The sequence below is a fragment of the Streptomyces lusitanus genome, from assembly GCF_042647945.1.
In the GTDB taxonomy this organism is placed as follows: domain Bacteria; phylum Actinomycetota; class Actinomycetes; order Streptomycetales; family Streptomycetaceae; genus Streptomyces; species Streptomyces pseudogriseolus.
In genome coordinates this window covers 385,634-439,730 of record NZ_JBHRWL010000015.1, presented here as the reverse complement: position 1 = coordinate 439,730, position 54,097 = coordinate 385,634, and the positions used below count along the sequence as shown (strand labels likewise).

Sequence of the window (54,097 nt, the reverse complement as noted above, 5' to 3'; positions counted from 1 at the left end):
CGTCCGCGCCTCGATCCTGGCCCTGCTGAAGGACCGTCCGATGCACGGTTACGAGATGATCCAGGAGATCGCCGAGCGCAGCGGCGGGGCGTGGAAGCCCAGCCCCGGCTCGGTCTACCCGACCCTCCAGCTGCTGGAGGACGAAGGCCTGATCGTCAGCGAGTCCGAGGGCGGCAAGAAGCTGTTCTCCCTCACCGAGGCCGGCCGCACGGCCGCCGAGGACGGCCCCGAGGCCCCCTGGGAGGAGGCCTCGCGCGGGGTCGACTGGGAGGCGCTGAGTGAGATCCGGCAGGCCGGGTTCGGTCTGATGGAGGCCTTCGGGCAGGTCTGGAAGACGGGGAGCAAGGAACAGCGGGAGAAGGCCCTCGCCGTGATCAACGAGGCCCGGAAGAAGCTGTACCTGATCCTCGCCGACGAGCACTGAACCGGCGGCCGACGACCGGTGAGGAACCCGAGGGGCGTGCGCCGCGTGGCGTGCGCCCCTCGGGCGTGCGCGCCCTGATCTCGTCCCCAAGGAGGAGATTTCGCCACGCGATGTCCACTTCCCGTGGGACGCCAAGATGCGTCCCGCCGGGGATGTGCCGGACCGCCGGGACTGATGGGGTGGGAGATGTGCGATCCCGTATCCCCCGGCAGCAAACCCAGTGGCCCCAGGCGCAGGCCGCCCGCGGCCCGGACGACGACGCCGGGCTCGGCGCGGAACTCGCGGAGGTCGTGGCCGGCGCCCGGCGCAGGGTCGTCCGGGGCGGCGACCGGCACATCGACACCGCGCATCTGCTGCACTCCCTCCTCGAGTCCGACCCCGAGGTGCGGGCCGCGTTCGGTGACGGAGCCACGGTGGCCCGGCTGCTCGGGTATCTGGTGCAGCGCAGCATCGGATACGGGCTGCGGTGGCAGGGCAGCGTCGAGGACTCCGGCGGGCTGCCGGTCGTGGAGGGGGCGGCGGAGTTCTCGCCGCTGGCGGCGGCGTGTGTGACGCGGGCGCGGGAGCGGGCGGCCCGGCGGGGGGACACGGCGGTGCGGGGCACGGATCTGCTGGCGTCGCTCGTCGCGGATCCGCAGGCCCGGGCGGTCGAGGTGGTGCGGAGGGCCGGGGTGGAGCCGCACGACGTGATCAGTGGGGTGGAGCAAGGGGCTGCGGGGTGAATAGGTGAGCGGGGGCTGCCGATAGAGCCCCGCGCCCCCGCCGGTCAGGTGTCTTTGGGAGTGACGGTCCTGTCGGTGGCTGGCATGATGTGCCGGTGTTCACGACTCACCCCAAGGGCATGGGGCTCACGCTGGCGCTGGTGTCCGCCCTGGCCTTCGGCGGCTCCGGTGTGGCGGCCAAGCCGCTGATCGAGGCGGGGCTCGACCCGCTGCACGTCGTATGGCTGCGGGTGGCGGGCGCGGCTCTCGTCATGCTGCCCCTCGCCGTACGCCACCGCGGGCTGCTGCGGACGCGGCCCGCGCTGCTCGCGGGCTTCGGCCTGTTCGCCGTGGCCGGTGTGCAGGCCTGCTACTTCGCCGCGATCTCCCGCATCCCCGTCGGCGTCGCCCTGCTCGTCGAGTATCTGGCGCCCGCGCTCGTCCTCGGCTGGGTGCGGTTCGTGCAGCGGCGGCCCGTGACGCGTGCCGCCGCCGTCGGCGTGGTGCTCGCCGTGGGCGGCCTCGCCTGCGTCGTCGAGGTGTGGGCGGGGCTCGGCTTCGACGCCCTCGGACTCGCGCTCGCGCTCGGCGCCGCCTGCTGCCAGGTCGGCTACTTCGTCCTCTCCGACCAGGGCAGCGACAGCGAGGAGTCCCCCGACCCGCTCGGCGTCATCGCGTACGGGCTGCTGATCGGCGCCGCCGTGCTCACCGTGGTCGCGCGGCCCTGGTCCATGGACTGGTCCGTGCTCACCGGCACCGCGACCATGGACGGCACCCCCGTCGCCGCGTTCTGGCTGCTGGGGTGGATCGTCCTGATCGCCACGGTCGCCGCGTACGTCACCGGTGTGCTGTCGGTGCGCCGCCTCTCGCCCCAGGTCGCCGGTGTGGTGGCCTGTCTGGAGGCGGTCATCGCCACCGTCCTCGCCTGGGTGCTGCTCGGCGAGCACCTGTCCGCGCCGCAGATCGCCGGCGGCGCGGTCGTCCTCGCCGGAGCTCTCATCGCCCAGTCCTCCGCCCCGGCGAAGGCCCCGGAGGAGCCCGTGGCGGGCGGCGGACCCGAACGGGAGTTGTCCACGCCGGGAACCACCGCCTAAAGTGCTGATCATGCAGACGCACGCACGTGTTCTTCCGCCGCCGGCCGCCTGAGGCGGGCCCTCCGGCGCATGCGCCCGGCAGCGTGCCGGGCGTCGCGGTGCTGCCCGCAGACGAAGTCCGCGGACCCCGGTCCCTCGGCCCCGGCCGGGCCTGAACCGGGCTCCTTTCCGAACTTCCGCGCCCACGCCGACGCGTGGTGCGCGCCTCTGCGGAGAGAGAACACGTGTCGAACAACGTCTCCGGCCTGCCCGTCGGGCGTGGCCTGATCTACCTCGTCGTCGCCGGTGCCGCCTGGGGCACCGCCGGCGCCGCCGCCTCGCTGGTCTACCGGACCAGCGACATGGGCCCGGTCTCCCTGTCCTTCTGGCGCTGCGCCGCCGGACTGGCCGTGCTGTACGCGGCGCGGCTGCTGTCCGGGTTGTCCGGTCGCTCCCGCGCCACTGCCGCCGCTCCGCTGCCGCTGGGCCGCCGAGTGGGGCGGGCCGCGGCCACCGGCATCGGACTCGCGGTGTTCCAGACGGCCTACTTCGCCGCCGTCTCCGCGACCGGGCTGGCGGTGGCCACCGTCGTCACCCTGGGCGCGGGGCCTGTACTGATCGCCGTCGGGGCCCGGCTCACCCTGGGCGAGCGGCTGGGACGCGGCGGGCTCGCGTCCGTCGCGGGCGCGCTCACCGGGCTCGTGGTGCTCGTCCTCGGCGGCGGGGACGCGACGGTGGACCCGGTGGGCGTCCTGCTCGCCCTGCTCTCCGCGGCCGGCTACTCGGCGATGACCCTGCTCACCCGGTGGTGGGGGCGCGACGGCGGCGCCGACTCGTCCGGGGCGACCGTCGGGGCGTTCGCCGTCACCAGCCTGGTCCTGCTGCCGTTCGCGGCGGCGGAGGGACTGGTGCCGCACACCGACGCGCCCGGCGCCCTGCTGCTCCTGCTCGCCTACGTCGCGACCGTGCCGACCGCGCTGGCGTACGGCCTCTACTTCGCGGGCGCCGCGGTCGTACGGTCGGCGACCGTGTCCGTGATCATGCTGCTGGAGCCGGTCAGCGCGGCGGTGCTCGCCGTCGCCCTGCTCGGCGAGCGGCTCACTCCGGCCACGCTGGCCGGCACCCTGCTGATGCTGGGCTCGGTGGCGGGCCTGGCAGCCGCGGAGGCCAGGGACGCGCGGGCGGCCCGCAGGGCGCGGGGGGATGTTGTGGCGGCGTGAGGCGAGGGGGGCGCCTCGGCTGGTAGGCCGGGGTGCCCTCCGGGGGGGGGCGACTCGGGCGGGCGGGTGCGCGCGCCTGTGCGGTGGGGTGGGTCGTGCCGGGCCGTGTGGCGGTCGGCGGCCAGGGTCCCTCGCACGCGCGTGCTGTCGGGACGGCGGCGTCGAGCGAGGTCGGGATGCGCTCGCCGGACGTCCGTCCATGACGCGGAGTCCCGCGCGCAACTCTTGAGGTCACGGCGGGTACCGGTACTGGATGTGGGGCGTGCGGTCGCGCCCCGCGCGGTCCTGCCCGCCGGGGCGGGCGCGGAGTGCCTCGCTGGGCGTGGATCTGCGACCTCTCCTGGCCACGGCCCCCGAGGGCACGGTGGGATCCGTCGAGGGCGGTGGCAGGAACCGGTCCTGGCTGGAGTCGGCGCGGAGCGTTTCGCCGGCGTGCGCGTGCTGCGGCGTCCGAGGGCGCGGCCCGGTGGTCGCGACGTGATCCGTCGAGGAAGCCGGGTGTGCCGTGAGGGCGGCGGGCGTCGCTCCGGGAGGGGCGTCGGCGCGGGGCCGGCCGATCGTGACCGTCGCGCTCACTCGCCGGACGGCGTCCGTACGGACGCCCCCTCCGCCCCCGCGTCCGATCAGCCGGCCGTCGGCCCCACCCGCAGGACGTGCGTCCGCGCTTCCGCGTCCCTCGCCTGCCCCCGGTCCGCCAGGCCTCCCGCTATGCGGTCGCGGACCGCCTGGGACCGTTTGCCCGCGTACTTGAACTTCGCCCGGACCTCGGTCACCTCCAGCCGCAGGCCGCGGATGCCGGGCAGGAGCCTGCCGTACGGGGCTTCGCCGGCGGCGGCCGACACGCTGCCGCCCTCCGGCTGGAAATGGCCGACCTGGCGGTTCAGCAGGGCCGCCTTCTCCGTCGGGTCGTCCACCACATGGGCGCGGCAGCGCAGTTGGACGGCGGCGTACAGGCTGGTGGGGACGCCGTGTTCGGGCGGGGTGCCCGGTTCCGCCTGCCAGGGGCCGGGGACGAACGCGTAGTCGTCGACCACGCTCAGCAGGACGTCCGGGGCGGCCTCGATCGCCGGCCAGAGCGGGTTGGGGCGGGCCAGGTGGGTGACCGCCTCGGCGCGCTCGGCGTCGTAGGCGAAGTGCAGGGGCTGGACGTACGGCGGTTCGCCGGGCGGGCCGTTGACCGCGAGCTGGCCGAAGTCGTGCGTGGCGAGCCACCGTTGCCAGGTGTCGTCGCGCGGGGCGTCCCAGGGGTGGATCAGCATCACAGGGCCGTCAGGTAGCCGGGGACCTCCGTGCCGGGGGCCAGGTGCGGGTCGGGCTCGGGGGTGCCGTAGGCCGTGCGGACCGGGAGGACGCCGGCCCAGTGGGGCAGGGACAGGTCCTCGGGCTCGTCGTTGACGCCGCCGGTGCGCAGCTTGGCGGAGACCTCGTCCAGGTGCAGGCGGAGCACCGCCGTGGCGGCCAGTTCCTTCTTGTCGGCCGGGCGGGAGTCGGCGGCGCGGCCCGGTACGACATGGTCGACGAGGGAGTCGAGCGCCCGCCGCTTCTCCTCCGGGTCGGTCACGTCGTACGCCGTGCCGTGCACCACCACGGAGCGGTAGTTGATCGAGTGGTGGAAGGCGGAGCGGGCCAGCACGAGGCCGTCGACGTGGGTGACGGTGAGGCACACCGGGAGCCCCTGCCCGGACTGTCCGGCCGCGCGCAGCGGGCGGGAGCCGGTGGAGCCGTGGACGTAGAGGACCTCGCCGACGCGGCCGTAGAGCGTGGGCAGGACGACCGGGGCGCCGTCCCGGACGAAGCCGAGGTGGCAGACGTAGCCCTCGTCGAGTATCGCGTGCACCAGGTCCTTGTCGTACGACGCGCGCTGGGCGGCGCGGGTGGGGACGGTGCGCTCGGTGGGCGCGTAGGCGGTCTCGGGTCGCTGCTGCGGTGGCTGGGGCCCCTGCATGGCTAACTCCATTGTACTAGTGCATAATGTTGTTTGTGCTAGGAGAGTATCGGATCAGCGGTCGGCGTGCAGCGGAGATTTCCGCGAGCATTGAGCGGGCGGTGGGGGAGGGCGCCCTGCGACCGGGCGAACTGCTGCCGCCCATGCGGGAGTTGGCCGAGCGGCTCGGGGTGAACCCGAACACCGTGGCCGCCGCGTACCGGACCCTGCGGGAGCGCGGGGTCATCGAGACGGCGGGCCGGCGGGGCAGCCGGGTGCGGCCCAAGCCGGCCACCACCGCGCGCGAGATGATCCGGGTGGAGGTCCCGCCGGGCGTGCGGGACCTGTCCGACGGCAACCCGGACCCCGCGCTGCTGCCGGCGCTGGCCGGGGCGTTCGCGGCTGCCGCGGCCCAGGGGGACCGGGAGCCGGTGCTGTACGGGCACGCCCCCGTGGACCCCGGACTGGAGCGTCTTACGCGGGCCGGACTGGACGCCGACGGGGTGCCGGACGGGCCGGTCGCCGTCACCTCGGGTGCGCTGGACGCCGTGGAGCGGGTGCTCGCCGCCCATCTGAGGCCGGGGGACGCGGTCGTCGTGGAGGACCCCGGGTGGGGGAGTCTGCTGGACCTGATCCCGGCGCTCGGTCTGCGCACCGTGCCGGTGCCCGTCGACGACGAGGGGCCGCTGCCCGACGACGTGCGCGGGGCGCTGGAGGGCGGGGCGCGGGCGCTGATCGTCACGGACCGCGCGCAGAACCCGACCGGAGCCGCGCTGAGCGCCGCGCGCGCCCACGCGCTGCGCGCGGTGCTCGCCGGCCACCCCGAGACGCTGCTGATCGAGGACGACCACGGGCACCACATCGTCGACCTGCCGCTGCACCCCCTCGCGGGCGTCACGCACCGCTGGGCCTTCTCCCGCTCGGCCGCCAAGGCGTACGGGCCGGACCTGCGTCTCGCGGTCCTCACCGGCGACCCGCTCACCCTCGACCGGGTGCGCGGCCGGCAGCGGCTCGGGCCCGGCTGGGTCAGCCTCACCCTTCAGCGCGCGGTGGCCCGGCTGTGGGCCGACGGCGCGGTGGACCCGACGGCCGTCGCGGCACGCTACGGGGAACGCCGGGACGCCTTGGCGGCGGCGCTGCGCCGGCACGGGGTCGAGGCGCAGGGCCGCAGCGGCATGAACCTGTGGGTGCCGGTCCCGGACGAGACCGGCGTGGTCGCCCGACTCCTGCACGCAGGCTGGGCGGTGGCCCCGGGGGCACGCTTCCGCATGAACACACCCCCGGGGATCCGCGTCACCGTCTCCACCCTCACGGACGAGGACATCGAACCGCTGGCGGAGGCGATCGCGGTGGCCCTGGGGCCGGGCCAGGGGGAGCGTCGGACGTACGCGTAGGGGCGCGGGGCGCGGGCAGTGCGGTCGGGCGGTCGGCACGGGCGGGCGCGGACTCTCGGCCCCGCGCGCCGGGCATGCCGGCGGGGGTCCGGGGACAGCCGCCCCGGGTCACCCCGCCCGCTTCGGCTTCACCTGCGTCAACGCCGCCCCCGCCAGGACCACCGCCGCGCCGACCGGTGTCGACCAGGTCAGGGTCTCGCCCAGGAGCAGGATGCCCGCCGCGGCGGCGATCACCGGGACGAAGTAGGTGACCATCTGGCCCGTGGTCGGGCCGACCTCGGCGACGATGCCGTACTGGACGAGGACCGCCAGGCCCGTGCCCAGCGTGCCCAGTGCGGCGATCGCGAGCAGCGGGCCGACCGCCAGGCTCGACGGCACCGAGGTGAACAGCGGGGTCACGACCGCCAGTTGCACCGTGGCGAGCAGCAACTGACCGCCGGTCAGCGACAGGTGGGAGTGGCTGCTGCCGGCGAGGGTGCGGCGGACGTAGATCCAGCCGACGGGGTAGCTCAGGGAGGCGAGCAGGGCCAGGGTCGTGCCGCGCGCGTCCAGGCCGTCGAAGCCCTGCCACGCCCCCAGCACGGTCAGCACCCCGAGGAAGCCGAGACCCAGGCCCGCCACCCGCACCCGCGTCGGCCGGTCCTCGCGCAGCGCGACCAGAGACAGCGCCATGCCCCACAGCGGGGAGGTCGCGTTGCAGATGCCGGCCAGGGTGGACGGGATGGTCAGCTCCGCGAAGGCGAACAGCGAGAACGGCAGGGCGTTCAGCAGGAAACCCGCGACCGCCAGATGCCCCCAGGTGCGGGCGCCGCGCGGCAGCCCCTCCCGCCGTACCGCCATGGCGACCGCCAGCACGGCCGTGCCGAACGCCAGCCGGCCCAGCGTCACCTGGAACGGGGCGTAGCCCTGGGTGCCGACCTTGATGAGGAGGAAGCTGAAGCCCCAGATCAGGGACAGGGCGGCGAACCGCACCCGCCAGTCGAGGCGGGGGCGGTCGGGGGCATCGGGGGTGTCGGAGGCGGGCGCGGAGCCGGTCCGATCCGGCGCGGTGGTGGTGGTCGCGTGGGCCGTGGTGGTCGCGGTGACACTGCTGCTCATGCCGGTAACGATGCGGCAGACTCACCTCGTAGCACAATCGAGAAATCGCACGCGGTATCTCGTAGCATCGCTTACATGTTGAACCTGGAGCGCCTGCGTACCCTCGACGCCCTCGCCCGGCACGGCTCGGTCAGCGGCGCGGCCGAGGGGCTGCACATCACCACCTCCGCCGTCTCGCAGCAGATGGCCAAGCTGGAGCGCGAGGTCGGCCAGCGGCTCCTCGCCAAGCACGGGCGCGGCGTGCGGCTCACGGACGCGGGCCGGCTGCTCGCCGAGCACGCCGCGCGCATCCTGTCCCAGGTGGAGCTGGCCCAGGCCGACCTGGAGGCGCAGCGCGGCCAGGTCGCGGGCGAGCTGCGGATCTCCGCCTTCCCGACCGCCGCGCGCGGGCTCTTCCCGGTCGCGCTCGCCGGTCTGAAGCAGGGCCATCCGGCGCTGCGGGTGCGGTCGCGGGAGATGGAGCCCGAGAACGGCATCCGGGGCGTGATTCGCGGCGACCTCGACCTCGCCGTCGTGCTCGACTGGTACAACAAGCCGATGCCGCTGCCCGACGGGCTGGTCAAGGCGCTGCTGCTGGACGACCCGGCCGACGTCGCCCTGCCGGCCGCCCACCCGCTCGCCGGACGCGAGGAGATCGACCTCGCCGAGCTGGCCGAGGACGAGTGGATCACGTGGGGCGAGGGCGAGTTCTGCCACGAGTGGCTGATGTTCACCCTGCGCTCCAAGGGCGTCGAGCCGATCGTGGCGCACCGGGCCGCCGAGAGCCACACCCAGCTCAACCTGGTCGCCGCGGGGCTCGGCGTGTGCGTCGCCCCGCTGCTGGGACGCGACCCGCTGCCCGCCGGGGTGGTGACCGTGCCGCTGCGGCAGCGGGTCCGGCGGCACGTGTTCGTCGTCTGGCGCGCCGACGCCGACCGCCGCCCGTCGATCCGCGCGGCGGTGCGCGCGCTGCGGGCCGCGGGGGAGCGGGTCGGGAGCGCCGCCCTCACGGACGGCGCCCCCGTCGGCGCTTCCTCGGGCGCCGGCGCCCCGCAGACCGGGGCCACAAGGGCCGGCGCCCCCGTCAGGACAGTTGCCCCAGCTTCCTGAAGTCCCAGGACACGACCTTCTCCGGCGTCAGCCGAAGCCACGCGTGCCGGCCGTCGTGCGGCATCTCGTCCAGGCCGAAGTTCTTCCGGGCGAACAGCGTCTCCGGCACGTCCAGTTCCGCCCGCAGCTCACCGGCGCGCGGGACCTCGCCCACGAACTCCACCCGCCCGGACAGCTCCGCGCCGCGCAGCTCGTCGTACTCCTCGCCGGTGTCGACCACGATCGCCACCCGCGGGTCGCGCCGCAGATCCGCGAACCGCCTGCTGCGCACCACCGAGTACAGCCACATCGAGACGCCGTCCCACACGAACCACAGGGTGCTCACGTGCGGCATGCCGTCGGCGGACACCGTGGCGACCCGGCAGGTGCGCTGTTCGGTCAGGAAGTCGTCCAGCTCCCCGGGCGTCATCATGATCTTGCGACCCCGGCGCTGTGTGGCGGACATACGGCCCCTTCTGCTGTCGTGCTGTGCGTGTGCCGTGCACGGATTCCCCCATCGTGCACGGGTCCGGTGGTTCAGGCGAGGGTGATGGAGTCGCCGTCCACGGTGATCTGCACCGCGGGCAGCGGCTTGGTCGCCGGACCGCTGCTCACGCTGCCGTCGGCGACGGAGAAGTTGCTGTTGTGGCAGGGGCAGTTGATGAGCCCGTCGGAGACGCTCTTCACCGCGCATCCCTGGTGGGTGCAGGTCGCGGAGTACGCCTTGAACTCGCCCGCCGACGGCTGCACGACGACCACCTTCTGGTCGGCGAACACCTTGCCGCCGCCCTCGGGGATGTCGGCGGTCGAGGCGAGCGGCGTGCCGCCGCCGGCGGCGTCGCCGCCGGAACTCCCGCCCGTGCCACCGCCGTTCGTGGCGTCGTCCGCCGCACCGCCGGACTGCGCCGGGGCGGCGGAGGCGTCGTCGTCGGAGCCGCCGCAGGCGGTCAGCGCCACGGCGAGGCCGGCCGCCCCCGCGGCCGCCACCACCGTGCGGCGGGCGGGTCCCGATGCGGGCTGGAACGATACGGTCATGCCGGTGTGTCCCTTCCGGGGATGAAGCGTGATCTGGAAACAGGTACGGTCGCCGGGCCCGGGCCGTTCAGGCAGTGCCGAGAGCTTCGCCTGCGTGCGGTCGGAGGGGCGTAAGCCACAGCTGTCGTTCGCCTGTCGGTCATCGGCGGCGCGCCACCGGGCCGCCTCCGACGTGCGGCGACACGCCAGTAGCCTGGGACGATGCTCAAGGAAGTCATCGCGACCCGATTCATCGCGCCGCTGCGCGAGGGCGGCTCGCTCCCCGGACTGATCGAGGCGGACGACCTCGGCGCCTATGCGCTGAAGTTCACCGGCGCCGGACAGGGCCGCAAGACGCTCGTCGCCGAGGTGGTCTGCGGCGAACTGGCCCGCCGGCTGGGGCTGCGGGTGCCGCGCCTGGTCACCGTCCAGCTCGACCCGGTGCTCGGGCTCGGCGAACCCGACCCGGAGGTGCAGCAGTTGCTGAAGTCCAGCGGCGGCACGAACCTCGGGACGGACTTCCTCTCCGGCGCGCTCGGCTTCGACCCGCTCGCCTTCGAGGTGAGCCCCGAGGAGGCCGGCCGGATCGTGTGGTTCGACGCGCTGGTCAACAACGTCGACCGCTCCTGGCGCAACCCCAACATGCTGCTGCGGCGCGGCGAGCTGTGGCTCATCGACCACGGCGCGACGATGATCTGGCACCACAACTGGCCCGGCGCCGAGGCCTCCGCCGCCCGCCCCTACGACGCCTCCGACCACGCCCTGCGGGGCGCCGCGCCGGACCTCGCCGCCGCGGCGGCGGACCTCGCCCCGCGCATCACCGAGGAGCTGCTGGCCGAGGTCACGGCCCAGGTCCCCGACGTCTGGCTGGCCGGAGAACCCGGCTTCGACAGCCCCGACGACCTCCGGCGCGCCTACGCCCGCCCGCTGCTCGCCCGCGCGGCCGGGATCCACCACCGCATCCAGGGCCTCGAGGGGGACCGGTGAGCGACCTGCACGTCTACGAGTACGCGGTGCTGCACGTCGTGCCGCGCATCGAACGCGGCGAACGCATCAACGCGGGGGTGCTCGTGTACTGCCGGCCCCTCTCCTACGTCGGGGCCCGCACCCACCTCGACGAGGCGCGGCTGCTGGCCCTCGACCCCGCCGCCGACGTGCCCGGCGTACGGGCCGCGCTGCGCGCCGTCGAGGGCGTCTGCGCGGGAGGCGAGGCGGCCGGCCAGGCGGCCCGCGACGACCCCGGCCGCCGCTTCCGCTGGCTGATCGCCCCCCGCTCGACGATCGTCCAGCCGGGCCCGGTCCACACCGGCCTGACGGCGGACCCGGCGGCGGAGACGGAGCGGCTGCTGGAGCTGTTGGTCCGGTAGGACGCGGCGGGCCGGACCTCGGGCTTGTCGAGCGGGGCTCGGGGGTCGGAGGCGCGCCTGTTGCGCGGGGCAGGACGCGCGGGTCTTGGAGGCGCGCCCGTCGTGCCGGGCACGGGCGTCGGTCGGAGCACCCGGGTACGCCCTGGCTCGGCGGGTGTCAGGCGTGGGGCGCAAGGCGCGGGGGTCGGACGCGCGCCCGTCGTGCCCGGGAGCGGGTGTCGGTCGCGTCCGGCACGGGCAACGGTCGCGGCACCCGGGTACGCCCTGGCGCGGCGTGTGTCAGGCGCGGGGCGCAAGGCGTGGGGGTCGGACGCGCGCCCGTCGTGCCCGGGAGCGGGTGTCGGTCGCGTCCGGCACGGGCAACGGTCGCGCCGCCCGGACACGCCCTGACACGGCGGGTGTCAGGTACGCCGGCGGCGGACGACGTAGCCCGTCGCCAGCAGCGCGCCGCTCGCGAACGTGGCGCCTATGCCGATGTCCCAGTTCGTCGGGCCGCCGGCCGATGAACCGCCCAGACCTCCCTGGACGCCCCGGGTCGGTGTGGGAGCGGCGGAGGTGCGCGTCGGCGTGGGCGTCGGGCTCGGGGGGCGGGTCGGTGACGCGGTCGGGGTGACCGTCGGGGGCCGCGTGGGTGCGGCCGTGGTCCGGGTCGGCGAGGCCGTCACCGTGGGCGTGCGCGTCGGGGCCGCCGTCGGCGGGCGGGAGGTCGGCGGGCGGGAGGTCGGAGGACGGGAGGTCGGGGCGGGCCGGAACGTGGAGGAGGTCAGGCCGCGCCGGGGAAGCCGCTCGCAGGCGATGCCGTCGTCCGGGCCGGCGTCCTCGTCGAGCCGGTGCGGGTCACTGCGGTCCATGTCGAAGAACGTCTGCGCGTCCTCCTGGTAGGTGAAGTCGCCGCAGTCCAGGTCCTGGGCGTGGGCGATGTCGGCCATCGGCACGATCGCGGCGAGCGCGATCAGCGTGCCTATGGCACCGGTGCGACGGCGCATCGGGCGCCTCCTTTCCGGCTGCGGGGAGCTCGCGCTTCGACGCTAGGTTCCGCCCGCCGCGACGGCGCGCAGCGATGGGCCGATCGGGTGCCGGGGAAGGGAACCCGAGGCCGGAGGGGTCCGGCCGGCCGCGGGGAATGGATCACACACGCGCGGTGCGCCGTTGACACCGCGTGCCAGGGCTTCTAGCGTCACGTCTGCTGAAGGTACTAAGCGGTCGCTCACCGATTCGGGCGGGCCGCAGGAGCCGCATCCCAAGGGCGAGGAGAAGCAGCAATGTCCATCACTGAGCAGCGGGTCGCGGTCGTCACCGGCGCCGCGCGCGGCATCGGCGCCGCCACCGCCGTACGACTGGCCGCCGAGGGCCGCGCGGTCGCCGTGCTGGACCTCGACGAGGCCGCCTGCAAGGACACCGTCGAGAAGATCACCGCCGCCGGCGGCAAGGCGATCGCGGTCGGCTGCGACGTCTCCGACGAGGCGCAGGTCGAGGCGGCCGTCGCGCGGATCGCCGAGGAGCTCGGCGCGCCGACGATCCTGGTCAACAACGCGGGCGTGCTGCGCGACAACCTGCTGTTCAAGATGAGCGTCTCCGACTGGGACACCGTCATGAACGTGCACCTGCGCGGCGCCTTCCTGATGTCCAAGGCCTGCCAGAAGCACATGGTGGACGCCGGCTTCGGCCGCATCGTCAACCTGTCGTCCTCCTCCGCGCTCGGCAACCGCGGCCAGGTCAACTACTCCGCCGCCAAGGCCGGCCTCCAGGGCTTCACCAAGACCCTGGCCAAGGAGCTCGGCAAGTTCGGCGTCACCGCCAACGCCGTCGCCCCCGGCTTCATCGCCACCGAGATGACCAAGGCCACCGCCGACCGCGTCGGCATGGGCTTCGACGACTTCAAGGCCGCCGCCGCCACCCAGATCCCCGTGGCCCGCGTCGGCGAGCCCGAGGACATCGCCAACGCGATCGCCTTCTTCACCGGCGACGCCGCCGGCTTCGTCTCCGGCCAGGTGCTGTACGTGGCCGGCGGACCGCTCGACTAAAGGACCCGGACATGACGACAGTGGAACCCACCGGCAAGGTCGCCCTGATCACGGGCGCCAGCCGCGGCATCGGCTACGGCGTCGCGGAGGCGCTGGTCGCGCGCGGCGACCGGGTCTGCATCACCGGACGCAACGAGGACGCGCTCAAGGAGGCCGTGGAGCGGCTCGGCCCCGACCGGGCCGTGTACGTCGCCGGCAAGGCGCACGACGAGGCCCACCAGGCGCTCGCCGTCGAGCGCGTGATGGAGGCCTTCGGCCGGGTCGACCATTTGGTCAACAACGCGGGCACCAACCCCGTGTTCGGGCCGATCGCCGACCTCGACCTGAACGTCGCGCGCAAGGTCTTCGAGACCAACGTCATCTCGGCGCTGGGCTTCGCCCAGAAGACCTGGCACGCCTGGCAGAAGGACAACGGCGGGGCGATCGTCAACATCGCCTCCGTCGCCGGCATCGCGCCCTCGCCCTTCATCGCCGCGTACGGCGTCAGCAAGGCCGCGCTGATCAACCTCACCCAGCAGCTGGCGCACGAGTTCGCGCCGAAGGTGCGGGTCAACGCCATCGCCCCGGCGGTGGTGAAGACCAAGTTCGCGCAGGCGCTGTACGAGGGCCGCGAGGAGGAGGCCGCCGCGTCCTACCCGCTGGGCCGGCTCGGCGTGCCGTCCGACATCGGCGGCGCGGCCGCGTTCCTCACGTCCGACCAGTCGGACTGGGTCACCGGCCAGACCCTCGTCGTCGACGGCGGCATCTTCCTCAACGCCGGCGTCGGCTGACCCGTACGCCCCGCCGGGATCGGCCGCCCGGCTCCGTACGCCCGGAGCCTCGCACCACGCGTGCGCACCGGTCACCACCGCCCCGTCCGACACGGACGCCGTTGACGAAACGGCGTCCGTGTCGGCGTTCTGAGCACGAAACGTCCGTGACAACGTAGTCATCCGCCAGTTGATCTCAAGGGTCCTTCCGAGGAGGGTCAGCGGGCGTTTCCCTGCGGTATCGTTCGCCGACCCTTGGTATGGCAGATCGAGGAGCGTGCGCGTGTTCAACCGGAACCGATGCCTGCGGCGGGTGGCGGCCATCGCGTCCATATCGTCCCTGGTGGCCGGATGCGGAGTTCTGTCGTCCGACAGCCCGGAGGACGAGGGCCCCATCGTCGTGGGAACCACCAGCTCGCCGAGCACGCTGGATCCTGCCGCGTCCTGGGACAGCTCCTGGGAGCTGTTCCGCAACATCTATCAAACGCTGCTGAGTTACCCGATCGGCGCGACGACTCCGCAGCCGGACGCGGCGGAGAGCTGCGAGTTCTCCGACACCTCCAACCAGGTGTTCCGCTGCGAGCTGCGCGAGGGGCTGACCTTCTCCGACGGCAGCGCGCTGGACGCGAAGGCGGTCAAGCACTCGATCGACCGGATCCGCGAGATCAACGTCAACGGCGGCCCGGCCGGTCTGCTGGGCAGCCTCGAGCGGGTCCAGGCGCCGAACGAGCGCGAGGTGGTCTTCTACCTCAACAAGCCCGACGCCACCTTCCCGTTCGTGCTCGCGACCCCCGCGATGTCGATCGTCGACCCCGACTCCTACCCGGCGGGGTCGCTCCGCGAGGACAAGAGCGTCGTCGGATCGGGCCCGTACACCCTCGAGTCGTACGAGGAGGGCAAGGAGGCCCGGCTGGTCCGCAACGACCGCTACAAGGGGTACGCCGAGCGGAAGAACGACGCGGTCACCATCCGCTACTACCAGGACTCCGGCGAGATGGTGCAGGCGCTGCGCGACAAGCGCATCGACCTCACCTACCGGGGTCTGGCCGCGGGCGACATCGTCGAACTCCAAGGCAGGACCTCCAAGGAGGAGGAGATCCAGCTCATCGACGGCACCGGGACCGACATCAACTACCTGGTGTTCAACCCGAAGGACCCGTGGGCCGGGAAGAAGGCCGTGCGCCAGGCCGTCGCGCAGCTCGTCGACCGCGCCGCGATCGCGCACAAGGTCTACAAGGACACCGTCGACCCGCTGTACTCGATGGTCCCCAAGGGCCTGACCGGACACACCACCGGCTTCTTCGACGACTTCGGCGAGCCCGACGCCGACAAGGCCCGCGAGATCCTCCGCGACGCCGGCATCACCGAGCGCGTGCCGCTCACCCTCTGGTACACCTCGGACCGCTACGGCTCCGAGACCGCCGCGGAGTTCAAGGAGCTGGAGCGGCAGCTGGAGGCGTCCGAGCTGTTCGACGTCACGCTCAAGAGCCGCCCCTGGAAGACCTACGTCGAGGGCTACCAGAACGGCGAGTACCCGGTGTTCGGACGTGGCTGGTTCCCCGACTTCCCGGACGCGGACAACTTCATCGCCCCGTTCGTCGGCAAGCAGAACGCACTCGGCACGCCGTACGAGGCGAAGAAGATCGTCAACGAACTGCTGCCCAGCTCCCGCCGCGAGAGCGACCGGGGCAACGTGGTGAAGCAGTTCGAGGAGGCACAGCAGATCCTCGTGAACGACGCGCGGCTGCTGCCGCTGTGGCAGGGCCGGCAGTACGTGGCGGCGAGCCGGGACATCTCGGGCGCCGAGCGCGCCCTGGACCCCTCCACGATCATGATGATGTGGCAGCTCTCCCGGAAGACCAGCTGGTAGAGCGCCCGGACAGCCGGCCGCGAGGCCGGCTGTCAGTGGTCGCCGGTAGGTTCTGAGACCTGGAAACGACCACGTGAGCAAGGGAATCGACGTGACCGACATCGCCATGCTGCCCGAGTCCTGGCGCGGGGTTCTGGGTGACGAGCTTCAGCAGCCCTACTTCAAGGAGCTGACCGAGTTCGTCGAGGAGGAGCGGGCGCGCGGTCCCGTCTACCCGCCCCGCGAGGAGGTCTTCGCGGCCCTGGACGCCACGCCGTACGACGAGGTCAAGGTCCTGGTGCTCGGCCAGGACCCGTACCACGGCGAAGGCCAGGGGCACGGGCTGTGCTTCTCGGTCCGGCCCGGGGTGAAGATTCCGCCGTCCCTGCGGAACATCTACAAGGAGCTGCACGCCGACCTGGGCACGCCCGTCCCGGACAACGGCTATCTGATGCCGTGGGCGAAGCAGGGCGTGCTGCTGCTCAACGCCGTGCTCACGGTCCGCGCGGGCGAGGCCAACTCCCACAAGGGGCGCGGCTGGGAGCTGTTCACCGACGCGGTGATCCGCGCGGTGGCCGACCGCCCCGACCCGGCGGTGTTCGTGCTGTGGGGCGCCTACGCCCAGAAGAAGCTGCCGCTGATCGACGAGAGCCGGCACGTGGTGGTGAAGGGGGCGCACCCCTCGCCGCTGTCCGCGAAGAAGTTCTTCGGCTCCCGGCCGTTCTCGCAGATCGACGAGGCGGTGGCCGCTCAGGGTCACCGGCCGATCGACTGGACCATCCCGAACCTGGGCTGATCCGCCCGCCCATGTCCGCCCGGCCGTGTCCGCCCGGACGCGGACGGGCGGACACGGCCGGACGGGCCGCCGTGCTCGCCTCCGGCACGTCGCGGGGCGGCCTGTCCGGAATCGTCCCCGTCTGCGGTTAGCGTCGGGGGCGACAGCGGGCGACGGTGCGGAGGACGCGGTGACGGAGCGACAGGAGCAGGCGGCGCCGGACGCCCTGCTCACCCGGATCGGCCAGGTCGTGATGCTGCACCACGCGGGGGACCGGGAGGAGGCCCGGCACCGCTTCCTCGGCCTGTGGGCGGAGATCGGCGAGCACGGCGACCCGCTGCACCGCTGCACCCTCGCCCACTACCTCGCCGACACCCAGGACGACCCCGAGGACGAACTGGCCTGGGACCTGCGGGCGCTGACGGCGGCCGAGGAGGCCGGCGGGACCCGGGAGGTCCAGGACGGCGCCCCGGCGGTGCGCGCCCTGTATCCCTCGCTGCATCTCGACCTGGCCGCCGACTACGCCCGCCTCGGCCGCCCCGACGCGGCCCGCGCCCATCTGGACCGGGCCCGGTCCGCCGCCCGCACCCTCGCCGACGACCGCTACGGCGAGGGCGTACGGGCCGCCGTCCGCCGGCTGGAGGCACGGCTGGAGGAGGACGGGATGCCGCCCGGGGGACCGGGACCGCCCCGGCAGCGCTGAGTCGGAGGGGGAGGCTCAGCGGCCGTAGGTGTCCTGGCAGATCCGTGCCTGCGGACTGTCCGCGGGCCAGCCGCCGTACTCCCTGCCCAGTGCGCACACGTCCGAGCCGCCCCCGGTCGAGGACCCGCCGCCGCCCGGGAGCTGCGCCGGCGGGCGCGGTGCGGGGGCGCGCCGGGTCGGCTGCGGCCGCTCGGGGCTCCGGGACCGCTCGGTGCGCGGCGCCTGCCCGTTACGCGCGTCGGAGGGCACGGCCTTCTTCGACGGCTCGGTCTTCGGAGTGGCCCGCTGTGACGGCGACGCCTCGGGGGAGTCGGCCGGCACCCGTGTCAGGGCCTCGCGCGCCGGCGCCTGCACGACCGGAGACGCGTCGCGTCCCGCCGCGTCGTGCCCGGCCCCTGGCGGCGGCGCGGTCGCCGGGCCCGGTGCGAGGGGACCCTGGACCGTCACACAGCCCGAGAGGGCGGCGGCCGCCACGGTCACCAGAAGCGCTGCTGTGGTCGTCGTTCGCTGCACCCCCGCCACTTTGCTGGCTCCGCCCGCCGCGCGGCGCACGGACAGGCGCGGCCGTCCTCCGCACGGGTGATGTCCGCCCACCTTCGAGGGCCCCGCCGGCGCGGCGGGTGACGTCACTCGCCGGTGGCGCCGTCGATCGCCTCCCGGATCAGGTCCGCGTGACCGTTGTGCCGGGCGTACTCCTCGATCATGTGCGTGTGGATCCAGCGCAGGGAGCACGGCTCGGAGTGGGAGTGGTGACGGCGCCGGGAGCGCTCGTCGAGGGAGTGACCGGCCGCGCTGCGCCGGGCGGCCGCGATCTCCGCCTGCCAGGTCTCGTAGGCGTCCTTCCAGGTGTCCGCCTCGCCGGGGTGGAACTCCCCGTCCGGGTCGGCCTCCCCGTAGTAGATCGGCCCCGCGTCCTCACCGGCGAACACCCGGCGGAACCAGGACCGTTCCACCTCCGCCATGTGCCGCACCAGCCCCATCAGCGACAGCTCCGACGGCGCCACCGAGGCCGTCCGCAGCTGCTCGTCCGTCAGCCCCTCGCACTTGAGGGCGAGCGTCGCGCGGTGGTAGTCGAGCCACCCCTCGAGCATGGTCCGTTCGTCGGCGTTCTGAGCGGGTTCGGTGCGCTGGGTCGTCATCCCGGCATCCTTTCCCGCCGAAGGGGCCGTACACCACGGCTTTTACGACGGGCGCGTGCCCAGCATGCCCTCGACGATCTCCCGCAGGTCCGCGCGGACGTCCGACAGCGACGGGACGCCGGCGTGGTAGGAGCCCGCAACGCAGGAGAAGAGGAGGCCGTCGGCCCAGGCGGTCAGGGTGAGGGCGTGGCGGGCCGGGGAGGTGGAGCCCAGCGCGGCGGCGAGAGCGGTCAGGCGGTCACGGAAGCGGGCGCCGGCCGCGTCGAAATGGGCGCGCAGCTCCGGGCGGCGGGTGGCCTCCAGGGCGAGTTCGTAGCGGGCGAGGGTCAGCTCGCGGTTGCGGGTCAAGGCGCGGTGCGTCGCCAGGGCCAGGGCGTCGAGGACGGCGTCGGCTCCGTCGTCGGGGCCGGGGAGTTCGTGGAGGGCCAGGACCCGCTCCTCCCGGTCGGCGAGCCGCCGTACCGCCAGCTCCAGGAGTGCCTGCCGGGTGCGCGCCACGTTGGACGTGGAGCCCTGGGGGAGTCCGGCCGCCTCGTCCACGGCCCGGTGGGTCAGGCCGCGCATGCCCCGCTCGGCGAGCAGGGCGAGGGCGGTGTCGGCGACGAGGCCGGCGCGGGCGCCGGCGGCGGTGGTGCGTTCGGACATGGAGGCCAACCTATCTGTGTCACTACGCCTGTAGTACGGTGGCGGGCGAGGGGCTACTACAGGTGTAGTCGGCTATCGCGAGGAGGAGCCATGACAGCGGCCGAACGCGTGATCGTGATCGGCGGGGGCATCGGCGGGCTGACGGCGGCGGCCGCCCTGCGTCTGCGCGGGGCACGGGTCACCGTGCTGGAGCGCGCCCCCTCCCTGGAGCCGGTGGGCGCGGCGATCTCGCTGTCCCCCAACGCGCTGCGCGCCCTGGACGTCATCGGCCTGGGCGACGACATCCGCGCCCTGTCCGCCTGGCAGGGCGACGGCGGGCTGCGGACGCCGAGCGGCCGGTGGCTGGCGCGCACCGACGCCGCCGCCGCGGCCGAACGCTTCGGCGGACCCCTCGTCCTGCTGCACCGCGCCACCCTCGTCGACCACCTCGCCGGCCTGCTCCCGTCCGGCGCCGTCCGCACCGCCACCCCCGCCCGGCTCACGGACCCCGGTGTCCCGGGCGACCCCGGCAGGCCGGCCCGGGTGGAGACGCCCGACGGGGAACTGGAGGCCGACCTGGTGGTGGCCGCCGACGGCATCCACTCGGCCGTGCGCGGCGCCCTCTTCCCCGGCCACCCCGGCGCCGTGTACAGCGGCTTCACCACCTGGCGCGTGGTCATCCCGCTGCCCGGCGTCGCGTTCCCCTCGCACGAGACCTGGGGCCGGGGCGTCATCTGGGGCACCCACCCGCTCAAGGACGGCCGGGTGTACGCCTACGCCGCCGCCGTCGCACCGGCGGGGGAGCGGGCCCCGGACGACGAGCGGGCCGAACTGCTGCGCCGCTACGGCGACTGGCACAGCCCCGTCCCCGAGGTGCTGGCCGCCGTCCGGCCCGAGGACGTCCTGCGGCACGACGTGCACCACATCGCCGAGCCGCTGCCCGCCTTCCACCTCGGCCGCGTGGCCCTCGTCGGCGACGCCGCCCACGCCATGCCGCCCACCCTCGGCCAGGGCGGCAACCAGGCCGTCGAGGACGCGATCACGCTGGCCTTCCCCCGACCGGGCATGCCCTCCTCCGCGGACGCGCCCGTCGCCGACGGCCTCCCCGGCTACACCGCCGTCCGCCTCCCGCGCACCACGGCCGTCGCGCGCCGCGCGGTGCGGGCGGCCCGCCTCAACCTGATGACCGGCCGCGTCGGCCCGGCCGTACGGGACGCCGCGATGGCCGCGCTGTCCAGGACGGCGCCGTCGCTGTTCCTGCGCGGGCTCGACGGGGTCGCCGACTGGCGGCCGCCGGGAGGGCCCTCCGGTGCGGCCGGGGACGGCTCCGGGGCACCCCGTATGCTCGCAGCGGACCACGGCAGGCGAGGACCAGAGGAGAACACACCGTGAAGGTCGGCTGCATCGGGCTCGGCGACATCGCACAGAAGGCCTATCTTCCGGTGCTCGCCGTCCAGCCCGGGGTGGAGCTCCATCTGCAGACCCGCACCCCGGCCACCCTGGAGCGGGTCGGCGACGCCCTCCACCTGCCGGCCGCGCAGCTCCACGCCGACCTGGACGCGCTGATCGCCGCGGGGCTCGACGCGGCCTTCGTGCACGCCCCGACCGACGTCCACCCGCAGATCGTGACCCGGCTGCTTCAGGCCGGCGTGCCGACGTACGTCGACAAGCCGCTCGCCTACGAACTCGCCGACTCCGAGCGGCTGGTGACGCTCGCCGAGGAGCGCGGCGTGAGCCTCGCCGTGGGCTTCAACCGGCGCCACGCCCCCGGCTACGCGCAGTGCGCGGACCACCCGCGCGAGCTGATCCTCATGCAGAAGAACCGGGTCGGGCTGCCGGAGGAGCCGCGCCGGATGATCCTCGACGACTTCATCCACGTCGTGGACACCCTGCGCTTCCTGGCGCCCGGCCAGATCGACGACGTGACCGTCCGCGCCCGCACCGAGGACGGGCTGCTGCACCACGTGGTGCTCCAGCTGGCCGGCGAAGGCTTCACCGCCCTCGGCGTGATGAACCGGCTCAGCGGCTCCGCCGAGGAGATCCTCGAGGTGTCCGGGCAGGACACCAAGCGCCAGGTGGTCAACCTCGCCGAGGTGATCGACCACAAGGGCCAGCCGACCGTGCGGCGGCGCGGCGACTGGGTGCCGGTGTCCCGGCAGCGCGGCATCGAGCAGGCGGCGCTCGCCTTCCTGGACGCGGTGCGCGCCGGGAAGACGCTCAGCGCCCGTGACGCACTGGCGACCCATGAGCTGTGCGAACGGGTGGTACGAGCGGTCGACGAGCGCCTCGCCTAGAGCGCGCCAGCTCCACACCGCCGTAGACCGCGAGGATCAGCAGAGCGGCCTGCGGGGGCCAGTCGCCGAAGCGGACGTACAGGGTGGTGCCCCGTGCGAGCGGCACCTCGTAGACCTGCGCGGTGGAGGCGTCCGTGCCGAGCCACGGGCCGATGCGCCCGCCGTCCGCGCCGTACGCGGCGGACACCCCGGTCAGGGTGGCGTGCACCATCGGGCGGCCGGTCTCGGCGGCGCGCAGCGCGGCCAGCGAGGCGTGCTGCTCCGGCGCCCAGCTGTCCTGGAACGTCGACGTGGACGACTGCGCGAGCAGCACGCCCGCGCCGTCCTGGACGAGATGGCGGCTCATGTCGGGGAACGCCGTCTCGAAGCACACCATCGGCCCGATCCGCAGACCGTCGCCCACGTCCATGACGACCTGTTCGGAGCCGCGCCTGCGGTCCTCGCCGGCCGCCTTGCCGACGGAGGTCGCCCAGCCCAGCAGCGAGCGGGCCGGGATGTACTCCCCGAACGGCACCAGGCGCATCTTGTCGTACCGGTCACCGGTCGGGCCGTCGGGGCCGATCAGCACCGAGCTCTTGTAGATGCCGGGCCTGTCCGAGCGCCGGGCGTCCACGTTGACCAGGATCTCCGCGTCCGTCTCGCGGGACAGCGCGGCCAGCCGCCGGGCCAGGTCGGGGCGGTCGCCGAGGTCGAAGCCGACGCTGCTCTCCCCCCAGACGACCAGGTCGACGTCCTGGCCGGCCAGCTCGCGGGTCAGCCGCTCCTCGCGGTCGAAGCGGCGGTCCGCGCTGTCCGCGCCGGCTATGACGCCCGGCTGGACGAGTGCGATCCGCGTCCGCTCACCGGTGGGCTCCGGGCGCGGCGACACCGCCCACGCGGCGGACCCGGCGGCGGCCACGGCGACCAGCCCCGCCACGGCCGGCACCCGCGCCCGGCGCACCGCGACCAGCACGGCCACCGCGACGTTCAGCGCCACCACCAGGAAGCTCGGCAGCCACACCCCGCCCACGGACGCCAGCCGCAGCGCGGCCTCCACCTGCCACTGGCTCGCGCCCAGCACGCCCCACGGCCCGCCGAGGCCTTGCCATGAGCGGATCAACTCGATCGTCAGCCAGCCCGACGGCACCACAAGGAGCGCGGCGGCGACCCGCCCCCCGGACGGCGAGCCGCCCAGGGTCCGGCGCACCAGCCATCCCCAGGGCGCCCACAGCGCGCCGAGCAGCGCGGCGAGGACGAACGTGAACACGTGCAGGCTGGGCAGCAGCCAGTGGTGCATGGCCAGCATGAACGCGAACCCGCCGCACCAGCCGTCGAACGCGGCCCGCCGTCCGGTCGGCGCGGTGCGGATCAGCAGCAGCCAGGGGACCAGGGCGACGTAGGCGACGAACCACAGGTTCGGGGCGGGGAAGGCCAGGACGGGCAGCGCGCCCGCGACCGCGGCGGCGGTCGAGCGGCGCCACGGGGTGGCGAGGAGGTGGCCGACGTTGTTCATGGGCGCCTCCCTACCCCGTGCTGCCTCCAGTGTGCGTCCCGGACCCGGCCGGATGCGCCGCGCGACGGGTTTCAGTCGATCACACCGTCCGCCCGTTCGCCGGTCGGGCGGCGCCACCTCTCGCGCACGACGACCCGGCTCAGCCGCCAGCCGTCGGGCGTGCGCACCGTCGTGAACACGCACCGGCCGCCGCTCAGCAGGTCGAGCCCGGCGGCCCCGTCCGCCTTGCCGCCCCGGGACGCGGGGCTGACGTAGTCGGTCCGCACCTCGGCCGTGTCCCCGGTGTCCCCCTCCCACGTGCCCAGCCGGATCCGGCGGTTGACGAGAAGAAGCTGCCGCACGGGGAACTGCGCGCACCGCTCGGCCAGCCACCCGGCCACCGTGCCGGCGTCCCCCTCGATGCCGCCCGCCCCGCGGTAGTCCGCCCGCCCGTCCGAGGTGAACAGCCGCCGGTACGCCGCCCAGTCGCCGTCGTCGACGGCCACCGCGTAGTCGGTGACCAGCCCGTCCAGGGCCAGCCGGTCCCGTACGGTCGCGAGCTCCACACGCTGCGTCATCGGCTCAGTGTTGACCATGCGGGGAGCGCAGCCAAGGGGCGTGCGCGGACATTCCCCGGCCCGCGGGCCCGGGCGCGACCCCGGCGGGCCCGTCTGCGAGTCTGGGGATCTTCGTCCCGCGTTCTGCGCCAGGAGGTACTCATGAAGCGTCTGGTCACGGTGGTCACCGGGGGAAGCCGGGGCATCGGCGCCGCGACCTGCCGGCGGCTCGCGGCGGAGGGACACGACGTGGCGGTGAACTACGTCCGGGACGCCGGCGCCGCCGAGAAGGTGGCCGAGGACGTGCGGGCGGCCGGGTCGCGGGCGGTGACCGTGCGGGCGGACACGTCCGACGAGGCCGACGTTGAGCGGCTGTTCGAGGTGACCGAGCGGGAACTCGGGCCGCTGACGGGGCTGGTGAACAACGCGGCGGTGACCGGGCCGCTGGGGCCCTTCACCGAGGTCGGCACGGACACGCTGCGCCGGGTCGTCGACGTCAACGTGATCGGCACGCTGCTGTGCGCGCGACGGGCCGCCCAGCTGATGACGCCGCGCGGCGCGGGCGTGATCGTGAACATCTCGTCGGGCGCCGCGACCCTGGGCAGCCCCGGCGAGTACGTGCACTACGCGGCGACCAAGGCGGCCGTGGACGCGCTGACCGTGGGGCTGTCGAAGGAGCTCGGGCCGGCCGGGGTGCGGGTCAACGCGGTCGCCCCGGGCCTGATCGACACGGAGATGCACGCCGCGATGGGGGCGCCGGACCGGGTCCGGGAGATGGCCGGGACCATCCCGCTGCGGCGGGCGGGACAGGCGGAGGAGATCGCGGCGGCGGTCGCCTGGCTGATGTCGCCGGACGCCGCCTACACCACGGGGACGGTGCTGCGGGTCGCGGGCGGACGCTGACAGGTGGACGCGGTCCGGTGCGGCCGTCAGGCCGCCTCGACGACCCGTCCGCGGATCGCGGCCGCCCACTCGACGACCAGCATCTCGTACTCCTCGCGCTCCTGGGCGGACAGGGAGCCGCCCGCCCGCAGCCACAGGGCGCGGATCTGCTCGTTCACCTCGGCGGCGGACCGCACGGAACCAGGGGGCGTTAAATCGGGGGACATGCGGACAAGCCTAGGGCCATGGACTGACGGTGCGCTACCGGACGGCTACGGGACCCGTATGGGTTCGGTCACGTGCCGCGGACACGTCCCGGGCGTAAGGTCCGGGCCCGCCGGGCGGCGAACCGTTTCCGCGCGCCCGGTCCGCGCCCGCGCCTCCGTCCGGATGCTCAACCCGCTCCCCGTGCGGACCCTCAGCCCGCCGACTCCGCCGCGTGCGGGCTGAGCGCCCCCGCGGCGACCAGGACGATGATCACGACGCCGAGCGCGATCCGGTACCAGACGAACGGCATGAAGCTCTTGGTCGAGATGAACTTCATGAACCAGGCGATCACCACGTACCCGGTGGCGAACGCGATCACCGTGGCGAACAGCGTCGGACCCCAGGACACGTGCCCGCCCTCCGCCGCGTCCTTCAGCTCGAACAGGCCGGACGCCAGCACGGCCGGGACGGCGAGCAGGAACGAGTAACGGGCCGCCGCCTCGCGCCGGTAGCCCATGAACAGGCCGCCGCTGATGGTGGCCCCGGAGCGGGAGACGCCCGGGATCAGGGCCATCGCCTGGCACACGCCGTAGATGAGGCCGTCCCTCACCGTCAGGTCGCCCAACTTCTTGCGGGGCGCGGCCACCCGGTGCCGGCCGCCGCTCTCCGCGCGCGCCGCGAGCCGGTCGGCGACGCCGAGGACGACGCCCATGCCGATCAGCATCGCCGCCGTGAGCCGCAGATCGCGGAACGGGCCCTCGATCTGGTCCTTGAGCGTCACGCCGAGCACGCCGATCGGGATCGAGCCGACGATGACCAGCCACCCCATGCGGGCGTCCTGGTCCCGGCGCATCGCCTTGTCGGTCAACGAGCGGGACCACGCGGAGAGGATGCGCCCGATGTCCTTGCGGAAGTAGATCAGCACCGCGGTCTCCGTGCCGATCTGCGTGATCGCGGTGAAGGCCGCGCCGGGGTCCTCCCAGCCGGAGAAGGCCGCGGTCAGCCGCAGATGCGCGCTGGAGGAGACGGGCAGGAACTCGGTCAGACCCTGGACGAGTCCGAGGATCAGTGATTCAAACCATGACATAGGGCAGCGGGGTCCAAGTGCCGATCGCGGAAAGGTCGAAGGGCACACCCCCACCGCCGGGTGCGGTGCTGTCGATCATCGGGCGCGCCGAGGGCGAACTGTAGCGCCCGCAGATGAAGCCTCGGCGAAGGTTCGGTGGCCCCCCGCGCCCTTCCGGGTGACGCTCAGGCGGCCGCGGGACCGCCCACCGTCCAGCCCGGCGCCTGGGGGTGCGCGGTCAGCTCGCGGTGCCGCGCCTCCTCGCCGCAGGCCCGGCAGGTGACGACCGGCGTGAACTCGTGGCCGCAGTGGTGCTCGAGCACCATCGGGACGCCGCTGTCCGCCCGCAGATGCCGGTCGCCCCACTCCTTCAAGGTCCACAGCACGGGCTCCAGTTCGTAACCCGCCTGGGTGGGCCGGTACTCGAAGCGCTGCGGGCGCTCGCTGTACGGGCGCTTGGTGAGGATCCCGGCGTCGACCAGGCGGCGCAGGCGCGTGGCGAGGATGTCGCGCGGCGCGCCGATGTTGCGCACGAGCTGGTCGAAGCGGCCGTTGCCGAGGCACACCTCGCGCAGCACGAGCAGGGAGTACTTCTCGCCGACGAGGGCGAGGGTGTCGGCGATCGAGCAGGGGCGCGGGTCTTTGGAGGGGGCCATGCGCCCCAGTTTACGGGCATGTCCGTCAGTGGGTTTGAATTTCCAACGCTCGGCGTTATGGTGAGTTGGAAATCCCTACTCACCGGTAGCCCGAACCTGGTGACCGTCCTGAACGGTCCGGCCGAGGAGGCCCGCACCATGCGTGACGCCGTCGTCGTCGAAGCCGTACGCACCCCCATCGGCAAGGGCAAGCCCCACGGCGCCCTCGCCCACGTCCACCCCGTCGAACTGCTCGCCCACACCCTGCGCACCCTCGTCGAACGCTCCGGCGTGGACCCGGAGTCGATCGACGACGTCATCGGCGGCACCGTCGACCAGGTCGGCGAGCAGGCCATGAACACCACCCGCTACGCCGCCCTCTCCGCCGGGCTGCCCGAGTCCGTGCCCGCCACCACCGTCGACCGCCAGTGCGGCTCCTCCCAGCAGGCCGTGCACTTCGCCGCCCAGGGAGTGATCTCCGGCGCGTACGACATCGCCGTGGCCTGCGGCGTGGAGTCCATGAGCCGGGTGCCGATGTGGTCCAACGTCCCCGAGGGCAAGGACCCGTTCGGCCCCGGGATCGCCGCCCGCCACCCGGAGGGGCTCGTCCCGCAGGGCATCAGCGCCGAGCTCATCGCCGCCAAGTGGTCGATCACCCGCGAGCAGATGGACGCCTTCGCCGTGTCCTCGCACCGCCGGGCCGCCGCGGCCTGGGACGCCGGGCTGTTCGACGCCGAGGTGGCCCCGCTGGAGGGCGTCACACGCGACGAGTGCGTACGTCCCGGCACCAGCACCGAGGTCCTCGCCGGACTCCGCCCCGCCTACCACGACCCGGTCTTCGCCGAGCGCTTCCCGCAGATCGAGTGGAACGTCACCGCCGGCAACGCCAGCCCCGTCAACGACGGCGCGTCCGCCGTCCTCGTCATGGCGGGGGAGACGGCCGCCCGGCTCGGCCTGCGCCCCCTCGCCCGGCTGCACAGCTTCGCCGTCACCGGGTCCGACCCGCTGCTGATGCTCACCGGCGTCGTCCCCGCCACGGAGAAGGTGCTGCGCCGGGCCGGGCTCTCCCTGGACGACATCGACCTGTTCGAGGTCAACGAGGCGTTCTCCAGCGTCGTCCTCGCCTGGCAGCAGGAGACCGGCGCCGACCTGGACAAGGTCAACGTGCACGGCGGGGCCATCGCCCTCGGCCACCCGCTCGGCGCCAGCGGCACCCGCCTGACGACCACCCTCGTCCACGCCATGCGGGAGCGCGGGGCGCGCTACGCCCTCCAGACCATGTGCGAGGCCGGCGGTCTCGCCAACGCGATGATTCTCGAACGGATCTGACGGACCGGGACGAGTCTGCCGGGGCCGGAGCGGAGGTGGCGCGCCGGTCCGTCAGCGGGCGCGCAGCCGGTTCCGCTTGCGCCACGCCACGACCGCGCCCGCCAGACCCGGTACGGCGATGCACGCCAGCGCGATCAGGAAGGCCGGGGACGTCGGCGTCGAGGCGCGGGCCCCGGCCACCACGTAGGCGGCGGTGTTCGGGATCGAACCGAGCGCCGTCGCCAGCAGGAACGGCAGCAGACCCATCCGGGAGACCGAGGCGCAGTAGTTGGCGGCGGCGAACGGGATGCCGGGGAACAGCCGCGCCGCCAGCATCGACCGGAAACCGTGCCGGCTGAGCTGGTTGTCCGCCGCCTTCAGCCACCGCCCGCGCAGCAGCGGACGCAACGCCTCCTGACCGAGCACCCGCCCCAGACAGAACGCGAGCCCGGCGCCCAGCACCGTGCCGCCCAGCGCGGCCACCAGCCCGAACTGGGAGCCGAACAGCGCCCCCGCGGCCAGGTTCAGCAGCGGACGCGGCACGAACGCCACCGTGCACGCCCCGTACGCCACCGCGTAGGCGACGACGGCCGCGGCGCCGCCGAGGCGGTCCGGCAGGCCGTCGGTCAGCAGCCGCTGCGGCTCCAGCACCACCATCACCGCAGCCGCCGAGGCGAGCAGCACGACCAGCAGCGACAGCCGTGACCACGGCGACAGCAGGACTCTCGCGCAGCGGCCGGCGAAACCCGGCGCGGGCGCGAGAACGGGAGCGGCCGCGGGGACGGCGACCGCGAGGTCGGACGAGCCGGCCCGGGGACGGGCCGTGGCGGTGCCCCCAGAGCGGTCGGTGGCATCGAGCATCCGGTGACACTAACCGACATATGTACGAGATCGCCGTAGTGTGCGTCTCATGCGCGTCACAGAAGACGGTCCCGTGCCTCCGCCGGTGCCGAGAAGCCCGCTGGCCGACACGGTGCTGGAGCGGCTCGTCGCCGCCTACGCCCCCGCCGCCGACCCCGGGCAGGCGGCCGTCATGCGGGCGTACATGAAGGACGTGGCGCCCTTCCTCGGCCTGAAGACGCCGGTGCGCCGCGCCCTGTCCCGCACCGTCGAGGCGGGACTGCCCCGCCCCACCGAGACCGACTGCGCGGCCGTCGCCCTGCGCTGCTGGGAGCTGCCCGAGCGGGAGTACCACTACTTCGCCGTCGACCATCTGCGCCGCCACGTACGGCGGTGCTCCTCCGGCTTCCTGCCGGTCGCCCGCCACCTCCTCACCACCGTGCCCTGGTGGGACACCGTCGACCTGCTCGCCGCGCACGTCGTCGGGCCGCTGGTCGCCGCCGACCCCGCACTCACCGCGGAGATGGACCGGTGGAGCACCGACGACGACATGTGGCTCGTGCGCACCGCGCTGCTGCACCAGCTCCGCTACAAGGAACGCACCGACACCGGACGGCTCTTCGGCTACTGCCTGCGCCAGTCCGGCCACCCCGACTTCTTCGTCCGCAAGGCCATCGGCTGGGCCCTGCGCGAGTACGCCAAGACCGACCCGGACGCGGTGCGCGGCTTCCTCGCGCGCGAGGGCGGCCGGTTCGCGCCGCTGTCGGTGCGGGAGGCGCTGAAGAACATCGGGGCGTGACCGCACCGTCCGTCGCGGTCACGTGACCTCGGCCTTCCGCCGCGCGGAAAATGGTTCGACGCGGGGCGCGGCGTCGGCGAGGATCGTCCCCATGTTCCGGTACGCCTTCCCTCTCGCAGCATCCGCCGTCGCGGATGCCCCGAAGGCTGCCGTCACCCTTCTCGTCGCCGCAGTCGACGGCGCCCGAAGCTGACCCTCCCCGGATCGCCCGGCGGACCCCGCAGGGGGAGGGTCGGCCAGGTTCCCGGGGTCCCCGTCCCGGCCGCGCGCCGCATCGCCGCGCCCGGGGCCTGACGCGTCATCACCTGAGAGGCTTCCAGGTACCGCCATGTCCAAGACGGCGTACATCCGCACCAAACCGCACCTCAACATCGGCACGATGGGCCACGTCGACCACGGCAAGACCACCCTGACCGCCGCCATCACCAAGGTGCTCGCCGAGCGGGGCGCCGGCACCTTCGTGCCGTTCGACCGCATCGACCGCGCCCCGGAGGAGGCCGCCCGCGGCATCACCATCAACATCGCGCACGTCGAGTACGAGACCGACACCCGTCACTACGCGCACGTCGACATGCCCGGCCACGCCGACTACGTGAAGAACATGGTCACCGGCGCCGCCCAGCTCGACGGGGCGATTCTCGTCGTCTCCGCGCTGGACGGGATCATGCCGCAGACCGCCGAACACGTCCTGCTCGCCCGGCAGGTGGGCGTCGACCACATCGTCGTCGCGCTCAACAAGGCCGACGCGGGCGACGAGGAGCTGACCGACCTGGTCGAGCTGGAGGTCCGCGAACTGCTCACCGCGCACGGCTACGGCGGTGACGCGGCGCCCGTCGTCCGGGTCTCCGGACTCAAGGCGCTGGAGGGCGACCCGCGCTGGACCGCGTCCGTCGAGGCGCTGCTCGACGCGGTCGACACCTATGTGCCCGTGCCGGAGCGGTATCTGGACGCGCCGTTCCTGCTGCCGGTGGAGAACGTGCTCACCATCACCGGCCGGGGCACCGTCGTCACCGGCGCGGTCGAGCGTGGCACGGTACGGGTCGGCGACCGGGTGCAGGTGCTCGGCGCGGACACCGAGACCGTGGTGACCGGCCTGGAGACCTTCGGCAAGCCGATGGAGGAGGCGCAGGCCGGGGACAACGTGGCGCTGCTGCTGCGCGGGGTGCCGCGCGACGCGGTGCGGCGCGGGCACGTGGTGGCAGCGCCGGGCAGCGTGACGCCGAGCCGGCGGTTCACGGCGCGGCTGTACGTGCTGTCGGCCCGCGAGGGCGGCCGGACGACACCGCTGTCGACCGGCTACCGGCCGCAGTTCTACATCCGCACCGCGGACGTCGTCGGGAACGTCGACCTCGGCGAGGCGGCGGTGGCGCGGCCCGGTGACACGGTGACCGTCACCGTGGAGCTGGGGCGCGACGTGCCGCTCGAGCCCGGTCTCGGCTTCGCCGTCCGCGAGGGCGGGCGCACCGTGGGTGCGGGCACGGTGACCGGGATCGGCCGAGTGTCCGGCGGGAGCGGGGGTGGCGGCACAATGGGACGGTGAGTGAGCCCATCCCCGTGTCCCGCGCCGTCGACCACGGCACCGCCAAGCTGATGCCCGACGTCGACCGGGAACGGGCCTGGCTGCTGACCGTCGACGGCGCCCCGCAGTCCTACGTCGACCTGGACGAGCCGACGCACCTGGAGTTCGAGTACGCGCGGCGGCTCGGCCACGTCCTCGACGTGACCGGCGAGCCCGGGGCACCGCTGGACGCGGTGCATCTCGGGGGCGGGGCGATGACGTTGCCGCGGTATCTGGCCGTCACCCGGCCGGGGTCACGTCAGCAGGTGGTGGAGGCCGACGCGGGGCTCGCGGCTCTCGTCGCCGAGCATCTGCCGCTTCCGGCCGGCGCCAACGTCACCGTGCACACGGTGGACGCCCGCGCCTGGCTGGAAGCGGCGCCGGACCGCAGCGCGGACGTTCTGGTCGCGGACGTCTTCGGCGGCTCGCAGGTGCCCGCGCATCTGACCACCGTCGGGTACGTCGACGAGGTCGCGCGGGTGCTGCGGCCCGGCGGGGTCTGTCTCGCCAACCTCGCGGACGCGGCGCCGTTCGCCTTCGTGCGCTCGCAGCTGGCGACGGTGGCGACGCGGTTCGCGGAGTGTGTGCTGATCGCCGAGCCGGCGGTGTTGCGGGGGCGGCGGTTCGGGAACGTGGTTCTCGCGGTCTCCGACCGCGCGCTGGATGTTCCGGCGTTGACCCGTGCGGTCGCGGCGGATCCGTTTCCGGCGCGGGTGGAGTATGGGGCGGCGCTGAGTGACTTCGTGGGCGACGCGCCTGTGGTTCACGACGGGACGGCGGTCCCGTCACCCTTGCCGCCCTCGGGGGCGTTCGCGGTGGGTTGAGCGGCGGCTGCGGCGGAGTGGGGCCTGATCGCGCAGTTCCCCGCGCCCTTTTGGGGGCGCGGGGAACTGCGCGAGCAACCAGCCACCGGCCGTACGCCGAAGTACCGGCCCCTGCCCCCGCGGCGCGTCTCAGCCTCGGGTCGGCTCGCTCCCTTCCCCGGCGGGGAGTGAGGCGTCCGCCCCGGGCGTGGGTGTGGGCGCCGACGCGACCGTGACCTGATGCGCACGGCGGCGCAAGTTACGGACGTCCGGAACCGTCAGCACCGCCGCTGTCACGACAACCACCAACGCCGCACAGCCCCACAACGCCTCCGGGCGCCCGAACGCCGACTCCGCCGGGCCCGCGAGGGCCATCGCCGCCGGGACCAGGGCGACCGAGCCGAACCAGTCGTACGCGGACACCCGGGACAGCTTCTCCTCGGGTATCTCCTGATGCAGCGCGGTCATCCAGGAGACGCCGAACACCTCCACGGACAGGCCCGTCAGGAACATCACCGCGCACAGCACCGCCACCGGCACGGGCACCGCGAGCGCGGCGGACGGCAGGGCCAGCGGGAACACGCACAGCGTGCCCACCAGCAGCAGACGGCGCGGCTGCCAGCGGGTCATCAGCAGCGCGCCCGTCACCGTGCCGCCGCCGAAGAAGGCCAGCGCGACGCCCCAGGGGGCCGCCCCGCCCAGGTGGTCGCGGGCGACGAGCGGACCGTAGACCGCGTCGGCCGCGCCGACGACCGCGTTGGCGACGGAGAACTGCACGACGATGCCCCACAGCCACGGCCGGCCGGTGAACTCCCGCCAGCCGTCCCGCAGGTCGGCGAGCATCCCGCCGCCCGGCTCGCGCGGCGGTATGTGCCTCACGTCGAGGAACGTCCGCAGCACCGCCGCGACCGCGAAGGCCGCCGCGTCCGCCGCCAGCACCCAGCCCGGTCCGATCGCGGCGACCATCGCCCCGCCGAGCGCGGCGCCGCCGAGGGTCGCCCCGTGCATCGCCATCCGGAACACGGCGAACGCGCGGCCCGCCTGCTCGCCGTCGACGGAGGAGAGCAGCATGCCCTCGGCGGCCGGGTTGAAGAACGCCTGTCCGGCGCCGCCGAGCGCGCTGAGCAGCATCATCTGCCACAGCCGCGGCTCACCGGCGAGGACCAGCGCGGCGAACGCGGCCTGGGAGACGCAGTTCAGGGCGTTGGCCGCGACCATCACCCGGTGCCGCGGCAGCCGGTCCGCGACGGCGCCGCCGATCAGCAGGAACAGCACGAGCGGCAGGGTGCGGGCGGCGGCCACCAGGCCCACGTCCCCGCCGTCGCCGCCCGCGCCCAGCACGGCGAACGCGGCGGCGATCAGCGCGCCGTGGCTGCCCAGGTTGGTCACCACGGCGGAGGCGGTCAGCAGCGTGTAGTTGCGGCCGGCCCAGGCGGGGCGGCGGCGGGCGGCAGAGGTCGGCACCTGGTGACTATCGCCGGGCGAGGGCCGTCTTGCCAAATGGGTTCCGGGCCCGCTCACCTGCGGGCCCGGACCGTCACGACTCCGTCGGCGGTTCCTCGGTCAGCCGGACCGTGCTGAGGATCTTCTGCACGGTCGCCTCGGGGATCTCGTCCTTCACGCCCGCCGCGCCGTACAGGTTCCAGGTGACGAAGTCGCCCGCGCCGTTCTTGAACGCGAACGTGATCGCCTTGCCCTCGCTGTCGCACTTGCCCTTCTGCGGCGTGCCCTCCGAATGCGCCGTGGCCACGTGCCCGGTGATCCCGGACTTCGTGGTGTACGGCTTCGGCGCGTCGAACTTCACGCTCTTCTTGTCGGGCTGTGTGTAACCGCCGAAGATCCACCACGGGACGCGGGTCTCGGCCGCCTCCTTGGTGTCCTTCGCGCCGTTCTCGCCGCGGGTGCCCGCGGTGACGAGCGCGGTGTCCTCGGTGCGGCCGTCCTTGTTCTCGTCGGCGGTGCACCACTTCGACTTCAGGTAGGCGGGGGCGGTGACGGTGGTGCGGCCCGTCTCACCGTTCTTCTCGTCCCACTCGAAGCCCACCGAGGTGTCCGGCGTCTCGATCTCCCAGTCGGCCGGGACGTCGAACTTGGTGCCGAAGCGGGTGTTCACGACGACCTGCCAGCCGGGGATCGTCGCCTTCTCCCCTTCGCCGCCGCGCGGGTTGCCCCCCGTGGGGGAGGCGGTCGGCTCGGCGGAGGTGTTCTCGGACGCGGTCGCGCTCGGCTTGGTCTTCTTGCCGTCGGCCTCGTCGTCCTTGTCGCCGCCGAGCACCAGGAAGCCCGTCACGCCCGCCGCCACGACCACCGCCGTCGCCGCGACGATCGCCACCAGCTTCGTACGGTTCCCGCCCCCGCCGCCGTCGCCCGGATGCGGCATGCCCACGGTGGACGGCTCGCCCCACTGCGGCTGCTGCTGGTACGGGTTCGGCTGCTGGTAGCCGGGTTGCTGGTACGGATTCGGCTGCTGGTACCCCGGCTGCTGGTACGGATTGTTCGACTGCGGGTTCTGCTCGCCCCCGGGCGGCTGCTGTCCTGGCCACATGGGCAGCCACCCTAGCCGCGCCCTGACACGATTCGGTCACTGCCCTTTGACGGGGACGTAGCAACCGCTCGACCGGGGCGTGCCGGTCGCGGTCCTCACACGGCCTCGCCGGCGCCGTACGGGCCGAACAGGTCGAGCAGCCGGACGCGGGCGGAGTGCAGCCGGTGGGCGACCACCTCGCCCACCCAGCGGTTGACCTCCCGGCCCAGCCCTGCGTCCTCCTCGCACAGGGCGAGCACGGACGCGGCGTCGAACTCGTACGCCCGCACCGGGGTGGCCGCCTCGGCGCCCAGGTGCCGGACGTGCGGGCGGAACAGCCACGACCAGCCGACCAGTTCGTTGTGCCCGAGCCGCTCGATGACGAGGGCCCGGCGGCCCGGCACCCGCATGTCCAGCTCCACGGTGCCGGTCCTGATCACCCAGAACCGGTCCGCCCGGGCGCCCTCCTCGAACAGCCGGGTCCCTTGCGGGAAGGACACCTCACGTGCGGTGGCCATGAGCCTCTCCCGGTGCTCTGCGGGCAGGGCACGCGGCAGGCTGGGGGACGGAGGAGCGAACATGGCGGGCCTCCCGGGAACGAGGTGCGGGCTGTCGTCGTCATCTCCAGCCGCTGCTTCCACCCTCCCGCCGCCTCCCGTCGCCCCGCATGGGCCGACCGGCCCCGGTGGCGCGGCACACGGCCCTGAACGGACGGTTCACCCCGACCCGGTAGGCTTCCCGACCGTGCCCCTCGACCGGGCGGCACGCACACGCACGGACACACGGCATCGGCGGACCGGAGGAAGAGGCGTTGCACGTCCAGGAATGGCTCGAGACCGTACCCGCGGTCGCCGTGTACGCGCTGGTGGGGATCGTCATCGGGCTGGAGAGCCTGGGCATCCCGCTGCCCGGCGAGATCATCCTGGTCTCCTCGGCGCTGCTCGCCTCCCAGCACGGCGACATCAACCCGGTGATCCTCGGCGCCTGCGCCACCGCCGGTGCGATCATCGGCGACTCGATCGGCTACGCCATCGGCCGCAAGGGCGGACGCCCGCTGCTGGCCTGGCTGGGCGGGAAGTTCCCCCGCCACTTCAGCGAGGCGCACGTCGCCACCGCCGAGCGGTCCTTCCAGAAGTGGGGCATGTGGGCGGTCTTCTTCGGCCGCTTCGTCGCCCTGCTCCGCATCTTCGCCGGGCCGCTCGCGGGCGTGCTGCGGATGCCGTACTGGAAGTTCCTGATCGCCAACGTGCTCGGCGGTGTTCTGTGGGCCGGTGGTACGACGGCCGTCATCTACTACGTGGGCATCGTCGCCGAGTCGTGGCTGAAGCGGTTCTCCTGGCTGGGGCTGGTGCTGGCGGTGGCCATCGGTCTGACCTCGATGCTCGTCCTCAAGCGCAAGGCCAAGAAGGCGGCCGTCACGGAGACGGCTCCCGCCGAGGAGGCGGTTCGGGCCGAGTCGGCGCCGTAGGCGTAGCAGGACGGCGCCGCTGCCGCCCGATCACGTCGCCCGTGCGGGCCGGTGGGGGCTTGGCGCGCAGTTCCCCGCGCCCCTTGGTGTGCTGTCGCACAGACACCCTTCAGGGGCGCGGGGAACTGCGCGAACAACCCCCACTGACCCGCACCCGAGATGCGACCCCGTCTCAGCCCCCGTGCTGATCCCGATGCGCCTTCGCCAGCTCCGCGTACATCGTCCCGTTGAGGGTCAGCCCCTCCCGCTCCTCCTGCGTCAGCTCCCGCCGCACCTTCGCCGGGACGCCCGCGACCAGGGAGCCCGGGGGCACCCGCATACCCTGCGGCACCAGCGCCTGCGCGGCGACCAGCGAGCCCGCGCCGATCACGGCGCCGTTCAGGACCGTCGCGCCCATGCCGATCAGGCAGTCGTCCTCGACGGTCGCCCCGTGGACCACCGCGTTGTGCCCGACGGAGACCCGCTCGCCCACGGTGACCGGGAACCCGGGGTCGGCGTGCAGGGTGCAGTTGTCCTGGACGTTGCTGCTCGCGCCCACCGCGATCGACTCCACGTCGCCGCGCAGCACCGCGCCGTACCAGACGCTCGCCCCCGCGTGCAGCGTCACGTCGCCGATCACGCTCGCCGTGGGCGCCACGAACGCCCCCTCGTCGATCCGCGGCTCCCTGCCGCCGATACCCGTGATCAGAGCCTGGTGCGTCATCGTCGCCTCCTCGTCGGACGTCGGGGGAACGGTACGCCACCCGGTGGGGTGAAGATCACAGGGGCGCCGGGCCGTGCCCGCCGCACCCGCGGACTACGGTGAGCGGGTGCCGAAGCGCAAGAACACGTTCTCGTCCTGGCCGCGCGGCCTCGCCCAGCGCGCGGTCCACGCGGGCTGGGCCTGGGTGCAGCGCACGGGCTCGGTGACCGCGGAACACCCCGGCCGCTTCCGCTTCGGCGCGATGGGAACAGGTACCAGACTCGCCTTCCCGCTCGGCACGATCTTCGGCGAGCCCTGGATCCGGATCGGCGCGCACTGCATCGTCGGCGAGCAGGTCACCCTCACCGCCGGCCTCATGCCCGGCCTCGACCTCGGCCCCGACCCGATCCTGCGCATCGGCGACGGCGTCGTCCTCGGCCGCGGCAGCCATGTCATCGCCGACACCACCGTGACCATCGGCAGCGACTGCTACTTCGGCCCGTACGTCTACGTCACCTCCACCAACCACTCCTACGACGACCCGCACGAGCCCATCGGCAGGCAGTGGCCGCGGATGGAGCCGGTGGAGATCGGCCCGGGCTGCTGGATCGGCACCGGCGCGGTCATCCTGCCGGGCGCGCGCGTCGGGCGGAACGTGGTGGTGGCCGCGGGCGCGGTCGTCCGGGGCGAGGTGCCGGACCACTGCGTGGTCGCGGGCGCGCCCGCCCGGGTCGTACGCCGCTGGACGCCCGCCGAGGGCTGGCAGCCGCCGCTGCGCACCCCGCCGCCCGTGCCGCTCCCCGACGACATCACGCCCGACCAGCTGCGGGCGCTGTCCGAGCTCGACGAGGAGAGCGCGGCCCGCCTCGCCGAGCTGGACGAGACCCAGCTCGACACGAACGGCGCGGCGCGGCTGGCCGAACTGGAACCAGGCGCCTGACGCCCCCGCCACACCCGCCCCGACCTCGCAGTACAGTGCGGTGAACCACCGGGTGCACCGCACCGCAGTCGCACGGGCCGGCCCCGGTCATCCGGACAGTCGAAACGGACGGAATGTGGCGGACCTCGACCTGCTGACCCGGTCCCTGGCGCGCAACGTCAAGCGCTGGCGCACCGAGCGCGGCTTCACCCTGGACATGCTCGCCGCGCGGGCGGGCGTCAGCCGCGGCATGCTCATCCAGATCGAGCAGGCCCGCACCAACCCGAGCATCGGCACGGTCGTCAAGATCGGCGACGCGCTCGGCGTCAGCGTGCCCACCCTGCTCGACTACGAGCGGGGCCCGCGCGTCCGCATCACCACCGCCGACCAGACGGTCCGGCTCTGGCACACCGAGCACGGCAGCTACAACCGGCTGCTGGCCGGCACCGAGGCGCCGGGGCCGCTGGAGATGTGGGAGTGGCGACTGATGCCGGGGGAGAGCAGCGACTCCGACCCCCACCCCGCCGGCACCGTCGAACTCGTCCACGTCACGGCCGGGGAGCTGACGCTCACCGTCGACGGGACGGAGCACCGGGTGCCGGACGGCGCCAGCGCCTCCTTCGAGGCCAACGCGCCCCACACGTACGGCAACACGGGCGACGAGCCGATGGTGATGATCATGGCGGTGTCGGTGCCGCCCGTGAGTTGAGACACCCTCCGGCGCCCGCCCCGCCCGCTGTTACCGTGCCGCCATGCGCGCACCCATCGGAAACTTCGACCAGGCCACTCCCGCCCCCGACTGCCTCGACGAGCTGACCGCCCCGGTCGCCGCCGCGGTCCGCGCCTGGAGCGGCAGCGTCCCCGCCGACCAGATCCTCTACGTCGAGACGGACCCGCGCTGGGCGGACACCGCCGTCTTCGTCGAGCACTACGGCACCGACCTGCTGGAGCGCTCGGCGAACTGCGTGGTGGTCGCGGGCAAGCGCGGCGGCGAGTCCACGCTCGCCGCGTGCGTCGTGCTGTCCACCACCCGCGCCGACGTGAACGGCGTGGTGCGCCGCCACCTCGGCGTCCGCAAGGCGTCCTTCGCGCCGATGGACACGGCGACGGGGGAGACCGGCATGGAGTACGGCGGCATCACCCCCGTCGGGCTGCCCGAGAGCTGGCCGGTGCTGGTGGACGCGGCCGTCGTCGACCTGCCGTACGTGCTGGTCGGCAGCGGGCGGCGGCGCGGGAAGCTGCTGGTGCCGGGCAAGGCTTTCGCGCAGCTGCCGGGCGCGGTCGTGCTGGAGGGCCTCGGGAAGCCCGCCGCCTGAACCGGGCCGGGGACGGCCGCGCGGGCGTCAGAACCGCGCGGCCGTGCCCAGGTACTGCTCCGCGAAGGCCGCCGCCGCGGCCGGCGAGCTGAACAGACGGCGCAGCCGGGCCAGGGCGGTGCCCGCACGGAACGGATCGCCACCGGCGCCCCCGTGGAACAGCTCCGACAGCCACTGCGAGAACTCCTGGTAGTCCCACACCCGCCGCAGACAGCTCTCCGAGTACCCGGCAAGACCGGTCCCGTCGCCCGTCAGCAGCCGCTCGGCGAGCGCGTCGCCCAGCGCGAACGCGTCGTGCAGCGCCAGGTTCAGGCCCTTGGCCGCGATCGGCGCGACCAGGTGCGCCGCGTCCCCGGCCAGGTGGAGGCGGCCGAAGGTCATCGGCTCGGTCACGTAGTCGTGCATGTCCAGCACGCGCTTCTCGATCAGCCGCCCCTCCGTCAGCGGCTCCGCGCCGGCCGCGCCGAGCCGGCGGCGCAACTCCGCCCAGACCCGCTCGTGCGGCCAGTTCTCCGGGTCGTCGCCCGGCGGGCACTGGAGGTAGTAGCGGGTCACCTCGGCACTGCGTGGCATCTGCCCGGCGAACCCGTCCGGATGGCAGCCGAACAGCACGCGGTCGGCGGACGGCGGCGCCTCGGCGAGCAGGGCCAGCCAGCCGATGCCGTAGTCGTGCCGCGCCACCCGCGCCCGGCCGGCGACGGCCGCCCTGGTCACCCCGCGCGCCCCGTCGCAGCCCGCGACGAAGTCGCACGCGACGACCTCCCGCCGGCCGCTGTCCGGGCAGACGTACGACACCGACGGCCGGTCCCCGTCCAGGCCGTGCAGCCGCACGTCCCGCACCCCGAACCGCACCGCGCCGCCGCGCACGTCCGCGTACTCCCGCACCAGGTCGGTCACCAGGAACTGCTGCGGATACACCCAGTGGTGGCGGCCCGTCAGCTCGTGGAAGCCGAAGCGGTGGCGCTCCCCGTCGAAGCGGAACTCGCAGGCGGTGTCCCGTCGGGCCCGCTCCAGCAGGTTCCCGGCGAGACCCCGCCGCTCCAGACCGCGCACCACCGGTTCCTCGATCACCCCGGCCCGCGGCCGTCCCTCGACGAACTCCCGCGTCCCGGTCTCCAGCACCAGGCAGTCCACCCCGGCCGCCCGCAGCACGCACCCCACGGTGAGCCCGGCGGGCCCCGCGCCCACCACGACAACCGGAAACCGTTGCGGAGAAGGGGAGTTGGGGGAGGAGGGCGTCTCGGTCACCGCGCCATTATGGCGTCACCCCGTCCGTCCGGAACCCGTGGGCACACCCCTCAGGCCAGCCGCGGGATCTCGATCGCCGGGCAGCGGTCCATCACCATCTCCAGGCCCGCCTCCCGCGTACGCCTGTACGCCTCCTCGTCGACCACCCCGAGCTGGAACCACACGGCCTTCGCGCCCTTGGCCACCGCCTCGTCCGCGACCGCCCCCGCGAGCTCGCTGTTGACGAACACGTCCACCACGTCCACGTCGAAGGGGATGTCCGCGAGCGAGGCGTACCCCTGCTCCCCGTGCACCGTCTCCGCCTTGGGGTGCACCGGCACCACGCGCTTGCCGAACCGCTGGAGCACCTGCGCGACCCCGTACGCGGCGCGCTGCCGGTTGGAGGACAGGCCGACCACGGCCCAGGTGTCACCGGACTCGGTGAGGATCTTGCGGACCGTTGCGTCGTCGCCGTACACCGTCGGCCTCCCGTGGATCTGAAGTGAGCTGTCCCTTCCGACAACCGGGCGCACGGCACGGTGATTCCCCGCCCCGCGCGCCTGCCCCACCGGGCGCCCGGGCCTGCCACGCCGGACGGCGCCGCGCAAGCGACGGCGCGAAAAGCGTGCGAGATACCTGCGTGCGCCCGCTCGCGCGCCTACGCTCACCTCGTGCTGCGCATCACCGACGCCCGAACCGGCGAGCTCGTGGACGCCGCCCCCGCCCGCCGGGGCCTGACCCGTGTCGAGGCCCACCCGCGGGGGCTCGACCCCACCGGCCTGCGTGTGCTGCTGGCCGCCGACCTCCTCGTACGCGCCCTGGAACTCGGCGGCACGCCGGTGTGGGCGCTGCTGGCCGCCGAACGGCAGCACGCGGAGCTGCGCGCGGCGGCCGACGCGCTCGGCATCCGGCCGTTCGAGGACGGCGAGGGCGCCGCCGGGCTGGGCGAGGCACAGGTGCTGCACGTCGTGGACGAGCGAGGCGCCGGACCCGACGGGGTACGGGTCGCCGTCGCCCCCGTGACCTGGTCGGCCCCCGGGGCGCCGGACGAGGCCGACCAGGCCGCCCTGCGTCTCGCGCTGCTCACGCACCCGAGGAGCGCGCCCGTGGTGATCGACGAGGACGCGCTGGCGCGGGCCGGCGACACCCTGGGCCGCTGGCGGAGCGCCGTCGCCGGCTGGGCGAGGCGGCCTTCACGCCCCGTGCCCGACGAAGTGCGGGCCGGTCTGCGCGCCGCCTGGGAGGACGACCTGGACACCGCCGGGGTGCTCGGCGTGCTCCGCGCGGTGGAGGACGACCCCGGCCCGGCGGACGGCGCCCGCTTCGAGACGTACGCCTACGCCGACCGGCTGCTCGGCCTCGACCTCGCCCGCGACCTCGGGCACCCCGCGTGATCGAGCGCGCGGCGTCCGGACCGCTGCGCCGGCTCGTGGTGCTGCGGCACGCCAAGTCCGCCCGGCCGGAGGGCGTCACCGACCACGAGCGTCCGCTCGCCGCCCGCGGCCGCCGGGACGCCCCCGCCGCCGGACGGGCCCTCGCCGACATGGACTGCCTGCCCGGACTCGCCCTGTGCTCCACCGCCGTCCGCGCCCGCCGCACCTGGGAGCTGGCCGCCGCGCAGTGGGGCACGCCCCCGCCGGTCCGGCTCGACCCGCGCCTCTACCACGCGGACGTTCCCGCCCTGCTCGACGTGGTCCGCGAGACGCCCGCCGAGATCGAGACGCTGCTGCTCGTCGGCCACAACCCGGGGCTCGAGGACCTCGTGCTGACCCTCGCCGACGACGGACTCGACGACACCCTGGCCCGGGTCCGCGCCAAGTTCCCGACCTCCGCCGTCGCCGTGCTCGACTGGCGCGGCTCCGGCTGGCGCGACCTCGTCCCCGGCGGCGCCCTGCTCACGTCGGTCGCCGTCCCGCGCGGCAGGCGCTGACCCGGGCGGCATAGGCTGGCCGGATGCAGGACGAGTACCGCACCGTGGCCCGCGCGGGTGTGCACGAGACCGAGGTCAACCGCTCCCGCTTCCTGTGCGCCCTCGCCCCGGCGGCCACCGAGCGCGAGGCGCAGGACTTCGTCGCGGCCGTCCGCAAGGAGCACGCCGACGCCACCCACAACTGCTGGGCGTACGTCATCGGCGCGGACGCCTCCGTGCAGAAGGCCTCCGACGACGGGGAGCCCGGCGGCACCGCGGGCGTCCCCATGCTCCAGATGCTGCTGCGCCGCGACATGCGCTACGTCGTCGCCGTCGTCACCCGCTACTTCGGCGGCGTGAAGCTCGGCGCGGGCGGCCTCATCCGCGCCTACGGCGGCGCGGTGGGCGAGGCCCTGGACGCGCTCGGCACGATCACCCGGCGCCGCTTCCGGCTGGCCACCGTGACCGTCGACCACCAGCGGGCCGGCAAGGTGCAGAACGACCTGCGCTCCACCGGCCGCGAGGTCCGCGACGTGCGCTACGGCGAGGAGGTCACGATCGAGATCGGCCTCCCCGACGCCGACGTGGACGCCTTCCGCGCCTGGCTCGCCGACGCCACCTCCGGCACCGCGCGCCTCGAACTGGGCGGGGAGGCCTACGGGGACGCCTGACGCCCCGCTCGTTCCGCCCTCTCAGGGTGATAACGGGCGAAATGGGACCGGGACGTGACGGGTGATACGGGAGCAACCGGCGCGTTGTCACAGGCGCCCGATACGCTGCCGGGACCATGAGATTCCTGCACACGTCCGACTGGCACCTCGGCCGGTCCTTCCACCGGGTCGGCATGCTCGGCGCCCAGGCCGAGTTCATCGGCCACCTCGTCTCCACCGTGCGCGAGCGCGAGGTGGACGCGGTGGTGGTGTCGGGGGACGTGTACGACCGGGCGGTGCCGCCGCTCGCCGCGGTCGAGCTGTTCGACGACGCGCTGCACCGGCTCGCCGACCTCGGCGTGCCCACGGTGATGATCTCCGGGAACCACGACTCGGCCCGCCGTCTCGGCGTCGGCGCGGGGCTCATGGGCCGCGCCGGCATCCACCTGCGCACCGAGCCCTCCGCCTGCGGCACCCCCGTGCTGCTGCCCGACGCGCACGGGGACGTCGCCTTCTACGGCCTGCCCTACCTGGAGCCCGCCCTCGTGCGGGACGAGTTCGGCGTGGAGCGGGCCGGGCACCAGCCGGTGCTCGCCGCCGCGATGGACCGGGTGCGCGCCGACCTCGCCGCCCGCCCGGCCGGCACCCGCTCCGTCGTCCTCGCCCACGCCTTCGTCACCGGCGGCGAACCGAGCGACAGCGAACGGGACATCGCCGTCGGCGGCGTCGCGTCCGTGCCCGCCGCGGTGTTCGACGGCGTCGACTACGTGGCGCTCGGCCATCTGCACGGCTGCCAGACCCTCACCGACCGCGTCCGCTACTCCGGCTCCCCGCTGGCGTACTCCTTCTCCGAGGCCGGGCACCGCAAGTCCATGTGGCTCGTCGACCTGGCAGCCGACGGGACCGTCACCGCCGAGCGCGTCGACTGCCCGGTGCCGCGCCCGCTCGCGCGCCTCCGCGGCACCCTGGAGGAGCTGCTCGCCGACCCCGCGCTCGCCCCGTACGAGGAGGCGTGGGTCGAGGCGACCCTCACCGACCCGGTCCGCCCCGCCGACCCCATGGCCCGGCTCGCCGAGCGCTTCCCGCACACCCTCGCCCTCGTCTTCGACCCCGACCGGCCGCCCGACGACCCCGACGTGTCCTACGCCCGCCGCCTCGCCGGCCGCGACGACCGTCAGATCGCCGAGGACTTCGTCGCCCATGTGCGCGGCGCGGGCCCCGACCCGCACGAACGCACGGTGCTGCGGGACGCCTTCGACGCCGTCCGCGCGGACGAGGCCGCGCGGGAGGTGGCCCGGTGAGGCTGCACCGCCTGGACATCACCGCCTTCGGCCCGTTCGGCACCACCCAGAGCGTCGACTTCGACGCCCTGTCCGCCGCCGGACTCTTCCTGCTGCACGGCCCCACCGGCGCCGGCAAGACCTCCGTCCTGGACGCCGTCTGCTACGCCCTCTACGGCTCCGTCCCCGGCGCCCGCCAGGGCGGCCAGGGCACGACCCTGCGCAGCGACCACGCCGCACCCGGCACCCGGACCTCCGTCACCCTCGAACTCACCGTCGCCGGACGCCGCCTGGAGATCACCCGGCAGCCCCCGTGGGAGCGCCCCAAGAAGCGCGGCGGCGCCGGCACCACCGTCGACAAGGCGCAGACCTCGCTGCGGGAGCGCGACGCCGCCACCGGCGCCTGGAAGGACCTCAGCCGCTCGCACCAGGAGATCGGCGAGGAGATCACCCAGCTGCTCGGCATGAGCCGCGAGCAGTTCTGCCAGGTGGTGCTGTTGCCGCAGGGCGACTTCGCCCGCTTCCTGCGCGCCGACGCCGAGGCCCGCGGCAAGTTGCTCGGCCGCCTCTTCGACACCCAGCGCTTCGCCGACGTGGAGAAGCGCCTCGCCGACCGCCGCCGCGCCGCCGAGGCCCGGGTGCGCGACGGCGACGCCGACCTCCTCGCCGACGCGCACCGCATGCAGCAGGCCGCGGGCGGCGCCATGGAGCTGCCCCAGCTGTCCCCGGGCGAACCGGGCCTCGCCGACGCCGTGCTGACCGCGGCCGCCGTCGCCCGCAGCACCGCGCGCGAACAGCTCACCGCCGCCCACTGCCGGCTCGCCACCGCCGAGTCCGTCCGCGCCGGGACCGGCCGTGCCCTGGACGAGACGCGCGAACGGCACCGGCTGCAACGCCGGTTCGCCGAGGCGCGGGAGCGCGCCGAGCGGCTGCGGGAGCGGACCGGCGCCCACGACGAGGACCAGGCCCGCATGGAGCGGGCCCGCAAGGCCGAGACCGTCGCCCCCGCCCTGGAACTGCGGGACTCCGCCGACGCCGAGCACCGCCGCGCGGCCGCCGCCGAGGAACACGCCCGCGCCCTGCTCCCCGCCTCCCTCGCGGACGCGGGACCCGACGGGCTCGCCGCGGCGGCCCGCCGCGCCGCCGAGGAACTGGGCGGCCTGGAGTCGGCCCGCCGCGCGGAGCGCCGCCTCACCGAACTCCTCGACGAGCGCGCCGGCCTGGACCGGCAGGAACGCGCCGACGACGAGGCCCGCGAGGACGCCGAATCCTGGCTCGCCGGCTGGGAGGCCACGCGCACCGCCCTCCAGGACCGCATCGCCTCCGCCCAGCAGGCCGCCACCCGCGCCGGGGAACTCGCGGCACGGCGCGACACCGCCCGCCACCGTCTGGAGGCCGCCCGCACCCGCGACCGGCTCACCCGGGACGCCGAGACCACCGCCGAGCAGGCCCGCGCCGCGCGCGAACAGGCCCTCGCCGCCCTGCAGCACTGGCTCGACCTCAAGGAACAGCGGCTGACCGGCATCGCCGCCGAACTCGCCGCCGGCCTCACCGACGGCGCCCCCTGCGCGGTCTGCGGCGCCACCGAACACCCCGCCCCGGCCCGCAGGGTCGCCGGACACGTCGACCGCGAGACCGAGGAACGCGCCCTCGCCGCCTACCAGCACGCCGAGGACCGGCGCGCCGAGGCGGACCAGCGGCTCGCCGCCGTACGGGAGGAGCTGGCCGCGGCCGGCGCCGGAGCAGGGGACACCCCGGCCGGGCAGCTCGCCCGCGAACTCGACGAGGCGGAGCGGGAGTACGCCCGGGCGCGGGAGGCCGCCTCGGCGCTGCACGCCGCCCAGGAGGAGCTGCGCGCCGCCGAACGCGAACACGAACTGCGCACCGCCGCCCAGCGCGACGCCGCCGTCCGCGCCGCCGCCCGCGTCGGCCACCGGGAACGCCTCGACCTCGAACGCGCGACGCTGGAGGAGGAGTTGGCGCAGGCGCGCGGAGACGCCCCCAGCGTCGTCGCGCGCGCCGGGCAGCTCGAACGGCAGGTCGCGCTGCTCACCGACGCCGCCGATGCCGCCCGCGCCGCCGAGGCCGCGGCCCGGCGGCTCAAGGACGCCGACGCCCGCCTCGCCGACGCCGCCTTCCGCGCGGGCTTCGACACCCCGCGCGCCGCCGCCGACGCCCTTCTCGACGACGCCGCCCACCGGCAGCTGCAACGCCGGCTGGACGCCTGGCACGACGAGGAGGCCGCCGTACGCGCCGTCCTCGCCGAACCGGAGACCGCGGCGGCCGCCCGCGAGCCCGTCGCCGACCTCGCCGCCGCCCAGCGCGCCGCCGAGGACGCCGACCGCGCCGTCCGCGAGGCGGCCTCCGCGCGTGACGCCGCCGCCCGCCGCTGCGCCGAACTCGACCGGCTCTCCGCCCGCGCCGCCGCCTCCGTGCGCCGGCTCGGACCGCTGCGCGAGGAGTACGACCGGGTGGCCCGCCTGGCCGCCCTCACCGCCGGCACCTCGGCGGAGAACGAACGCCGGATGCGTCTGGAGTCGTACGTGCTCGCCGCGCGACTGGAGCAGGTCGCCGCCGCCGCGACCGTCCGGCTGCGCCGCATGTCGTCCGGCCGCTACACCCTCGTCCACTCCGACGGCCGCACCGGCCGCGGCCGCAGCGGCCTCGGGCTGCACGTCGTGGACGCCTGGACCGGCCGGGAACGCGACACCGCCACCCTCTCCGGCGGCGAGACCTTCTTCGCCTCTCTCGCCCTCGCGCTCGGCCTCGCCGACGTGGTGACCGACGAGGCGGGCGGGGTGCGGCTCGACACGCTGTTCATCGACGAAGGCTTCGGCAGCCTCGACGACCAGACCCTCGACGAGGTGCTCGACGTGCTCGACTCGCTGCGCGAACGCGACCGCAGCGTCGGCATCGTCAGCCACGTCCCCGACCTGCGCCGCCGCATACACGCCCAGCTGGAGGTGGTGAAGGACCGCTCCGGCTCCCGGCTGCGGCAGCGCGGGGTGTGACGGGGCGGCCGGGTCACCGCCCCACGGGACGGCGCGGCAGCGGCGAGGAGTACACCACGCTGGTCGTGACCGAACCCAGCGCGCCGATCCGTCCCGACACCTCCTCCAGGTGCCGCATGGACCGCGCGGCGACCTTCAGCACGAAGCAGTCGTCGCCCGTCACATGGTGCGCCTCCAGGATCTCCGGGGTGGCGGCGACGAGGTCGTGGAACGGCTTGTAGTTGCCGGTCGGGTAGCGCAGCCGGACGAACGCCAGGACCGGCAGCCCGATCCGCTCCGGGTCCACCACCGCCGCGTAGCCCTGGATGATCCCCGCCCCCTCCAGCCGCCGCACCCGCTCGGTGACCGCGCTCGCGGACATCGACACGGCGCGGGCGAGTTCGGCGTACGTGGCGCGTCCGTCCCGCTGGAGGACGTCGAGGATGCGCCAGTCGGTGGCGTCCGGGGAATACTCGGTCATCGCCGAGAAGTAGCAGTGAAATCCCCGGCGGGGCAAGACCCGCACCGGGATTCGTCCCTTCAGACCGGCCGTCCGCGGCCGTAGTTTCTCTGCCATGACGACGACCACCGTGAATTCCGTCCTGCGGGTCGCCCCCGCCTCCCCGGCCCAGGCCGCGGCGCACTTCCGCGCGAGCCTCGCCCTGTACACCGACGTCTCCGACGTGGCCGCCGCGCTCGCGTCCGGCGGCGACCCCGGCTTCGTCCTGCTGGACTCCCGCGCCGCCGAGGCCTGGGAGCAGGGCCATGTGCCCGGCGCCCTGCACCTGCCCACCGCGCGGATCACCGAGCGGGCCGCGGACGTCCTCGACCCGGCCGTGCCGGTGGTGACGTACTGCTGGGGACCCGGCTGCGACGGGGCCGCGCGCGCCGCGCTCGCCCTCGCCGAACTCGGGTACCGCGTCAAGGAGATGCTCGGCGGCTTCGAGTACTGGGTGCGCGAGGGCTACGCGTACGCGACCCCGCGGGGCCGTGAGCGCCGGGCCGCCGACCCGCTGACCACCGTCGTGGACGCCGACGCCTGCGGATGCTGAACCCGCCCGCCCGGCAGGGGAGTCGAGCCGATAGGTTTCTCCGCCATGGAGCGATGCGCGGAGCCGGGGACGGTCGAGTGGGTGGAGTCGGGCGGCGGGCCGCTCGTCGCGGTGCCGGAGACGGTGCTGCCGTTCTGGACGGGGGCCGACGGCGAGGAGTTCGCCTCGGACTACGACCGGGCGTGCGAGGTCGACGGGCTCGTCGGGCTGCTCCCGGTCGGTGACGCCGCCGCCCTCGTCCTGGGCGACGAACCGGCCGCGACCGCCTACCTCCCCGAGCACTCCGTCCTCGTCCGCTGGGTCGCCGGACACACGGAGGAGGACCTGCTGGCGAGCGTCCCCGCCGCGCTCGCCACCGCCCAGTGGGACCGGGAGACGCAGTGGAAGGTACCCGGCCCGGTCGTCCTCTTCGACGCGGCCTGGCCCGGCACCCAGGCCGAAGGCACCGACCACACCCGCCTCGCCCTCGGCCCCGGCCGCTACACCGTGCGCGCCGCGCGGGTCAGCCCCGGCCCGGAGACCTGGCTGGTCCTGGTGCAGCTCCGGCCGCTGCCCTGACGCAGGGCCTTTCGTTCGCCAGGCCCTGGCGTCGCGGGGCCCGGCACGCACCACGAGGTGGGGGCACCCCCAGCGGCGTTCTCGTCGGTTGCCGAGTCCCCCACGGTCGGCTGCGCTCGCGCGGGCGGGGCCCCATCGCGCCTGACGCCCTCCTCCGCCTCGCAGCTGCACGCACCAGATCCCGCCCGGGTCGGCGGAAGACACACCGCGCCTCACGGCCGGCCTGATCCGAACGAACGGCCCTGAGGGCGCGCCGCATAATCGCGTGCCCGGGCCGGACGCTCGGCCCATCATGGGGATCATGCCGAAGCTTCCCCCGCCCCCGCCCGAGGACCTCCGCCGTGACCCCCTGCCGCTGCGGGGCCGTACCGCCCTGGTGACCGGGGCGAGCCGGCGCGGCGGCATCGGACACGCCGTGGCCCGCAGGCTCGCCGCGTACGGCGCGAGCGTCTACCTGCACCACCATGTGCCGCACGACGCCGCCATGCCCTGGGGCGCCGACCGGATCGAGGACGTCACCGCCTCCGTACGCGAGGCGCTCGCCGACCCCGGCGCGCGCGTCCTCGCCGGACCCGGCGACCTCGGCGACCCGGCGGAACCGGCAGCCCTGCACGCCCGCGCCGTCGACGCGCTCGGCGGACGTGTCGACATCCTCGTCGCCAACCACGCCCTCAGCGGCTCCGACGGCGACCTCGACACCGTCGACGCGGCCATGCTCGACGCGCACTGGGCCGTCGACGCCCGCTCCGTGCTGCTGCTCGTCCAGGCCCACGCCCGGCACCGCGCCGCACTCCCGCCGGGCACGCCGGGCGGCCGGGTGCTGATGATGACGTCCGGGCAGGACATCGCCGGCGGCATGCCCGGCGAGATCGCCTACGCCCTCCAGAAGGGCGCCCTGGCCTCGATCACCCGCTCCCTGGCGACCGCGCTCGCCGAGCACGCGGTCACCGTGAACACCGTCAACCCCGGCCCCGTGGACACCGACTACCTGACCGGCGAGGTCTACGACGCGATCGCCGCGCGCTTCCCCGCCGGGCGCTGGGGCATGCCCGACGACCCGGCCCGCCTCCTCGCGTGGCTGGCCACCGACGAGGCGGGCTGGATCACCGGCCAGGTCATCGACTCCGAGGGCGGCTTCCGGCGCTGAACCGGCCCTGCGACGCCCGAATTCCCCTTACAGCGCGGCCAGTTCGTCCACCAGGTCGTCCAGGCCCAGCGACCCCTGGGACAGCGCGGCCATGTGCCACGCCTTGAGGTCGAAGGCGTCGCCGTGCCGCTCGCGGGCCTTCTCCCGGCCCAGCAGCCAGGCCCGCTCGCCGAGCTTGTAGCCGATGGCCTGGCCCGGGATCGTCAGATAGCGGGTCAGCTCGCTCTCCACGAAGTCCGCCGGGCGGCTGCTGTGCGCGCCGAAGAACTCCTGCGCCAGCTCCGGCGTCCACCGCTCGCCCGGGTGGAACGGCGAGTCCGCGGGGATCTCCAGCTCCAGATGCATGCCGATGTCGACGATGACCCGGGTCGCCCGCATCATCTGCGCGTCCAGGTACCCGAGCCGCTCCTCCGCGTCCGTCAGGAAGCCCAGCTCGTCCATCAGCCGCTCCGCGTACAGCGCCCAGCCCTCGCAGTTGGCGCTGACCATGCCGACGGTGGCCTGGTAGCGGGAGAGGTTCTCCGCCACGTGCACCCACTGCGCCAGCTGGAGGTGATGGCCGGGGACGCCCTCGTGGTACCAGGTGGACACCAGGTCGTACACCGGGAAACGGGTCAGCCCCATCGTGGGCAGCCAGGTGCAGCCCGGCCGCGAGAAGTCCTCCGACGGCTGCGTGTAGTACGGCGCCGCCGCGCTGCCCGCCGGGGCGATCCGCGACTCCACCTTCCGCACCCGCTCGGCCAGGTCGAAGTGCGTGCCGTCGAGCCGGTCGATCGCCTGGTCCATCAGACCCTGAAGCCAGTCGCGGACCTCGTCCACGCCCTCGATGTGCCGGCCGTGCTCGTCGAGGTGGGCCAGCGCCACCCACGGGGTCTCCGCCCCCGGCAGGATCTTCTCGGCCTCCTTCCTCATCTCGCCCAGCAGCCGGAAGTACTCCGACCAGCCGTACGCGTACGCCTCGTCCAGGTCCAGGTCGGTGCCGTTGTAGTAGCGCGACCAGCGGGCGTAGCGCTCCCGGCCCACCGTGTTCGGCGCGTCCGCGACCGCCGGGGCGTACACGTCCCGCAGCCAGTCCCGCAGCTCCGCCACCGCCGCGGTCGCCGCGCGGGCGGCCTCGTCCAGCTCGGCGCGCAGCGCGTCCGGGCCGTCGGCGGCGAAGTCCTCGAACCAGCCGCGGCCCTCGCCGGTGTCCACCCACTCGCCGAGTTGCCCGACGAACGTCCGAGTGGGGCGCGGCGCCGCGTACAGCTTGCGCTCCAGGCCCAGCGCCAGCGACTCCCGGTACCCGGCCAGCGCGGCCGGGACCGCGCGCAGCCGCTCCGCGACCGCCCGCCAGTCCTCCTCCGTCTCCGTCGGGGTCACCGTGAACACCTCACGCACCGCGTGCGCGATCGTGCCCAGGTTGCCGACCGCGCGCAGGTGCTCGTCGGCCTCGTGCACGGCCAGTTCGGCCGTCAGCCGCTCCCTCAGCAGCCGGGCGCAGCGGCGCTCGGCGTCGCTGTCCGCGCCCGGCAGGCGCTCGGCCTCGTCGAGCCGCGCGAGGGTCGCCCGCAGCAGTTCGGCGACCGCCTCCTGACCTGCGGGCGAGAGGTCGGGCAGCCGGGAGGAACTCTCCTTGACGCCGAGGTACGTCCCGGTGATCGGATCGAGGGCGATGAGCTCGTCGACGTAGGCGTCGGCGACCTGACGGGGAAGCGCGCTGTTGGTTGGTGACATGCGGACCATCCTGGTACGACGTCCGCCGCACGTCACGCGGATTGAGCCGAGGGCGAAGGCGGCATGACCGGACCGCAGTCCCACTGCTGGAAGATCAGCCGCGTCTCCACCCGCGCCACCTCCCGCCGGGCGGTGAACTCGTCCAGCACCAGCCGCTGGAGATCCGCCATGTCCGCGACCGCGACATGCACCAGATAGTCGTCCGGGCCGGTCAGATGGAACACCGTCAGCGACTCCGGCAGCGCCCGGATCCGCTCCACGAACGGCCCCACCAGCTCCCGCCGGTGCGGTCTCACCTGCACCGACAGCAACGCCTGGAGACCTCGGCCGAGCTTCGCCGGGTCCAGCTGGAGCCGGTGCCCGAGGATCACGCCGGAGCGGCGCAGCCGGGTCACCCGGTCCAGGCAGGTCGACGGCGCGACCCCGACCTGCGCGGCGAGGTCCCGGTACGTGGTCCGGGCGTCGTTCTGCAGCAACCGCAGCAGCTGGAGGTCCACCGGATCCAGTACGACAGAATCGCTCATCGGCCGAACGTAGCACGGGGTCCGACCGCGCAGGCCCGCCCGTTGTTCACCCTGTCCGTCATGGACAACGGCATGGACACGCGACGCACCACCAGAGCACTCGCCACCGAGGCCGTGCACGCCGGACGGGACGACCTGGCCGGACTCGGACTGCACGCCCCGCCGATCGACCTGTCCACCACCTACCCCTCCTACGACAGCCGGGCCGAGGCCGCCCGCATCGACGCCTTCGCCACCACCGGCGCCGAACCCGACGGCCCGCCCGTCTACGGGCGGCTCGGCAACCCCACCGTCGCCCGCTTCGAAACCGCCCTCGCCCGCCTGGAGGGCACCGAGTCGGCGGTCGCCTTCGCCAGCGGCATGGCCGCGCTCAGCGCCGTCCTGCTGGTCCGCGGCTCGATGGGCCTGCGGCACGTCGTCGCCGTGCGCCCGCTGTACGGGTGCAGCGACCATCTGCTGACCGCCGGGCTGCTCGGGTCCGAGGTCACCTGGACCGACCCGGCCGGGGTCGCCGACGCGCTGCGCCCCGACACCGGCCTGGTGCTGGTGGAGTCGCCCGCCAACCCCACGCTGGCCGAGATCGACCTGCGAGCCGTCGCCCACGCCTGCGGCTCCGTGCCGCTGCTCGTCGACAACACCTTCGCCACGCCGGTCCTCCAGCGTCCGGCCGAGCAGGGGGCGCGGCTGGTGCTGCACAGCGCCACCAAGTATCTCGGCGGACACGGCGACGTGCTGGCGGGCGTGGTCGCCTGCGACGAGGAGTTCGCCGGGAAGCTGCGGCAGGTGCGGTTCGCCACCGGCGGGGTGCTGCACCCGCTGGCCGGCTACCTGCTGCTGCGCGGCCTGTCGACGCTGCCGGTCCGGGTACGGGCGGCGTCCGCGAACGCGGCCGAACTCGCGGCCCGCCTCGCCGCGGACCCGCGCGTAGCCCGGGTGCACTACCCGAGCATCGGCGGCGCGATGGTCGCCTTCGAGGTCCACGGCGACCCGCACGCGGTGATCGCCGGCGTCCGCCTGATCACCCCGGCGGTCAGCCTCGGCAGCGTGGACTCCCTCATCCAGCACCCGGCGTCCATCAGCCACCGCATCGTCGACGCCGACGACCGCCGGGACGCGGGCGTCTCCGACCGCCTGCTCCGCCTCTCGGTGGGCCTGGAGGACATCGAGGACCTGTGGACCGACCTGGACCAGGCCCTGGGCACGCCGGCACGCCGGCCTGCCCCCACGGAGGCGGTGGCGCGGGGCTGAGGCGCTGCCGCGGGGCAGTGAGACGGGGGGCGGCTGCCCGGGCCGGCGACTGCGGTGCCCCTGGGGCGGATGCGCGGGACTGGGGCGCCCTTGGACGCGCGGGACGGGGCGCGGCCCTCGTACACGAGGGACCGGAGCGCCCCTGAGCACGCGGGGAAACGGGGCCGAAGGGCCGCCCGGGTCGGGGGTTCGGCCCCGGTGGGGTTCGCCCCGGGACCATCGGCTCGCCGGGCACGCGATCCGCCGCCCGCGGCCGGCTCAGGGCCGGCGTCCGCGCACGCGGGGGCGGTGGACGGGCCGGCGGCCCGGCCCTCGCGTCAGGCGGTGGCCGGTGACGTCCGAGGGGGCGGCCGGCGCTCCGCCGGCCGCGGTCCGCATCTGGCGGTCCGGGGACCGGCCGGTGGGTCGGCCATCGTGCGGATCGCGCCCGGCCGGCACGGCCGTCGACGGCTGGGGAGCGGGGCCGATGGACCGCCCGGGTCGGGGTTTCGGCCCCGGTGGGGGTTCGCCCGGCAGCGTCGGTTCCGTCGGGCTCCCCGGTCCGCTGCCGGGTGCGCCGGGTGCCGGGGCTTGAGGGCGGCGGCTCGGGACGGGGGACGGTACGGCCCACGCGTCAGGTGGTGGCCGGGGCTCCGCCGGCCGCGGTCCGGATCAGGCGGTCCGGCCACCGGATGGAGGGCCGGCCGTCTCCCGGATCGGGACCGGAATGTACCGCCGAGGGCGAGGCGTCGTCGCCGGGGAGCGGGGCCGATGGACCGCCGCCGGGCACTCGGGGGCAGTGGACGGGCCGGCGGCACAAGACGGGGGACGGCCCGGCACGCTGTGCGTGCCGGGCCGATTTCCCCCTGCCGGTCAGCGGCGGGCGACCCTTTCGCCCGCCTCCGGTGCGCTGTGGGCCGGGGTGGGCGTCAGGCGGGCGGTGACGACCAGGGTGCCCTCCTCGACCTGGTAGTCGAGGGGGAGGCCCAGGCCGCGCATCGCGGCGACCATGCCCGTGTTGGACGCCTGCGTCACGGCGTACACATGGGCGCACCCCGCCTCGACGGCCATGTCCACCAGCCGGGACAGCAGTTCCGCGCCGATGCCGCGCCGCTGCCACGCGTCCTCGACGATCAGGGCCACCTCGGTCTCGTCGCCGTCCCACAGCAGGTGGCCCAGGGCGACGATGTCGCCCGACGCGGTCTGCGCGGCGAGCGTGCGGCCGAAGCGCGGGCTGAGCAGGTGGTCGAGGTAGCGGGTCGCGTCGCCGACCGGCCCGTGGTACCGGCGGCGCAGCGTCTCGGCGGAGCACCGCTCGTGCATCGCCCGCGCGGCAGCCAGG

General features: G+C 74.5%; 58 protein-coding genes (2 of these 58 cut by a window edge). 33 read left to right on the top strand and 25 right to left on the bottom strand.

What is annotated here, in order from left to right; genetic code table 11:
• The 4 genes from ACFOSY_RS22895 to ACFOSY_RS22880 form a co-directional block, all read left to right on the top strand.
• Positions 1-424 carry the 3' portion of a PadR family transcriptional regulator gene (locus ACFOSY_RS22895; RefSeq protein WP_394309815.1) on the top strand. Its footprint begins 215 nt before the window's first position, so 424 of the gene's 639 nt are visible here — the last part of the coding sequence; the start codon falls outside the window, past its left edge; its stop codon occupies positions 422-424.
• 188 nt (positions 425-612) lie between these two features.
• A complete protein-coding gene (locus tag ACFOSY_RS22890; RefSeq protein WP_394309813.1) occupies positions 613-1,146 on the top strand; it encodes a Clp protease N-terminal domain-containing protein in 534 nt (177 codons plus the stop codon).
• A gap of 119 nt (positions 1,147-1,265) precedes the next feature.
• Entirely contained in the window at positions 1,266-2,219 is a 954-nt protein-coding gene (locus ACFOSY_RS22885; RefSeq protein ID WP_394309902.1) for an EamA family transporter, read from the top strand.
• Positions 2,220-2,443: 224 nt separating this feature from the next.
• A complete protein-coding gene (locus ACFOSY_RS22880; protein WP_394309811.1) occupies positions 2,444-3,418 on the top strand; it encodes a DMT family transporter in 975 nt (324 codons plus the stop codon).
• A gap of 623 nt (positions 3,419-4,041) precedes the next feature.
• Here ACFOSY_RS22880 and ACFOSY_RS22875 read toward each other — a convergent pair.
• Positions 4,042-4,677 carry an FMN-binding negative transcriptional regulator gene (locus ACFOSY_RS22875; protein ID WP_394309809.1) on the bottom strand — a complete coding sequence of 212 codons (636 nt, stop codon included), beginning with the start codon at positions 4,675-4,677 and terminating at the stop codon, positions 4,042-4,044.
• The gene (locus ACFOSY_RS22870; RefSeq protein ID WP_394309808.1) at positions 4,677-5,363 is read right to left on the bottom strand and encodes a pyridoxamine 5'-phosphate oxidase family protein; all 687 of its coding nucleotides are present in this window, start codon (positions 5,361-5,363) and stop codon (positions 4,677-4,679) included. Before ACFOSY_RS22870 ends, ACFOSY_RS22875 begins: the two co-directional genes overlap by 1 nt.
• Positions 5,364-5,398: 35 nt before the next feature.
• Between ACFOSY_RS22870 and ACFOSY_RS22865 the strand changes: the two genes are divergently transcribed.
• Positions 5,399-6,736, top strand: a complete 1,338-nt coding sequence (locus tag ACFOSY_RS22865; protein WP_394309806.1) for an aminotransferase class I/II-fold pyridoxal phosphate-dependent enzyme — start codon at positions 5,399-5,401, stop codon at positions 6,734-6,736.
• A gap of 108 nt (positions 6,737-6,844) precedes the next feature.
• Here the strand turns inward: ACFOSY_RS22865 and ACFOSY_RS22860 are convergent, their stop codons facing one another.
• On the bottom strand, positions 6,845-7,834 hold the full coding sequence (locus ACFOSY_RS22860; RefSeq protein WP_394309803.1) for a DMT family transporter: 990 nt from the start codon (positions 7,832-7,834) through the stop codon (positions 6,845-6,847).
• A 75-nt stretch (positions 7,835-7,909) separates the two neighbouring features.
• On the opposite strand from ACFOSY_RS22860, the gene ACFOSY_RS22855 reads away from it, so the two are divergent.
• Entirely contained in the window at positions 7,910-8,923 is a 1,014-nt protein-coding gene (locus ACFOSY_RS22855) for a LysR family transcriptional regulator (RefSeq protein ID WP_394309801.1), read from the top strand.
• On the opposite strand, the gene ACFOSY_RS22850 is transcribed toward ACFOSY_RS22855, so the two are convergent.
• Together ACFOSY_RS22850 and ACFOSY_RS22845 are read right to left on the bottom strand one after the other, a co-directional pair.
• On the bottom strand, positions 8,898-9,368 hold the full coding sequence (locus ACFOSY_RS22850) for a pyridoxamine 5'-phosphate oxidase family protein (protein ID WP_394309799.1): 471 nt from the start codon (positions 9,366-9,368) through the stop codon (positions 8,898-8,900). The two genes, ACFOSY_RS22855 and ACFOSY_RS22850, sit on opposite strands and share 26 nt — an antisense overlap.
• A 71-nt stretch (positions 9,369-9,439) precedes the next feature.
• Positions 9,440-9,937, bottom strand: coding sequence for a Rieske (2Fe-2S) protein (locus ACFOSY_RS22845; protein ID WP_394309797.1), 498 nt, complete (start codon positions 9,935-9,937; stop codon positions 9,440-9,442).
• Between the two features lie 201 nt (positions 9,938-10,138).
• Between ACFOSY_RS22845 and ACFOSY_RS22840 the strand changes: the two genes are divergently transcribed.
• Both ACFOSY_RS22840 and ACFOSY_RS22835 read left to right on the top strand, forming a co-directional pair.
• Positions 10,139-10,903, top strand: a complete 765-nt coding sequence (locus ACFOSY_RS22840) for a HipA family kinase (protein WP_394309795.1) — start codon at positions 10,139-10,141, stop codon at positions 10,901-10,903.
• Positions 10,900-11,283, top strand: coding sequence for a DUF3037 domain-containing protein (locus ACFOSY_RS22835; RefSeq protein ID WP_394309793.1), 384 nt, complete (start codon positions 10,900-10,902; stop codon positions 11,281-11,283). Before ACFOSY_RS22840 ends, ACFOSY_RS22835 begins: the two co-directional genes overlap by 4 nt.
• A gap of 401 nt (positions 11,284-11,684) precedes the next feature.
• Here ACFOSY_RS22835 and ACFOSY_RS22830 read toward each other — a convergent pair whose 3' ends face one another.
• Complete coding sequence (locus ACFOSY_RS22830; RefSeq protein ID WP_394309791.1) at positions 11,685-12,269, bottom strand: excalibur calcium-binding protein; 585 nt, start codon at positions 12,267-12,269, stop codon at positions 11,685-11,687.
• A 276-nt stretch (positions 12,270-12,545) separates the two neighbouring features.
• On the opposite strand from ACFOSY_RS22830, the gene fabG reads away from it, so the two are divergent.
• The 5 genes from fabG (at position 12,546) to ACFOSY_RS22805 (ending at position 17,383) form a co-directional block, all read left to right on the top strand.
• The gene (gene fabG / locus ACFOSY_RS22825; RefSeq protein ID WP_394309789.1) at positions 12,546-13,307 is read left to right on the top strand and encodes a 3-oxoacyl-ACP reductase FabG; all 762 of its coding nucleotides are present in this window, start codon (positions 12,546-12,548) and stop codon (positions 13,305-13,307) included.
• Positions 13,308-13,318: 11 nt separating this feature from the next.
• Complete coding sequence (locus ACFOSY_RS22820; RefSeq protein ID WP_394309787.1) at positions 13,319-14,077, top strand: SDR family oxidoreductase; 759 nt, start codon at positions 13,319-13,321, stop codon at positions 14,075-14,077.
• A gap of 262 nt (positions 14,078-14,339) precedes the next feature.
• Positions 14,340-15,926, top strand: a complete 1,587-nt coding sequence (locus ACFOSY_RS22815; protein WP_394309785.1) for an ABC transporter substrate-binding protein — start codon at positions 14,340-14,342, stop codon at positions 15,924-15,926.
• A 91-nt stretch (positions 15,927-16,017) separates the two neighbouring features.
• Complete coding sequence (ung, locus tag ACFOSY_RS22810; protein WP_394309900.1) at positions 16,018-16,701, top strand: uracil-DNA glycosylase; 684 nt, start codon at positions 16,018-16,020, stop codon at positions 16,699-16,701.
• A 169-nt stretch (positions 16,702-16,870) separates the two neighbouring features.
• Entirely contained in the window at positions 16,871-17,383 is a 513-nt protein-coding gene (locus ACFOSY_RS22805) for a hypothetical protein (protein WP_394309783.1), read from the top strand.
• Between the two features lie 15 nt (positions 17,384-17,398).
• On the opposite strand, the gene ACFOSY_RS22800 is transcribed toward ACFOSY_RS22805, so the two are convergent.
• The 3 genes from ACFOSY_RS22800 to ACFOSY_RS22790 form a co-directional block, all read right to left on the bottom strand.
• Entirely contained in the window at positions 17,399-17,863 is a 465-nt protein-coding gene (locus tag ACFOSY_RS22800; RefSeq protein WP_394309898.1) for a hypothetical protein, read from the bottom strand.
• Between the two features lie 146 nt (positions 17,864-18,009).
• Positions 18,010-18,522 carry a DinB family protein gene (locus tag ACFOSY_RS22795; RefSeq protein WP_394309781.1) on the bottom strand — a complete coding sequence of 171 codons (513 nt, stop codon included), beginning with the start codon at positions 18,520-18,522 and terminating at the stop codon, positions 18,010-18,012.
• Between the two features lie 42 nt (positions 18,523-18,564).
• Positions 18,565-19,167, bottom strand: coding sequence for a TetR/AcrR family transcriptional regulator (locus ACFOSY_RS22790; protein ID WP_394309779.1), 603 nt, complete (start codon positions 19,165-19,167; stop codon positions 18,565-18,567).
• A gap of 90 nt (positions 19,168-19,257) precedes the next feature.
• Between ACFOSY_RS22790 and ACFOSY_RS22785 the strand changes: the two genes are divergently transcribed.
• Together ACFOSY_RS22785 and ACFOSY_RS22780 are read left to right on the top strand one after the other, a co-directional pair.
• Entirely contained in the window at positions 19,258-20,538 is a 1,281-nt protein-coding gene (locus tag ACFOSY_RS22785) for an FAD-dependent monooxygenase (RefSeq protein ID WP_394309777.1), read from the top strand.
• Complete coding sequence (locus ACFOSY_RS22780; protein WP_394309775.1) at positions 20,535-21,440, top strand: Gfo/Idh/MocA family protein; 906 nt, start codon at positions 20,535-20,537, stop codon at positions 21,438-21,440. Before ACFOSY_RS22785 ends, ACFOSY_RS22780 begins: the two co-directional genes overlap by 4 nt.
• On the opposite strand, the gene lnt is transcribed toward ACFOSY_RS22780, so the two are convergent.
• Together lnt and ACFOSY_RS22770 are read right to left on the bottom strand one after the other, a co-directional pair.
• Positions 21,364-22,932 (bottom strand): apolipoprotein N-acyltransferase, encoded by a 1,569-nt coding sequence (lnt, locus tag ACFOSY_RS22775; RefSeq protein WP_394309773.1) that lies wholly within the window; start codon positions 22,930-22,932, stop codon positions 21,364-21,366. The genes ACFOSY_RS22780 and lnt overlap by 77 nt on opposite strands.
• Positions 22,933-23,003: 71 nt before the next feature.
• Positions 23,004-23,489 carry a nuclear transport factor 2 family protein gene (locus tag ACFOSY_RS22770; RefSeq protein WP_394309771.1) on the bottom strand — a complete coding sequence of 162 codons (486 nt, stop codon included), beginning with the start codon at positions 23,487-23,489 and terminating at the stop codon, positions 23,004-23,006.
• Between the two features lie 141 nt (positions 23,490-23,630).
• Here ACFOSY_RS22770 and ACFOSY_RS22765 point away from each other — a divergent pair, with 141 nt between their 5' ends.
• Positions 23,631-24,371: an SDR family NAD(P)-dependent oxidoreductase gene (locus ACFOSY_RS22765; RefSeq protein ID WP_394309769.1), complete on the top strand. Its 741-nt coding sequence runs from the start codon at positions 23,631-23,633 to the stop codon at positions 24,369-24,371.
• Between the two features lie 26 nt (positions 24,372-24,397).
• On the opposite strand, the gene ACFOSY_RS22760 is transcribed toward ACFOSY_RS22765, so the two are convergent.
• The 3 genes from ACFOSY_RS22760 to ACFOSY_RS22750 all read right to left on the bottom strand — a co-directional run bounded on the left by ACFOSY_RS22760 (position 24,398) and on the right by ACFOSY_RS22750 (position 26,279).
• On the bottom strand, positions 24,398-24,577 hold the full coding sequence (locus ACFOSY_RS22760; protein ID WP_063823437.1) for a hypothetical protein: 180 nt from the start codon (positions 24,575-24,577) through the stop codon (positions 24,398-24,400).
• A 191-nt stretch (positions 24,578-24,768) separates the two neighbouring features.
• Positions 24,769-25,644, bottom strand: a complete 876-nt coding sequence (locus tag ACFOSY_RS22755; protein WP_394309767.1) for an undecaprenyl-diphosphate phosphatase — start codon at positions 25,642-25,644, stop codon at positions 24,769-24,771.
• A gap of 164 nt (positions 25,645-25,808) precedes the next feature.
• Positions 25,809-26,279, bottom strand: a complete 471-nt coding sequence (locus tag ACFOSY_RS22750) for a winged helix-turn-helix transcriptional regulator (protein WP_394309765.1) — start codon at positions 26,277-26,279, stop codon at positions 25,809-25,811.
• A 138-nt stretch (positions 26,280-26,417) separates the two neighbouring features.
• Between ACFOSY_RS22750 and ACFOSY_RS22745 the strand changes: the two genes are divergently transcribed.
• A complete protein-coding gene (locus ACFOSY_RS22745; protein ID WP_394309896.1) occupies positions 26,418-27,587 on the top strand; it encodes a thiolase family protein in 1,170 nt (389 codons plus the stop codon).
• A 51-nt stretch (positions 27,588-27,638) separates the two neighbouring features.
• Here ACFOSY_RS22745 and ACFOSY_RS22740 read toward each other — a convergent pair whose 3' ends face one another.
• A complete protein-coding gene (locus ACFOSY_RS22740; RefSeq protein WP_394309763.1) occupies positions 27,639-28,427 on the bottom strand; it encodes a TVP38/TMEM64 family protein in 789 nt (262 codons plus the stop codon).
• A gap of 49 nt (positions 28,428-28,476) precedes the next feature.
• On the opposite strand from ACFOSY_RS22740, the gene ACFOSY_RS22735 reads away from it, so the two are divergent.
• From ACFOSY_RS22735 to ACFOSY_RS22725, 3 genes are all read left to right on the top strand, one after another.
• Entirely contained in the window at positions 28,477-29,205 is a 729-nt protein-coding gene (locus ACFOSY_RS22735) for a DNA alkylation repair protein (protein ID WP_394309761.1), read from the top strand.
• A 328-nt stretch (positions 29,206-29,533) separates the two neighbouring features.
• Entirely contained in the window at positions 29,534-30,745 is a 1,212-nt protein-coding gene (gene tuf, locus ACFOSY_RS22730) for an elongation factor Tu (RefSeq protein ID WP_394309758.1), read from the top strand.
• Positions 30,742-31,587, top strand: coding sequence for a spermidine synthase (locus ACFOSY_RS22725; RefSeq protein ID WP_394309756.1), 846 nt, complete (start codon positions 30,742-30,744; stop codon positions 31,585-31,587). Before tuf ends, ACFOSY_RS22725 begins: the two co-directional genes overlap by 4 nt.
• Positions 31,588-31,716: 129 nt before the next feature.
• Here the strand turns inward: ACFOSY_RS22725 and ACFOSY_RS22720 are convergent, their stop codons facing one another.
• The 3 genes from ACFOSY_RS22720 to ACFOSY_RS22710 all read right to left on the bottom strand — a co-directional run bounded on the left by ACFOSY_RS22720 (position 31,717) and on the right by ACFOSY_RS22710 (position 34,671).
• Complete coding sequence (locus ACFOSY_RS22720) at positions 31,717-33,030, bottom strand: MFS transporter (RefSeq protein WP_394309754.1); 1,314 nt, start codon at positions 33,028-33,030, stop codon at positions 31,717-31,719.
• Positions 33,031-33,103: 73 nt separating this feature from the next.
• Positions 33,104-34,111 (bottom strand): hypothetical protein, encoded by a 1,008-nt coding sequence (locus ACFOSY_RS22715; protein WP_394309752.1) that lies wholly within the window; start codon positions 34,109-34,111, stop codon positions 33,104-33,106.
• A gap of 95 nt (positions 34,112-34,206) precedes the next feature.
• Entirely contained in the window at positions 34,207-34,671 is a 465-nt protein-coding gene (locus ACFOSY_RS22710) for a cyclic nucleotide-binding domain-containing protein (protein WP_394309750.1), read from the bottom strand.
• Positions 34,672-34,901: 230 nt separating this feature from the next.
• Between ACFOSY_RS22710 and ACFOSY_RS22705 the strand changes: the two genes are divergently transcribed.
• Positions 34,902-35,558: a DedA family protein gene (locus ACFOSY_RS22705; RefSeq protein ID WP_394309749.1), complete on the top strand. Its 657-nt coding sequence runs from the start codon at positions 34,902-34,904 to the stop codon at positions 35,556-35,558.
• 172 nt (positions 35,559-35,730) lie between these two features.
• On the opposite strand, the gene ACFOSY_RS22700 is transcribed toward ACFOSY_RS22705, so the two are convergent.
• Positions 35,731-36,261 carry a gamma carbonic anhydrase family protein gene (locus ACFOSY_RS22700; protein WP_394309747.1) on the bottom strand — a complete coding sequence of 177 codons (531 nt, stop codon included), beginning with the start codon at positions 36,259-36,261 and terminating at the stop codon, positions 35,731-35,733.
• Positions 36,262-36,367: 106 nt separating this feature from the next.
• Here ACFOSY_RS22700 and ACFOSY_RS22695 point away from each other — a divergent pair, with 106 nt between their 5' ends.
• The 3 genes from ACFOSY_RS22695 to ACFOSY_RS22685 all read left to right on the top strand — a co-directional run bounded on the left by ACFOSY_RS22695 (position 36,368) and on the right by ACFOSY_RS22685 (position 38,475).
• Complete coding sequence (locus tag ACFOSY_RS22695) at positions 36,368-37,180, top strand: acyltransferase (RefSeq protein ID WP_394309745.1); 813 nt, start codon at positions 36,368-36,370, stop codon at positions 37,178-37,180.
• 115 nt (positions 37,181-37,295) lie between these two features.
• Complete coding sequence (locus ACFOSY_RS22690) at positions 37,296-37,868, top strand: helix-turn-helix domain-containing protein (RefSeq protein WP_394309743.1); 573 nt, start codon at positions 37,296-37,298, stop codon at positions 37,866-37,868.
• Positions 37,869-37,911: 43 nt separating this feature from the next.
• Positions 37,912-38,475 carry a YbaK/EbsC family protein gene (locus tag ACFOSY_RS22685; protein ID WP_394309741.1) on the top strand — a complete coding sequence of 188 codons (564 nt, stop codon included), beginning with the start codon at positions 37,912-37,914 and terminating at the stop codon, positions 38,473-38,475.
• 27 nt (positions 38,476-38,502) lie between these two features.
• Here ACFOSY_RS22685 and ACFOSY_RS22680 read toward each other — a convergent pair whose 3' ends face one another.
• Both ACFOSY_RS22680 and ACFOSY_RS22675 read right to left on the bottom strand, forming a co-directional pair.
• Positions 38,503-39,723: a 4-hydroxybenzoate 3-monooxygenase gene (locus ACFOSY_RS22680; protein WP_394309739.1), complete on the bottom strand. Its 1,221-nt coding sequence runs from the start codon at positions 39,721-39,723 to the stop codon at positions 38,503-38,505.
• 50 nt (positions 39,724-39,773) lie between these two features.
• Entirely contained in the window at positions 39,774-40,181 is a 408-nt protein-coding gene (locus ACFOSY_RS22675; protein ID WP_394309737.1) for a CoA-binding protein, read from the bottom strand.
• Positions 40,182-40,373: 192 nt separating this feature from the next.
• Here ACFOSY_RS22675 and ACFOSY_RS22670 point away from each other — a divergent pair, with 192 nt between their 5' ends.
• The 5 genes from ACFOSY_RS22670 (at position 40,374) to ACFOSY_RS22650 (ending at position 46,552) form a co-directional block, all read left to right on the top strand.
• Positions 40,374-41,096 carry a hypothetical protein gene (locus ACFOSY_RS22670; RefSeq protein WP_394309735.1) on the top strand — a complete coding sequence of 241 codons (723 nt, stop codon included), beginning with the start codon at positions 40,374-40,376 and terminating at the stop codon, positions 41,094-41,096.
• A complete protein-coding gene (locus ACFOSY_RS22665; protein ID WP_394309733.1) occupies positions 41,093-41,632 on the top strand; it encodes a SixA phosphatase family protein in 540 nt (179 codons plus the stop codon). The genes ACFOSY_RS22670 and ACFOSY_RS22665 overlap by 4 nt, the downstream gene beginning before the upstream one ends.
• A gap of 23 nt (positions 41,633-41,655) precedes the next feature.
• Positions 41,656-42,282, top strand: a complete 627-nt coding sequence (locus ACFOSY_RS22660; protein WP_394309731.1) for a YigZ family protein — start codon at positions 41,656-41,658, stop codon at positions 42,280-42,282.
• A 116-nt stretch (positions 42,283-42,398) separates the two neighbouring features.
• A complete protein-coding gene (locus ACFOSY_RS22655) occupies positions 42,399-43,562 on the top strand; it encodes an exonuclease SbcCD subunit D (RefSeq protein ID WP_394309729.1) in 1,164 nt (387 codons plus the stop codon).
• On the top strand, positions 43,559-46,552 hold the full coding sequence (locus tag ACFOSY_RS22650; protein ID WP_394309727.1) for an AAA family ATPase: 2,994 nt from the start codon (positions 43,559-43,561) through the stop codon (positions 46,550-46,552). Before ACFOSY_RS22655 ends, ACFOSY_RS22650 begins: the two co-directional genes overlap by 4 nt.
• 13 nt (positions 46,553-46,565) lie before the next feature.
• Here the strand turns inward: ACFOSY_RS22650 and ACFOSY_RS22645 are convergent, their stop codons facing one another.
• Positions 46,566-47,012 (bottom strand): Lrp/AsnC family transcriptional regulator, encoded by a 447-nt coding sequence (locus tag ACFOSY_RS22645; protein WP_394309725.1) that lies wholly within the window; start codon positions 47,010-47,012, stop codon positions 46,566-46,568.
• Positions 47,013-47,106: 94 nt separating this feature from the next.
• Here ACFOSY_RS22645 and ACFOSY_RS22640 point away from each other — a divergent pair, with 94 nt between their 5' ends.
• The 3 genes from ACFOSY_RS22640 (at position 47,107) to ACFOSY_RS22630 (ending at position 49,288) form a co-directional block, all read left to right on the top strand.
• On the top strand, positions 47,107-47,583 hold the full coding sequence (locus ACFOSY_RS22640; RefSeq protein ID WP_394309723.1) for a rhodanese-like domain-containing protein: 477 nt from the start codon (positions 47,107-47,109) through the stop codon (positions 47,581-47,583).
• 45 nt (positions 47,584-47,628) lie between these two features.
• Entirely contained in the window at positions 47,629-48,141 is a 513-nt protein-coding gene (locus ACFOSY_RS22635; RefSeq protein WP_394309721.1) for an immunity 21 family protein, read from the top strand.
• Between the two features lie 301 nt (positions 48,142-48,442).
• A complete protein-coding gene (locus tag ACFOSY_RS22630) occupies positions 48,443-49,288 on the top strand; it encodes an SDR family oxidoreductase (RefSeq protein WP_394309719.1) in 846 nt (281 codons plus the stop codon).
• A 27-nt stretch (positions 49,289-49,315) separates the two neighbouring features.
• Here the strand turns inward: ACFOSY_RS22630 and ACFOSY_RS22625 are convergent, their stop codons facing one another.
• Both ACFOSY_RS22625 and ACFOSY_RS22620 read right to left on the bottom strand, forming a co-directional pair.
• Complete coding sequence (locus ACFOSY_RS22625) at positions 49,316-51,004, bottom strand: DUF885 domain-containing protein (protein ID WP_394309717.1); 1,689 nt, start codon at positions 51,002-51,004, stop codon at positions 49,316-49,318.
• 32 nt (positions 51,005-51,036) lie between these two features.
• Positions 51,037-51,528 carry an Lrp/AsnC family transcriptional regulator gene (locus ACFOSY_RS22620; RefSeq protein WP_394309715.1) on the bottom strand — a complete coding sequence of 164 codons (492 nt, stop codon included), beginning with the start codon at positions 51,526-51,528 and terminating at the stop codon, positions 51,037-51,039.
• A 72-nt stretch (positions 51,529-51,600) separates the two neighbouring features.
• Here ACFOSY_RS22620 and ACFOSY_RS22615 point away from each other — a divergent pair, with 72 nt between their 5' ends.
• A complete protein-coding gene (locus ACFOSY_RS22615; RefSeq protein ID WP_394309713.1) occupies positions 51,601-52,776 on the top strand; it encodes a trans-sulfuration enzyme family protein in 1,176 nt (391 codons plus the stop codon).
• An 852-nt stretch (positions 52,777-53,628) separates the two neighbouring features.
• On the opposite strand, the gene ACFOSY_RS22610 is transcribed toward ACFOSY_RS22615, so the two are convergent.
• Positions 53,629-54,097 carry the 3' portion of a GNAT family N-acetyltransferase gene (locus ACFOSY_RS22610; RefSeq protein WP_394309711.1) on the bottom strand. It continues 806 nt past the right edge of the window, so only the last 469 of its 1,275 coding nucleotides appear in the window; its start codon lies beyond the right edge, outside the window; it ends in the stop codon at positions 53,629-53,631.

Coding starts and splice junctions, on each gene's coding strand:
- ACFOSY_RS22845 (WP_394309797.1), bottom strand. CDS start 9,937: ATGACCGTATCGTTCCAGCCCGCATCGGGACCCGCCCGCCGCACGGTG.
- ACFOSY_RS22630 (WP_394309719.1), top strand. CDS start 48,443: ATGCCGAAGCTTCCCCCGCCCCCGCCCGAGGACCTCCGCCGTGACCCC.
- ACFOSY_RS22660 (WP_394309731.1), top strand. CDS start 41,656: ATGCAGGACGAGTACCGCACCGTGGCCCGCGCGGGTGTGCACGAGACC.
- ACFOSY_RS22685 (WP_394309741.1), top strand. CDS start 37,912: ATGCGCGCACCCATCGGAAACTTCGACCAGGCCACTCCCGCCCCCGAC.
- ACFOSY_RS22710 (WP_394309750.1), bottom strand. CDS start 34,671: ATGTTCGCTCCTCCGTCCCCCAGCCTGCCGCGTGCCCTGCCCGCAGAG.
- ACFOSY_RS22640 (WP_394309723.1), top strand. CDS start 47,107: ATGACGACGACCACCGTGAATTCCGTCCTGCGGGTCGCCCCCGCCTCC.
- ACFOSY_RS22620 (WP_394309715.1), bottom strand. CDS start 51,528: ATGAGCGATTCTGTCGTACTGGATCCGGTGGACCTCCAGCTGCTGCGG.
- ACFOSY_RS22740 (WP_394309763.1), bottom strand. CDS start 28,427: ATGCTCGATGCCACCGACCGCTCTGGGGGCACCGCCACGGCCCGTCCC.
- ACFOSY_RS22860 (WP_394309803.1), bottom strand. CDS start 7,834: ATGAGCAGCAGTGTCACCGCGACCACCACGGCCCACGCGACCACCACC.
- ACFOSY_RS22735 (WP_394309761.1), top strand. CDS start 28,477: ATGCGCGTCACAGAAGACGGTCCCGTGCCTCCGCCGGTGCCGAGAAGC.
- ACFOSY_RS22755 (WP_394309767.1), bottom strand. CDS start 25,644: ATGTCATGGTTTGAATCACTGATCCTCGGACTCGTCCAGGGTCTGACC.
- ACFOSY_RS22855 (WP_394309801.1), top strand. CDS start 7,910: ATGTTGAACCTGGAGCGCCTGCGTACCCTCGACGCCCTCGCCCGGCAC.
- ACFOSY_RS22830 (WP_394309791.1), bottom strand. CDS start 12,269: ATGCGCCGTCGCACCGGTGCCATAGGCACGCTGATCGCGCTCGCCGCG.
- ACFOSY_RS22635 (WP_394309721.1), top strand. CDS start 47,629: ATGGAGCGATGCGCGGAGCCGGGGACGGTCGAGTGGGTGGAGTCGGGC.
- tuf (WP_394309758.1), top strand. CDS start 29,534: ATGTCCAAGACGGCGTACATCCGCACCAAACCGCACCTCAACATCGGC.
- ACFOSY_RS22870 (WP_394309808.1), bottom strand. CDS start 5,363: ATGCAGGGGCCCCAGCCACCGCAGCAGCGACCCGAGACCGCCTACGCG.
- ACFOSY_RS22795 (WP_394309781.1), bottom strand. CDS start 18,522: ATGACGACCCAGCGCACCGAACCCGCTCAGAACGCCGACGAACGGACC.
- fabG (WP_394309789.1), top strand. CDS start 12,546: ATGTCCATCACTGAGCAGCGGGTCGCGGTCGTCACCGGCGCCGCGCGC.
- ACFOSY_RS22850 (WP_394309799.1), bottom strand. CDS start 9,368: ATGTCCGCCACACAGCGCCGGGGTCGCAAGATCATGATGACGCCCGGG.
- ACFOSY_RS22615 (WP_394309713.1), top strand. CDS start 51,601: ATGGACACGCGACGCACCACCAGAGCACTCGCCACCGAGGCCGTGCAC.
- ACFOSY_RS22645 (WP_394309725.1), bottom strand. CDS start 47,012: ATGACCGAGTATTCCCCGGACGCCACCGACTGGCGCATCCTCGACGTC.
- lnt (WP_394309773.1), bottom strand. CDS start 22,932: ATGAACAACGTCGGCCACCTCCTCGCCACCCCGTGGCGCCGCTCGACC.
- ACFOSY_RS22770 (WP_394309771.1), bottom strand. CDS start 23,489: ATGACGCAGCGTGTGGAGCTCGCGACCGTACGGGACCGGCTGGCCCTG.
- ACFOSY_RS22885 (WP_394309902.1), top strand. CDS start 1,266: ATGGGGCTCACGCTGGCGCTGGTGTCCGCCCTGGCCTTCGGCGGCTCC.
- ACFOSY_RS22790 (WP_394309779.1), bottom strand. CDS start 19,167: ATGTCCGAACGCACCACCGCCGCCGGCGCCCGCGCCGGCCTCGTCGCC.
- ACFOSY_RS22875 (WP_394309809.1), bottom strand. CDS start 4,677: ATGCTGATCCACCCCTGGGACGCCCCGCGCGACGACACCTGGCAACGG.
- ACFOSY_RS22840 (WP_394309795.1), top strand. CDS start 10,139: ATGCTCAAGGAAGTCATCGCGACCCGATTCATCGCGCCGCTGCGCGAG.
- ACFOSY_RS22820 (WP_394309787.1), top strand. CDS start 13,319: ATGACGACAGTGGAACCCACCGGCAAGGTCGCCCTGATCACGGGCGCC.
- ACFOSY_RS22745 (WP_394309896.1), top strand. CDS start 26,418: ATGCGTGACGCCGTCGTCGTCGAAGCCGTACGCACCCCCATCGGCAAG.
- ACFOSY_RS22750 (WP_394309765.1), bottom strand. CDS start 26,279: ATGGCCCCCTCCAAAGACCCGCGCCCCTGCTCGATCGCCGACACCCTC.
- ACFOSY_RS22765 (WP_394309769.1), top strand. CDS start 23,631: ATGAAGCGTCTGGTCACGGTGGTCACCGGGGGAAGCCGGGGCATCGGC.
- ACFOSY_RS22700 (WP_394309747.1), bottom strand. CDS start 36,261: ATGACGCACCAGGCTCTGATCACGGGTATCGGCGGCAGGGAGCCGCGG.
- ACFOSY_RS22785 (WP_394309777.1), top strand. CDS start 19,258: ATGACAGCGGCCGAACGCGTGATCGTGATCGGCGGGGGCATCGGCGGG.
- ACFOSY_RS22760 (WP_063823437.1), bottom strand. CDS start 24,577: ATGTCCCCCGATTTAACGCCCCCTGGTTCCGTGCGGTCCGCCGCCGAG.
- ACFOSY_RS22625 (WP_394309717.1), bottom strand. CDS start 51,004: ATGTCACCAACCAACAGCGCGCTTCCCCGTCAGGTCGCCGACGCCTAC.
- ACFOSY_RS22715 (WP_394309752.1), bottom strand. CDS start 34,111: ATGTGGCCAGGACAGCAGCCGCCCGGGGGCGAGCAGAACCCGCAGTCG.
- ACFOSY_RS22655 (WP_394309729.1), top strand. CDS start 42,399: ATGAGATTCCTGCACACGTCCGACTGGCACCTCGGCCGGTCCTTCCAC.